The following is a 57,671-nucleotide window of genomic DNA, read 5'->3' on the forward strand; positions in this document are numbered from 1 at the left end:
TCACGAAATTCGCGGGACTTGTCGCCTTGCCGGTCATTAAGGCATTCAAACGGCGAGTGGATCACCGCCAATACAATGGCGCGAGCCTGCTGGGATTGCGTGGCATTGTTATCAAAAGCCACGGCGCGGCGGACAGTTATGCATTCACTTTCGCCATTGCGCGCGCAGTGGATGAAGTGCGCGGCGGGATGCTGCGCCATCTGAGTGCACGCGCAGCAAAGTTGCCGCATCAGCCGGAAAGTTTGTCTTCTTATCCAAGATCCATGCCGGAGGAGCATCCGACATGATGTATTCCAGAATTGTGGGGACAGGCAGCTATCTGCCGGAAAAAATTCTCACAAATCATGATCTGGAGCGCATGGTGGATACCAGTGATGAGTGGATACGTACTCGCACCGGTATCGCGGAGCGCCGCATCGCAGCGGACAATCAAATGGCCAGTGATCTGGCGCTCAACGCGAGCCGTAAAGCAATGGAGGCAGCGGGTGTTACGGCTGTGGATATCGATCTGATCATTGTTGCCACTACCACGCCGGATGTGATTTTTCCCAGCACCGCCTGCATTTTGCAGGATAAGCTCGGGGTCAGGGGTTGCCCGGTATTTGATGTGCAGGCGGTATGCAGTGGTTTCGTCTACGCGCTTGCCACGGCAGACATGTTTATTCGCGCCGGAAAGTGCCGCACCGCGCTGGTGGTTGGTACCGAAATCTATTCGCGTATACTCGACTGGACTGATCGCAGCACTTGCGTGCTGTTCGGTGACGGCGCGGGCGCCGTCATACTGACTCGGAGTGATCAGCCTGGAATACTTTCAAGTCATCTGCATGCTGACGGCAGCCATAGCAAAATCCTCGCGGTGCCCGGGAGTGTCTGCGGCGGCAAGGTGCAGGGCACGCCATTCGTTACGATGGAAGGTAATACGGTTTTCAAGTTTGCGATAAAGGTATTGGAAGAAGTGGTATATGAGGCGCTGGCTGAGAATAATCTGCAAGTATCTGATATTGATTGGTTGATTCCGCATCAGGCCAACATCCGTATTATCGTCTCCACCGCCAGGAAGTTGGGGATTCCGATGGAAAAAGTGGTTGTTACCCTGGACCGGCAAGGTAACACTTCCGCAGCCTCTATTCCCCTGGCGCTGGATGCAGCCGTACGTGACGGCCGCATCCAATCCGGCCAGCATGTGCTGCTGGAGGGCGTAGGAGGGGGATTCACCTGGGGGGCAGTGCTGATTCGTTGGTAAAGCGCGGATATTTGTAAATGAGGTGGTCAATAAACCAGCAGCCTGTCGGACTTGTTCCTTTAAGTCCGACAGGCTGCTAGATCCGGCAGTTGACTTATTTTTCAATTGAATATTCATCACTTATTTATTTTCGGCCTGTAGTTAGTGGATTATCAATTTTTTTATCTGTTCTATTAACGAGGGAACGTCAATGGGAGTCCCCGTAAGATTTGCATGCGTGTTTCCTGGCCAAGGCTCTCAATCAGTGGGAATGATGAATGGATATGCCGATTTTCCCATCGTGCGCAAGACCTTTGCCGAAGCATCCGATATTCTCGGGCAGGATTTCTGGACGATGGCCGAAAATGGCCCGGTTGATAAGCTCAATCTAACAGTTAACACCCAACCGCTGATGTTAATGGCGGGTGTTGCGGTATATCGTGCTTGGGAAAGCCTGGGAGATGCGAAGCCGTTTTTTGTGGCGGGGCATAGCCTGGGAGAATATACCGCACTGGTAGCCTCGGGAGCATTGGCTTTTGCCGATGCACTGTTACTGGTGCGTTTTCGGGCAGAGGTGATGCAGCAGGCTGTCCCGGAAGGTGTGGGGGGTATGGCTGCGATCCTGGGGCTTGAGGATGAGCTGGTGCGCACGGTGTGCAAGCAAGTTACCAGTGCTTCTGATGGGGAATTGCTGGAGCCGGCAAACTTTAATTCGCCTGGCCAGATCGTAATCGCGGGACATAGAAATGCGGTGATGCGCGGCATGGAACTGGCGGCGTCGAATGGAGCAAAACGAACATTGATGTTGCCAGTGAGTGTGCCCTCACATTGCTCTTTGATGAGTGAAGCAGCCGAGAAAATGCAACAAAAGTTGGAGCTGGTGACGCTCATGCAGCCAAAAATCCCGGTATTGCACAATGCGGATGTGCAACAGCACGATGAGCCCGCTGAAATAAAGAAAATTCTGGTGCGGCAATTATGCGAACCAGTGCGATGGACAGAAACTATTCGCTCCTTTGCCGCAGCGGGTGTTCTTCATGTGATGGAATGCGGCCCAGGTAAAGTGTTGTCGGGACTTAACAAGCGTATAGATGGAAATGTGCAGAGTTTTGCACTGACGGATGGCGTGGCACTTCAGCATGCTGCGGCTGTATTAATGTAGGATGAAGAAGCTGGGCGTTTGTCGCGCAGAGTGATTCGTATTGAACATACTGGAGAATGATGCTGCAAAATCAAATAGCGTTCGTAACCGGCGCCAGCCGGGGTATCGGACAGGCGATTGCGCTTGAACTCGGCAGGCAAGGTGCCACTACGATTGGTACCGCCACCACCGAAGATGGCGCCCGGATCATCAGCCATTACCTGAAAGAGGAGGGCATCAAAGGTAGCGGCGTGATGCTGAACGTAAATAATGCGGTCCAGATTGAAAACGTTCTTAATACGGTACGTCAGGAATTTGGTGATATCGCAATACTGGTGAATAACGCCGGTATTACCCGGGATAATTTACTCGTCCGGATGAAAGACGAAGAGTGGGATGAAATCATGGAAACTGATCTTAAATCAGTTTTTCGTTTGAGCCGCGCAGTGTTGCGAGCCATGATGAAAGCAAGGTACGGACGCATCATCAACATTTCGTCGGTAGTGGGAGCTACCGGCAATATGGGACAGGCGAATTATGCTGCAGCCAAAGCCGGGATATTTGGTTTCAGCAAATCCCTGGCGCGTGAAGTGGGCAGCCGCAACATTACCGTCAATTGCATCGCGCCAGGTTTCGTGGAGACCGACATGACACGCGCACTTACCGGCAAACAGCACCAAGACCTGATCCAGCACGTACCGCTGGGCAGATTGGCACAGCCCAAAGAAATCGCTTCAGCAGTTGCATTTATCGCTTCACCGGACGCGGGATACATTACCGGTGCGACGCTTCATGTAAATGGTGGAATGTATATGGATTAATGGCAGTACTTTAAATTAATGCAGAATGGTGCACGCTATCAGGATGCATCCTGGCTGCTCATTTTATGGTTGATGGTGTTCTGATTTTATTAATACCGAAAACTTGCTAGAATGACGACGTTTTTCTTACCGGAGAAGAGGAATCTAGATGGAAAATGTAGAGCAGCGTATAAAAAAGATCGTGGCCGAGCAACTGGGAGTGAATGAGGCGGATGTCAAAAACGAATCATCCTTTGTGGATGATCTGGGCGCCGACTCGCTTGATACCGTGGAGCTGGTCATGGCGTTGGAAGAAGAATTCAAGTGCGAAATTCCCGATGAGCAGGCAGAGAAAATAAATACCGTTCAGCAGGCCATTGATTATATCAATTCTCACTCCAACTAATTCCTGCTTTAAGCACACCCCGACTCGGAGTCACTTTGTCCAAACGTAGGGTAGTTATCACTGGTCTGGGTATTATTTCGCCTATCGGAAACACCGTTCCGGATGCATGGACCAATGTTGTCGCGGGAAAATCGGGTGTTACCCGCATTACCCGTTTCGATGCTTCCGCATTTGCGTCCCAGATTGCCGGTGAGGTCAAGGATTTCGATGTCACAAATTATCTTTCTGTTAAAGATGCGCGCCGGATGGATATTTTTATCCACTATGGCATGGCTGCGGCAATCCAGGCGGTCAAGGACGCGGGTCTCGGGGAGATAGCCGGTACGAACCTAGATGCCGAGCGTATCGGCGTTAATATCGGCTCCGGAATCGGAGGCTTATCGATGATAGAGAATACCCACGACACTTATCACGTGGGTGGTCCGCGCAAGATCTCGCCCTTCTTCATTCCCAGTACCATCATCAATATGATCGCCGGTAACCTGTCCATCATGTTCGGATTCAAAGGGCCGAATCTTGCGATTGTCACCGCCTGTACCACTGCGACTCATTGCATTGGCGACTCGGCACGTCTGATCGAATACGGTGATGTGGATGTAATGGTCGCGGGTGGTGCGGAGTCCTGCGTAACACCGCTCGCCATTGGCGGATTTGCTTCGGCGCGGGCCCTGTCGACTCGCAACGACGATCCCGTTACCGCTAGCCGGCCGTGGGATAAAGACCGGGATGGTTTTGTGCTGGGTGAGGGGGCGGGGGTTCTGGTGCTGGAAGAAATGGAACATGCCAAGCGCCGGGGAGCGAAGATTTATGCTGAACTGGCCGGCTTCGGCATGAGTGCTGATGCCTACCACATGACTGCTCCCTCTGAAGATGGCGAGGGCGCTGCGCGTTGCATGACCAGTGCACTCAGAAATGCAGGGATAGAAGCCGCCGGAGTGGATTACATTAATGCGCATGGCACTTCCACTCCGCTGGGTGACATTGCGGAAACCATTGCGGTGAAGCGCTGCTTTGGCGAGCATGCGAAGAAACTTGTGGTTAATTCCACAAAATCCATGACTGGACACTTGTTGGGTGCGGCGGGCGGGGTTGAGGCCATATTCTCTGCCTTGGCGGTGCATCATCAGATTTCTCCTCCCACCATCAATATTTTCGACCAGGATCCGGTATGCGATCTGGATTACGTTCCCAATACCGCGCGAGAAATGAAGATTGATGTGGCGATGTCAAATTCATTTGGCTTTGGTGGCACAAACGGTACGCTGATCTTCCGTAAGATTTGACTTATCGTTGTAGCGCATGCGGACGCTAAAACGCATCATTTTCCTTGTGCTGGCCAGTGCAATCCTGTTTGCTGGATGGTTTGCCTATCAGATCAACAAACCCGTTCAGCTTCCCGTTGTTCCCTACGAGTTCTCCATCGAACCCGGTAGCAGCTTGAGAAGCGTTGCGAAGCAATTAGTCGATGCGGGCGTTTTGCACGATGTCTGGTCTTTTGTCCTGTTGTCGCGGGTGATGGGACTTGCATCTTCACTCAAGGCCGGAGATTATGAAATTGCGGCAAGCACTTCCCCACTGCAATTACTGGAACGTATCACCAAAGGCGACATCAATCAGAGTGAGATCAGATTTATAGAAGGCTGGACTTTTTCACAGCTTAGACAAATCCTGGACGCGCATCCAGCCATCCGGCACGACACCACTCATCTTGCTGACAAGGAAATCCTGCGGTTAATCGGCGCGGGCGAAACGCCAGCGGAAGGATTGTTTTTTCCCGATACCTATTTTTTTGCGCGGGGCAGCAGCGACATCACCATATTGAGGCGTGCTTACCACGCAATGCAGAACCATCTCAATACGGCATGGGCCGAACGCGCCGCGGATCTGCCCCTGACAGATCCTTATCAGGCATTGATCCTGGCATCAATTGTTGAAAAAGAAACCGGTAGGGAGAGCGATCGCACCATGGTGGCAGGGGTATTTATCAACCGGTTGCGATTAGGCATGTTGCTGCAAACTGATCCAACTGTTATTTATGGTCTGGGAAAAAAATTTGACGGCAACCTGCGTAAGAAAGATCTTCTGACCGATCAGGAATACAATACGTACACGCGCGGTGGCTTGCCACCCACCCCCATTGCCATGCCGGGACTGGCCTCGATTCAGGCAGCGTTGAATCCCGCTAAAACCAATGCCCTTTACTTTGTCGCAAAAGGGAATGGGGAATCGCATTTTTCCAATAATCTGGCGGATCACAATCGTGCCGTATCAAGGTATCAGAGACGACAGCCACCTTAGTTTTGCTCCTGTCCACAGGAGAGCGCAAGTCATGGATTATTAATAGAATAATCAATCATGGGCCTTGATCGTCTCGATTGCGAATCCATTCCGTTGCCGCCCTTGATTAAGCGGGTAAAGAATCTGGCGCAGGTGTGGAATTTCATAGCCGGTAACCTTCGCAATACCTTCCGGAAACAGCCACTGGCTGCAATACCTGTTCCCTAATCACACGATAGATTAAGAAATCGATCGTAAAGGTAACCGCTAATTCCGGGTTTTGAGAAAACCGTCCGGTATATTTTGAGGTAGATTCTGCGAAAGCATGCTGCTGGCGGCGGCATCCTGGAAATAGTTGCTCAGGTAGTGATCGAAAGGAATCTCATGCGTGGCATCCAGCTGTTGCTGCTGCGCCAGCGATGTTTCGACCTCGAGATCAAAGCGCCTCTTCACCGAAGCATCCAATGTACACTGCCTGAAGTCGCGGGTGTATTCATGGGATTTCTGCAACACCAGCTCGGTAATCGACATCTTTTGCGTCCGCATGGCCGACAGCATCCTGGCCGAAGCGGTCAACTCGGGGTGATGGATCACTTCGACCTGTTTGCTCAACGCCTGGGTGTAGGGTTTATCGCGATCGCCATAATCCAGGATCTCACAGATCTCCTGCATTTGCCCGCACAGCCTCAGCGCCCATTGCCGCAGCGGAATCTCCCGCCCATGGTCCAACAGCTTCAGCTCCGGATCCCTGCCCCGGTTGGCCACCGCCAACGCATTCCCGCTAATCTCCTCATGCTGCCTCAAGTCATGCCCCGCATTGGACTGGAATAAACAGAAAAGACTCAATGCCTCGAGAAAGCGCATGGTCTCGATCGAAATACCCGCAGGCTCAAACAGATCGACATCCACCGCGCGTATCTCAATATACTGAATCCCCCGGCTTCCCAGCGCCTGCAGCGGCCGCTCATTGGGTCGCGTCGGCTGCTTCGGCCGCACCGAAGTGTAATACTCGTTCTCGATTTGCAGGAAATGGGTATTCAACTGCCGGTACTGGCCGCCCACCTTTGCCCCGATCCGCTCGTAGCCGAGATAAGGGATCGTAGTCGCCCGGCGCAAGTCACGGATGTACTCCTCCATACTGTTAAAGGAAATATGAAACATCGATTGAACCGGATTCAAATAGCCGATCTCGCTCATCCTCAAAGAAGTCGCGTAAGGCTTGTAATAAGAAGTCTCATCGAACTTCTCCAAAGTGCGGGCATGCGCAGACTGACGGCTATCGATGAAGCTCTTGCCGACCGCCGGGGACGAACCGAACAAATACAGGATCAGCCAGCCATAACGCTGCAAGTTCCTGATCATTCCCATATACGCCTGCGTCGTGAACGATTGCAGATCGCCGGAATGCTTCATGAAATGCTGATATTGCGGCCAGAATGGCTCGGGCAGCGAATAGTTGAAATGGATACCGGCGATGACCTGCATGCAACGGCCGTAGCGGTAGCTCAACCCCCGCCGGTAGATATGCTTCATCCTCCCCACATTGGAGGTACCATACTCGGCAATGGGAATGACCGGGTCCCGCAAATCGCCGATCGGCATGCTGGCTGCCAGCAACAATTCATCACCGATGTGCGCGCAGACGTATTGATGCAAATCCGTCAGAAACCCCAGCATCTGGCCTGTATCCGCTAATGCCGGCGTGATCAATTCCAATAGCGCCTCGGAATAATCCGTGGTGATATGCGGATGCATCAATGCAGCCCCGAGCTGACGCGGATGAGGCAGCTGCGAGAGGGATCCGGCGCGGGTGATGCGCAGGCTTTCCTTCTCGATCCCTTTCAGACCACCCACTAATACCGGCCGGAGGGATGCGTCAATGGCCTTTTTGAAGCGTTCATTAGATGACTTGTGTGACATTCTATGACTCCTTGGCTTCGTTTCAGACAGCCTGCGAGGAATATGCATGTTGGTTTTGGAGATTATTTCCTCAAGGATTCAGGACGATCAGTCAATCGCTTAATCTTTTTCTTGTCATGAATACGCTGTGTTACATCGTATTGTACCCCCAGAAAATAAAATGCCTTACCATCGGGATCAAGGAGCGACGTAACTGCCAGGTGGCTATAAAATAATTCACTATTTTTACGATAATTCATTCTACTCACACGGGGATCCAATATTTCTGAGTGGATTTGTGGAATCAATCCCGGATCTTTCTCAATTATAAACGTCATTATTTTTCCTCAACGTTTATCAGACAACAATCGAAAAAACTGGTTGCGCTTAAACTGTCAGCTATCGTCTCGAGGCTTGATCTCTCTGCTCTATCTCCATGAATTGCTTGATAGCCTTTACACTTTCTCGGTACTGTCTTGTGTGGCAACTCGAGTAGATTTTCAAAAGATTTCATGGATAATTTGAGTTTAAGTATTCAGAGACGCGGGCTGGACGAATCAAGCACTTAATCGCATCGATAGGGATTGGAAGTACACTCAAAGCACGTTACCCGGTTGAAAAATAATAATCTTGAAAGTCGATTCAGAGCGTTAGGACGAAAATGTTAACTCCTGTTGGACTTGGAGAATCGAAAGTTTTGCGACCGATTTTCTTTAAGTCCGATAGGACATCAGTTTTCTCGATAAACGTAAAAAATTGACATTGCTGTCTTCAAAAGTAGAATGGCGGGTTATTTAATAAATGCCGGGTGTTATTTTTCTTGATTCATCCGGGGAAAATAAAAATTCGGACCTTGTCAATTAAATTGCCTAAATCAGGAAGGAGAAAATGAGTCACACATTATATGAAGCTTCTGTCCTACGTGTGCAGCGCTGCGAGTTGGCTGTTCCGGGATCGAACCCGGGTATGTTTGAGAAAGCGATGAAAAGCGGCGTGGATTTCATTTTTCTTGATCTTGAAGATGCGGTCGCTCCCGATGACAAAATAAAAGCACGTAAAAATGTAATCGAAGCGCTCAATGATCTTGATTGGAAAGGTCATGGCGTAACAATCTCAGTGCGTATAAATGGTCTGGATACGCAATTTATGGTTCGCGACGTAGTTGATCTGGTCGAACAAGCGGGCCACAGAATTGATACCATTTTGATTCCAAAAGTAGGGGTTTATGCTGATGTCTATATGGTGGAGGCCATGCTGAATCAGCTGGAAATGCAACAGGGGCTAAAGAATAGAATTGGTACTGAAGCGCTGATTGAAACTGCCTTGGGCATGGCTAATGTAGAGGATATTGCCCGTAATGGCGTATCGGGCCGTCTCGAAGCGCTGCATTTCGGTGTGGCCGACTACGCTGCCAGTAATCGTGCCAGAACGACGAATATTGGCGGACTCAATCCGGATTATCCAGGCGATCAATGGCATGCCGCCATCAGTCGTATGACAGTTGCCTGCCGTGCCTATGGCCTGCGTCCTATAGACGGCCCCTTTGGCGATATTAAGGATCCCGATGGTTATAAACTGGCGGCTAAAAGAGCCGCTGCGTTGGGTTGTGAAGGCAAATGGGCTATCCATCCGTCACAAATTGTGCTCGCAAATGATGTATTCACACCGCCTGCCGGGGAAATTGAGAAAGCGCACCGTATTCTGGCCGCGTTAGCGGAAGCGGCGGCTCAAGGCAAGGGAGCGGCTGCGCTGGATGGTCGATTGATTGATGCTGCCTCGGCAAGAATGGCCAACAACGTCGTTAAAATGGCAGAAGCAATCGCTGCAAAAACCTGATAATGATATTTTAGCGACCCCCGGAACCACCCGTCTGTCGCGGCCCTTTCCTTCGGTGGTGGCTTCTACCGGCGCGGATGAGTGATGCATTGCCGCGCATGGCGAAGGAGTGTTACTCACGATGGAAATACGCATAATCCCGGACGCAGCGTCGGTTATTTCCGGTTTGTCACTCGTTTCCGCGGTAACGGGCTGATTTGTTTATGGGTCCGATTAAGATTCAAGTGAATTAGAATTATTTTTTTCTTAAACAGTTAAGGTGATGTAGTGGACATTCACGAGTATCAGGCGAAAGAGATTTTGGCAAAATATGGCGTTAAGATCGCAGAAGGTGGTTTAGCTTATAGTCCCGAAGAAAGTGTCCAGCGTGCCAGAGAGATCGAGGGAAATGTCTGGGTGGTAAAGGCGCAGATTCATTCCGGAGCGCGTGGTAAAGCGGGCGGCATCAAGATCTGCAGCACGCATGATGAAGTTGAAGAGGCTGCGGAAGAGCTGTTGGGAAAAAATTTGATTACCCATCAAACCGGGCCTGCGGGCAAGATTTGTTCAAGAGTGTATATCGAAGCGGGAACGGATATCGCTAAAGAACTGTATCTCTGTTTTTTGATTGACCGAAGCTCGGAACGCATCGTCATGGTTGGTTCCGCCCAAGGCGGAATGGAAATTGAGGAATTAGCTGAAACAAATCCCGGAGCAGTCAAAAAAATTTACATTGAACCTGCTGTCGGTCTCCAGGACTTTCAGGCGCGCGAAATGGCATTCTCATTGGGGCTGGAGGCTACGCAACTCATTCATGCCGTCAGAACTATAAGAGGCTGCTATCGTGCGTTGCGCGACCTTGATGCAAGTATGCTGGAAATCAATCCGTTGGTTATCACCGGTAGCGGCGAATTAATCATACTGGATGCCAAGATGAGTTTTGATGACAACGCTCTGTTTCGCCGTCATGAGATTGCCGAGTTGCGGGATAAAACCCAGGGAGATTCCCGAGAGGTGGCGGCTGCGGACCATGGCCTTAGCTATGTGGGTCTGGATGGGGATATCGGCTGCATGATTAACGGCGCGGGTCTGGCCATGGCCACCATGGATATGATCAAGCTTGCCGGGGGTGAACCCGCGAACTTCCTTGATGTTGGCGGTGGTGCGTCCGCGGAGCGTACGGAAAAAGCATTTCGTCTGGTACTGGCTGACAAAGGTGTCAAGGCAATGCTGGTCAATATATTTGCCGGAATTAATCGTTGTGACTGGATCGCCGAAGGGGTCGTGCATGCGGTCAGGAATATCGATATGAGCGTCCCGCTGGTTGTGCGGTTATCAGGCACAAATGTTGAAGAGGGCCAGCGGATTATTGCTGAGAGCGGCTTGCCCATCATTACGGCAGGCACACTGGCGGAAGCGGCTGATAAAGTCGTCCGGGCTCGCAATGAAGTCGTTGCGGAAGAGAGTAAAGGAAAATAGATGGCAATCCTGGTTAATGAAAGTACACGTATCATCGTTCAAGGTTTCACCGGTAAAATCGGTACCTTCCACGCGCGGGATATGATTCGTTATGGGTCTAATGTCGTGGGGGGAGTTACCCCGGGCAAGGGTGGTCAGCGGCACCTCGATCTGCCTGTATTTAATACGGTGAAAGAGGCTGTACAACAGGTTGGGGCCGAAGCCAGCATCGTGTTTGTTCCGCCGGCATTCGCGGCGGATTCAATTATGGAAGCTGCTGACGCTGGCATTAAATACTGTGTGGCGATTACCGATGGTATTCCCACTCAGGATATGATGACCGTCAAGAACTTCTTGCGTCGTTTTCCTGTCCAGGAAAGAATGGTTCTGACAGGTCCGAACTGTGCCGGAACAATTAGTCCGGGACGCGCGATGCTGGGAATCATGCCTGGGCATATCTATATTCAGGGGAATGTTGGCATTGTCGGCCGTTCCGGCACACTGGGCTATGAAGCGGCTGATCAGATGAAAATACTGGGAATCGGCATATCGACGTCGGTGGGTATTGGCGGCGATCCAATTATTGGTAGCTCACATCGTGATATTCTTGAAAAATTTGAAGAGGATGCTGAAACCAAAGTAGTAATCATGATCGGTGAAATTGGCGGACCGCAAGAGGTTGAGGCCGGTATTTTCGCTAAGGAAAATATGGGCAAGCCGTTAATTGCCTACATTGCAGGTTTAACCGCCCCAGAAGGCCGTCGCATGGGGCATGCCGGCGCGATCATTTCGTCGGCCGGAGAAAGCGCCGCGGAGAAAGTAGCCGTATTGAAGGAACTGGGCATCACTATTTGCCCGACTCCTGCCGCGATGGGTGACACTGTAGCAGCGGTATTGGCCAGGATGTAAGTCTTATGCGTAGCTGGTTTTTATCGGATGTGCTTGAGAGTGGAGGCTTAATACATGGCAATCTGGATGACGGCGCTAAAGATTATTCCATGGGCGGATGTGCTGGAGTCGGCACCGCATATCGTCAAAGCGGCAAAACGCCTCTTTTCGGCGACAAAGGCTGACGCAACCACCTTCGCGGAATCCTCAACAGAGTCTTCAGCTGCAACGGCCGGCAGCAGTCTTGCCAACCTGAATAAACGAGTCCGTCTGTTAGAGGCAAGGCTCGTTGAATTGAGCGATGAACAAAAATCGTCTACTGAATTAATCAAGTCGCTTGCCGAACAAAACGCGCTTGTTGTCGAAGCCATCGAAGTATTTCGAGTCCGGATAAAGATTCTGCTTACTCTCTGTATCGTGCTGATCGGCGTGCTGGCTAGCCTGGTATTCTGGCTAGTGATGAAGTAGATGAGAACCTGAAAACCTGATGAAGCATTCGAGTACGCATAAAACTATTTTAAGTGATAACGAGAAAAGGGTTTCTGCGTTTTCATTTCCGGTGGTTGATTGTATGGGGTAATTGAAGCGATGATCGTGGTACCAGAAAGAGTCGTAGTACTGGTGCTACCTGTTTACACAAACCAGAGCTAAAGTACGGGCACAATAAAATTGTTTTAATATAAAAAATAGATGTCTTTGTCCCAGGCGGGGACAGAACAGAGAAGATCATGGGGATATCCCGTGCATTACATTGCCGCAGCCAAACTTGCGGTGCTTTATGGACCACGGAAAAAAGGAGAAGAGAGATGGTTGTCAAGCTTGGGCTGAGGCTCATAACGCTGACATGCGGGGCGCTGCTGGCGGCGTCTTCATGGGCGAACTTTCCCAGCGTCCCGAAGGAGATGTACAAAGCGCTGAACCTGGAACAAACGGCCACGCCCAAGGAACTGCATGAAGCGGTGACCAAGCGCTACAAGGACCCGGCACAAGGGGCGGGACGTGGGACGTTGGCGCAGTACTGGGAACCGGTACCGTACAGCATGTACATGGACCCGGCCTCATTCTACAAGCCACCGACCTCGATGAAGGAAGTGGCGGAGCGCCAGGAATGCGTCAAGTGTCACACGGACGAATCGCCGGTGTGGGTGAATGCGTGGAAGAAGAGCACGCATGCCAACCTGGACAAAGTGCGCAACCTCAAGCCGGACAGCCCGATCTACTACAAGAAAGCCAAGCTGGAAGACGTGGAGAAGAACCTGCGCTCCATGGGACGGCTGGGCGCGACCGAGAAGCTGAAGGAAGTGGGCTGTATTGACTGTCACGTCGACATCAACACCAAGAAAAAAGCCGACCACATGACTGAGCTGCGCATGCCCACGGCTGACGTCTGCGGCACCTGCCACCTGCAGGAATTTGCCGAACGCGAATCCGAGCGCGACACCATGATCTGGCCGAACAAGCAATGGCCGTCGGGACGGCCCTCGCACGCGCTGGACTGGAAAGCCAACGTAGAAGTTGCGGTATTTGCCGCCATGCCGCAGCGCGAGATCGCTGAAGGCTGCAGCATGTGCCACACCAACCAGAACAAATGCGACTCCTGCCACACCCGTCACGAATTCTCCGCGGCCGAATCGCGCAAGCCCGAAGCGTGCGCCACCTGCCACAGCGGGGTTGACCACAACAACTGGGAAGCTTACTCCATGAGTAAGCACGGCAAGATCGTCACCATGATGGGCGACAAATGGAACTGGGAAGTCTCACTCAAGGACGCCTACTCCAAGGGCGGCCAGACCGCCCCGACCTGCGCGGGCTGCCACTTCGAATATGAAGGCAAATACAGCCACAACGTCACCCGCAAGATACGCTGGGCCAACTACCCTGCCGTACCTGGCATCGCCGAGAACATCAACAGCGAATGGTCGGAAGCGCGCCTGGACTCCTGGGTCAAGACCTGCACCTCCTGCCACTCCGAGCGTTTTGCCCGCTCCTACCTGGAATTCATGGACAAAGGCACCCTGCACGGCCTGGCCAAATTCAAGGAAGCGCACAACGTCGCCGAGCAACTCTACAAGGATGGCCTGCTCACCGGGCAGAAGACCAACCGTCCGGCGCCGATGGCACCGGATAAGGAAATGTTCGCCGGCTTCACCCAGCTCTACTGGTCCAAGGACAACAACCCCGCGGCGATCGAACTGAAAGCGCTGGAAATGGGAGAAAACGACCTGCCCAAACTGCACGTCGGCCTGGCCCACGTCAACCCGGGCGGCTGGACCTACACCGAAGGCTGGGGACCGATGAACCGCGCCTACGTCGAAATCATGGACGAAAACACCAAGATACGCGAAATGGCGGCACTGCAGGCACGGGTAGCCAAAATGGAATCGAAACGCACCAGCCTGCTGGATCTTGACAGCAAGGACGACAAGCTCTCGCTGGGCGGTCTGGGCGGCGGCATGCTGCTGGCCGGCACCCTCGCGCTGGCTGGCTGGCGCCGGCGCGAGAAAAGCGGGCATTGACCGCCTCCTCCGCCACAACCCCCTCCCCCGCAGCACGGGGAGGGCTGGGAACTAAACTCCTCCCGTCACTGGGCATCCTCCTGGTGACGGGAGGTTTACTTTTACTCATCTGGTTTGCCTGGCTCTGGTTCAACCCGGCGCCCGCACCCTACCGCTACACCCTGGTCAAGGAAGGAGCTAGCACCCAATTTGGCCCGCTGGGCCTCGATGCCTGGCCGGACCTCACCGTCGCCCAATATGAAATCCACGCCGACGGCGTGAACGATCCCATCGCCCTGGCCACCACCGCCCGGCGCGGTGCGACCCCGCCCATCCTCATCAGCTGGGAGAACCGCAGCAGCGAACTGCTCATCTCCCTCGACAGCAAACTCAATGAACTGACCGCGCTGGCTGCCGCCATCGACAAGTATGCGGCCAAGGACGCGCGCATCCTGGCGTGGTGGGACACCTCGCGCCAGATCAAACTGCTGGCCGGGCGCGACACCCTGTTTACCCGGCACCTGGGCGAACCCCTCATCCTCCCCTTGCCCTGGCAGGCCTACAGCGACGCCGTCCGTCACTACGAAGACCAATTCTGGGGCGCCCCGGCCTCGGCTGACGAACAGCGTAACTTCCAGCACTTCGTCGACGCCCTCATCGCCGAGCCCGTCAAGGGCGCCGCCCTCCTGCGCCAACTGGCCGGCCTGCAGGACAGCGCGGGCAAGACCCCGGACCAGGCCCCCTCGGAAGCCTACATCGTCATCCACGTCACCGACCTCTATAAACTGGGACTGATGCGCCCCGAGCAATTCGACATCACCTACAAGCACTTCCCCATGGAAGGCAACATGCACGGCATGATCGGCTACCTCAAGAAATGGATGCAGGAAAACAACTTCGCCACCTACACCCTGCAATCCCTCTCCGACAGCATGGTGCGCGGCTACTTCCTGCGCGACGAAAAAAGCAGCCACAGCCTCCTGGCGCAGATGCTGCCCTTCACCAACTCCATGCCGCTGGACCTGACCGTCCTGCAACTCATCTACCAGCAGGGCGGCTACTGGGTCTACAAAATCCCCTCCGCCGCGGACGCCGCGGCGGCACCCTCCACTCCCGCCCCCGCTGACGCCGCCGGCGCCCACACCGCTCCCCACTCTGACACCGCCCCCGCCCCGGCCGCTCCCGCCCCGGCCGCTCCCGCCCCCGCCTCCTGAGGCGGGCCAGGCTGGTTGACCGAGGGCGCACGCGCGGCGGTACCAGTGGTACCACAAAGAGTGATGGTACTGGTGCTACCCGTTTAGCGCAACCAGCGATACAGTACCGGCATAATTGGGTTTTATACATATAACAACGATCAACGGATATATTTGCCCGAAGGAGAAGACCATGCGCCATTCCCTGACACTTGCCCTCGCCGCTGCCGCCATGTTTGCGCTGCTATCCGGCAGCGCCTCCGCACAATCATTTGAAGGCCGCAAGAAGTGCAGTTCCTGTCACAAGAGCCAGGCCGAATCATGGAGCCAGACGGCGCACGCCAAGGCCATGGACTCGCTCAAGCCCAACACCAAGGCTGAGGCCAAGAAAAAGGCCAAGCTCGACCCCAAGAAGGACTACACCAAGGACAAGGACTGCGTAGGCTGTCACGTCGACGGCTGGGGCAAGGAAGGCGGCTACACGGTTGAGGACCCCAGCAAATTCACCAGCGGCGTCGGCTGCGAATCCTGCCACGGCCCGGGCGCCAAGTATCGCGGCATCCACCGCAAGGCGGGAGCGGCCTACGAGAAATCGAAGAAGACCGCGCCGCGTTCGACCCTGGCGGAAGCGGGACAGGACTTCGCCTTTGAAGAATCCTGCAACGCCTGCCACCTGAACTATGAAGGCTCGGGCTGGAAGGGTACCAAGAAGCCCTACACCCCGTTCACCCCGCAAGTGGACAAGAAATACACCTTCAACTTCGACAAATACGTCAAGGACGTCAAAGCCATGCACGAGCACTACAAACTGGACGGCACCTTCGAAGGCGATCCGAAGTTCAAGTTCCATGACGACTTCCAGTCCACGGCCAAGGTCGGCGAGAAAGGCTCGGAGGACTGATGGGAATACGCGCGGGCGGCACCCTGCTCACGGGTGCCTTGCTGGGGGTAGTCATGGTAGCGGTGGTATTCGGCGGCGAGGCCGCCGTCTCCACCACCGAATTCTGCACCAGCTGTCACTCCATGTCCTATCCGGCGGAGGAGCTCAAGACCTCCTCGCACTATGGCGCCCTGGGCGCCAACCCGGGCTGCAAGGATTGCCACATCCCGCAGGGCTTCAAGAACTTCCACCTGGCGGTGGCGACGCACGTGGTGGATGGGGCGCGCGAACTGTACCTGGAATTTGCCAACGACTACTCCACGCTGGAGAAATTCAACGAGCGCAGGCTGATCATGGCGCACGATGCGCGCATGAACCTGAAGAAGTGGGACAGCAACACCTGCCGCGAATGCCACAAGAACCCGCAGCCGCCGGGGGCTGATGCCAAGGCCGCGCACAAGAAGATGGAGACCGAAGGGGCCACCTGTATCGACTGCCATCAGAACCTGGTGCACAAGGAAGTCGCCGAGACCGACCTCAATGCCAGCCGCAAGGAAGGCAAAATGGTCCTCAAGCCTGAAAAGAAGGATAAGGACGACGAGGAGGAGGAAGAGGAGGAGGGGTGATTCGGCCTGACAGTATTCCGGCTTAATGGATAAGGTTTATCAGTCCAGATGCGGTTTCCCGGTAATGGTAGGCCGCATGTAATTCTGCGTTGCCACGTGTTGATGTCTATCTTTGCCCGGAATCCAACGCGGTGTATCCGTACCAATGGTGCTGCGGATGCTACACGCAGTCAATATTCAGCTTACTTGAAGTTTTTCAATGAGTCGGCAAACTCGTCATACCGTATGACGCTGGTCGAGTGTTATTAAAAAATTAATCAGAGATTTTGTGAATAACCTGGATCATCGGAGAGACTTGGCTTGCCTGTGAGTGACTGACGGTTTTAACGGTAAATCAGATGGCTTCATAACAATTCACAATTTTGTCGAAAAGGGATCTTTGGTCACTTCTTTGATTTAATCTTCTTATTTATTAGCGCTCAGATGGGTTTCAGGTTAGTGCTTCTCTCAATGTCACGAGACGGTGAATGTCACGAGACTGTAACATATCCATCGTAATATCTAGCCTCCTCGAAAAACCCAACTTTTACTGAGGCATTTGTTTGTGACCACGGAGTCTCCCACTGATACCAATCAGCCCGGAAAACTTGGGTATAGTTACAGTCGTCACTTGGGTGAACGTTTCATTGAGGCCACGCTATTCCTGATGGCGTTTGTTTCAGTTGCAATTACGATCGCCATCGTGGTGATGCTGGTGAAAGAGTCGTTTGTGTTTTTTGAACACGTTCCGCTCTGGGATTTTCTCACCGATACCCAATGGACACCGCTGTTTGACGATGCGCACTACGGCATACTCCCATTGATCTCCGGGACCGTCGTGAGTTCCGCTGTGGCGCTATCGGTAGCGATTCCCATGGGTACAATAACTGCCATATATCTTTCCGAATTCGCACCTTTTGCCGTGCGTGAAATCGCCAAGCCATTTCTTGAGCTGCTGGGTGGTGTGCCAACAGTGGTTTACGGTTATTTCGCGTTACTGTTCGTTACACCCCTGCTGCAACAAATTTTCCCCGAGTTACCCGGCTTCAGTCTGCTTTCCGCCGGCCTGGTGATGGGCATCATGATTATTCCCTATGTCAGCTCCATGGCGGAGGACGCCATGCGTGCGGTGCCGATGCACCTGCGCGAGGGCTCCTATGCGATGGGCGCCACGAGACTCCAGACCGCTATCCGGGTAGTGATGCCCGCCGCCTTTTCCGGCATTGCCGCCGCCTATATTCTTGGTATCTCCCGTGCGGTAGGAGAGACCATGGTGGTGGCGATAGCTGCCGGCATGCAGCCGAACCTCACATGGAATCCAATGGAGCCAGCGGCCACAATCACCGCCTATATTGTGCAGGTAAGCTTGGGCGATCTGCCCCATGGCAGCATTGGCTATCAGACCATTTTTGCCGCCGGACTTACATTACTGCTATTAACGCTGGTATTCAATGTTATTGGCCACCTGCTACGCAAGCGGTATCGCGAGATTTATTGAGTCTTATAGGAATTCTGTATTTAACCAGCCTGGTTTTTTCTGCCGCTTGATTTGCGGTCTTCTAATGAATATACCTTACTGATTTTTCCCCGGATCCGGTTGATGAGAGATGAAAAAAACCTGAACGAGATTCGTGCCATCATCGCACGTCACAAGCTTTGGGATCTCATTTTTATGATTATCGGGGTACTCGTGCTGATGATTGCGATACTGACATTCATGGCATTATTCTCCCGCATGCTCATCGACGGGATGCCGCGTTTGTCATGGGATTTTTTTAGTTCTTTCCCATCGCGCCGCGCGGGTTCGGCGGGTATATTGTCTGCCTGGGTCGGAACGACGCTGGTCATGATGGTGACGGCGGTGGCTGCCGTGCCGATGGGTATTGGAGCGGGCATTTATCTGGAGGAGTATGCATCTAAAAACCTCCTCACCGAGATTATTGAAATTAATGTGACCAATCTTGCAGGTGTGCCGTCCATTATCTATGGGCTGTTGGCGTTGAGCCTGTTCGTGCATCAGTTGGGATTCGGACAGAGCATTTTGTCGGCGGGCCTCGCGCTGGCACTATTGATCCTGCCAGTTGTGATCGTTGCAACCCGTGAGGCCATACGTTCGATTCCCGTGGCTATCCGCGAGGGTGCGTATGCACTTGGGGCAACCAAGTGGCAAACTGTTTCTGATCATCTTATTCCGTATTCCGCAGCCGGTATTTTGACGGGCGTCATTATCGGTCTTGCCCGTGCGATTGGAGAAACAGCGCCCATCATCACCATTGGCGCGCTGACTTTCATCGCATTCCTGCCGCCGTCCCCGATAACAGCGGAATTTCCCTTTTTGTCTTTTGATTGGCTGATGGCGTCATTCACAGTGATGCCGATCCAGATGTTTAACTGGGTGTCGCGGCCGGAGGAAGAATTTCAGGCCAACGCAGCGGCGGCGGGACTTGTTCTGGTAGTGATGACGCTCACCATGAACGCATTAGCTATTTATTTGCGCTATCGCATGCGAAAGAATATCAAATGGTAGAGAATTTCCCGCGAGACAACTCCGTTGCGGATATCACACCGATTCCGTGCAAATCCGAAGTCAGAGATCTGAGTTTTTATTATGGCGCATTTAACGCGCTTAAAAACATTAACATGACGTTGCATGAAAAACAGGTCACCGCATTGATCGGTCCGTCCGGCTGTGGCAAATCCACTTATCTTCGCTGCTTCAACCGTATGCATGACCTCTATCCAGGGAATCGTTATGTAGGCGAGATTATTCTGCACCCGGATAACGTCAATATTCTTTCCCGTAACGTGGATCCGATCGAAGTGCGAATGCGTGTCAGTATGGTCTTTCAGAAACCCAACCCATTTCCAAAATCCATCTATGAAAATGTGGCTTATGGCCTGCGAGTGCGTGGGGTAAGGCAGCGCGCGGTGCTGGATGAGAAAGTGGAACAGGCATTGCGCGACGCGGCATTATGGGACGAAGTGAAAGATCGTTTGAAACAGCTTGCTTACAATCTTTCGGGTGGCCAGCAGCAACGTTTGTGTATCGCCCGGGCGCTCGCCACGGATCCTGAAATCCTCTTATTCGACGAGCCTACTTCGGCGCTTGATCCTATCGCCACCGCCAGCATCGAAGAGCTTATCGCTGACCTGAAAGACAAGGTTACCATTCTCATCGTTACTCACAATATGCAACAGGCGGCGCGTGTATCGGATTACACCGCCTATATGTATTTGGGTGAAATCATCGAATTTGATGTGACCGACACTATTTTCATCAAGCCTAAAAATAAACAGACGGAAGATTACATTACCGGTCGTTTTGGTTGAACCTAAATCCGACAGGTAACCGCTCTAGCGTTCTCGACATAAGAAATATCAAACGCGGAAGATATTATTTATATTACAAATATCTTGCGATGCACTTGAACGGTTCTCAGCGCCCGTTCCTGCAAATCACAGGGGATCAATACCCTTCATTCCAGCCATTCCATTCTCATCCACGGTTTTTAGTATTTTCGAACTTTATTCGGGGCGGTATCCCTTGCCTTCTGATTGACCCGATACCCATTCACAGGTAACATTCGCTGCTTTTAAGGACAAAGGCGGCGATGATGGCTATGCGTTCGAAGCTGGTTGCAGGCAACTGGAAAATGCATGGCGGAATGGCGCAGAATCAGGACTTGCTGGGCGCAATCGTCGCGGGAACGGCAGCCCTGCGTAACGCCGGTTTTGCGGTATGCGTGCCTTATCCCTACCTCGCTCAGACACAAACATTGCTGCGGGACACGCCTATCCAGTGGGGTGCCCAGAATGTAAGCCAGTATGACAAAGGCGCTTATACGGGTGAGGTATCGGCGGCCATGTTGATGGATTTCGGCTGTCGTTATGCTATTGCCGGTCATTCGGAACGGCGCGCATTATATGGTGAAGATAGTCGTACAGTGGCGCTTAAATTCAAAGCGGCTCAAGCGGCCGGCTTGATACCTATCCTATGTGTTGGTGAAACGCTGGATCAGCGTGAGGCTGGCATTACCGAGCAAGTGGTAGCGGAACAACTGGATGCAATTATTGAATCGGCGGGCATCAACGCGCTGGTTCAATCGGTATTGGCCTATGAGCCGGTATGGGCTATCGGAACCGGGAAAACCGCTACACCCAGTCAGGCCCAGGATGTGCATGCCTTCATTCGCGATAGAATCGCCGCTCACAGTCCCGAAGTGGCTGCCGGGTTAAAGATTCTTTATGGCGGCAGCGTCAAGGCAAATAATGCCGAGGAGCTATTCGCCATGCCGGATATCGACGGGGGATTGATTGGCGGCGCTTCGCTTGTTGCCGATGAATTCATCGCGATCTGCCGGGCGGCAAATAATTAATTCATTTTGGAGTAGGCGTTGGAAACACTTATTTGGGTAGTGCATGTACTGACGGCCATAACTGTAATTGTTTTGGTTTTATTGCAACATGGCAAAGGGGCCGATATGGGAGCCGCCTTTGGCAGCGGCTCGTCGGGAAGTTTATTCGGTGCCAGTGGTTCAGCAAATTTTCTGAGCAGGACAACAGGGGCGTTGGCTGCGGTATTTTTTATCACCAGTCTCGGGCTTACCTACCTTTCCAGCCACAAGACAGAAGGAGGAGGGGTTATGGACAAAGCGGTGCCGGTTCAATCAGCCAAGCCGGTAGAGCCGGCCCCGGCAGCTCCTGCTGAAGGAGAAGCTTCCAAGGCCACTGAAATACCGAAATAACATTTCTGATGAGTTAATTGAACAATTAATTAAAGCTGCGTTCTAATAAAATTGCGCCTCTGACTAGAACTCAAGTTAAGCCGCCGACGTGGTGAAATTGGTAGACACGCCGTCTTGAGGGGGCGGTGGCGAAAGCTGTGCGAGTTCGAGTCTCGCCGTCGGCACCAATTATGGGATAGGGCTGAGAATCAGAGTAAACAGATGCGTAGAGCATAAATGGTAACCTGGTTTCTAGTTCTTTATTTTTGATAATATCGATGCTCGAAAATTATTTTCCTATCCTGCTATTCATTCTCATCGGCCTTGCCGTCGGTGTGGTGCCCATGGCGCTTGGCTGGCTGTTCGCTCCCAATCGCCCCGATAGCGAAAAACTTTCACCCTACGAGTGTGGTTTCGAAGCGTTCGAAGATGCGCGCATGAAGTTCGACGTACGCTATTACCTGGTTGCCATTTTGTTCATTCTATTCGATCTCGAAATCGCCTTTCTGTTTCCATGGGCGGTGGTGTTGAATGAGATCGGCATGTTCGGCTTTGTCGCCATGATGGTTTTTCTTGGCATCCTTGTCGTTGGCTTTATTTACGAATGGACAAAAGGTGCTCTGGAATGGGATTAATGCTATGAGTACTAACGGCGGCGTAATGGAAAAAGGTTTTGTTACCACAGGTCTGGATAATGTCATTAACTGGGGGCGAACCGGATCCATGTGGCCGATGACTTTTGGCCTCGCATGCTGTGCCGTGGAAATGATGCAGGCGGGCGCTTCACGCTACGATCTTGATCGTTTCGGCATCGTTTTTCGGCCCAGCCCACGTCAGTCGGATGTGATGATTGTAGCCGGCACATTGTGCAACAAGATGGCGCCCGCACTGCGCAAAGTTTACGATCAGATGGCTGAGCCGCGCTGGGTAATCTCCATGGGTTCCTGTGCCAACGGTGGCGGTTATTATCATTATTCTTATTCCGTTGTGCGGGGTTGTGACCGTATCGTGCCGGTGGATATCTATGTTCCCGGCTGTCCGCCAACGGCGGAAGCATTGCTCTACGGCATTATCCAGCTCCAGAACAAGATCCACCGCACCAATACCATCGCCCGCTGAGTTAACTATGTCTTCCTCCCGCTTGGAAACGCTCGCCCTTTGCCTTCAAAATGTGCTGGCCGATAAGCTTGGCAACATCAGCGAGCGGTTGGGCGAATTAACGATCACGGTGTCTCCCGCGGATATGCTGTGGTCGATGGAGACTTTGCGCGATCATCCGGATCTGGGTTTTGAAATGCTCGCCGACTTATGTGGTCTGGATTATTCGGCCTATGGTTCCGAATCTCCCTCCGGGAACGGCTGGGAGGGCAAACGTTTCGCTGTCGTGTATCACCTGCTTTCCATCAGCCATAACTGCAGGTTGCGGGTCAAGGTATTCGCCGATGACGATGAATTCCCGGTTCTGAATTCGGTAATTGGCATATGGCCATCCGCCAACTGGTTCGAGCGCGAGGCATTTGATCTTTACGGCATCGTCTTTACGGGTCACCCCGATTTGCGTCGCATTCTCACAGACTATGGGTTTATCGGCAGTCCGTTCCGCAAGGATTTTCCGTTAAGCGGAAATGTCGAGATGCGCTACGATCCCGACCAGCAGCGGGTAATTTACCAGCCGGTCAGCATTGAACCGCGCCAGATCACGCCGCGCGTAATCCGCGAAGAGCATTATGGGGATAGCGAATGAGATCTCCGTGGAAAGGATTTCTTAAATATGGCTGAGATACGCAACTACACCATGAATTTCGGTCCGCAGCATCCGGCGGCGCATGGCGTGTTGCGCCTGGTGCTGGAGCTGGATGGCGAAGTCATACAGCGTGCCGACCCGCACATCGGCCTGCTGCATCGCGCGACCGAAAAGCTGGCCGAATACAAAACCTACATTCAGTCAGTGCCGTACATGGACCGGCTGGACTACGTGTCCATGATGTCCAATGAGCACGCCTATGTAATGGCCATTGAGAAGCTGCTTCAACTTGAAGTACCTTTACGTGCGCAATATATTCGCGTGATGTTTGATGAAATCACACGCATACTCAATCATCTATTGTGGCTGGGCGCGCACGCGCTGGATGTGGGCGCAATGACCGTGTTTCTCTATGCTTTCCGCGACCGCGAAGACCTGATGGATTGTTACGAGGCGGTTTCGGGCGCCAGAATGCATGCCGCTTATTACCGTCCTGGTGGTGTCTATCGGGATCTGCCGGATTCAATGCCGCAATATCAGGCGTCGAAAATCCACAACGAAAAAAGTACCAAAATTCTCAATGAGAACCGTAGTGGTTCGCTGCTGGATTTCATCGAAGACTTTACCAATCGTTTTCCTACCTATGTAGATGAATATGAGACACTGCTAACCGACAACCGTATCTGGAAACAGCGGCTGGTAGGCATCGGTGTGGTCTCGCCCGAACGTGCCATGGCCCTGGGTTTTACCGGTCCGATGCTGCGCGGTTCGGGTGTGGAATGGGATTTGCGGAAAAAACAGCCGTATGAAGTTTATGACCGGATGGATTTCGACATACCGGTCGGTGTCAGCGGCGACTGCTATGATCGTTATCTGGTGCGAATAGAAGAGTTTCGTCAATCCAACCGTATCATCCGGCAGTGTGTCGAATGGCTGCGTAAGAACCCGGGACCCGTCATAACCGGCAACCACAAGATCGCGCCACCGGCACGCGTTGAAATGAAGCAGAACATGGAAGAGCTGATTCATCATTTCAAGCTTTTTACCGAGGGGTTTCATGTGCCGCCGGGTGAGGCTTACGCCGCGGTTGAGCACCCCAAGGGTGAATTCGGCATTTACCTGGTATCGGATGGCGCCAATATGCCTTACCGGCTTAAAATTCGCGCACCAGGCTTTCCCCATCTGGCGGCGCTGGATGAAATGTCGCGTGGACATATGATCGCCGATGTGGTGGCCATTATCGGTACGCAAGACATTGTATTTGGTGAAATCGACAGATAAACAGACAGATCCATTGACCGTTACCCGGATAGACAGTGAAGCAGCCAAATTGACATGTTAAGCCCTGAGTCCATTAAAAAAATTGACCATGAGCTCACCAAATATCCCGCCGATCAAAAACAGTCGGCGGTAATGTCGGCGCTCGCCATCGCGCAGGATGAGAAAGGATGGCTGGCTAATGAAACCATGGATTTCATTGCCCGCTATCTTGGCATGCCGCCGATAGCCGTGTATGAGGTGGCGACGTTCTACAACATGTATAACCTTCAGCCACTGGGTAAACATAAGCTTACCGTCTGTACGAACCTTCCCTGCGCACTTTCCGGCGCCAACGATGCGGCGACCCATATCAAACAAAAACTGGGTATCGGTTTCAATCAGACCACCGCCGACGGAAAATTTACATTGAAGGAAGGCGAGTGCATGGGGGCATGCGGAGATGCGCCTGTGCTCCTGGTGAATAACAAACGCATGTGCAGCTTCATGTCCAACGACAGTATCGACCAATTGCTGGAGGAGCTGAACAAATGACCCAGCCTACGCAGGTATTGCTGGCGGGACTGAATCCATCGGATCCCGAGAACTGGCGGCTTAGAAATTACGAGCAGCGCGACGGGTATGCCGCGCTGAGAAAAATTCTGGACGAGAAAATTCCGCCTGAGAAAGTCATCGAGGAAGTCAAGAAATCCGCATTACGCGGACGTGGCGGCGCGGGTTTTCCGACCGGGCTGAAATGGAGTTTCATGCCCAAGCAGTACGAGGGCGATAAGTATCTGGTATGCAATTCCGACGAAGGCGAGCCGGGCACCTTCAAAGACCGGGATATCATGCGTCACAATCCGCACATCCTGATAGAAGGCATGATCATCGGCGCCTACGCGATGGGTATCAAGGCGGGTTATAACTATATTCATGGCGAAATCTGGGATACCTATGAGCGCATGGAGGAAGCGGTAGACGAAGCGCGTGCCGCGGGATACCTGGGGAATAACATTCTGGGCTCCAACTTCAGTTTCCAGTTATACAATCATCATGGTTATGGCGCCTATATCTGTGGCGAGGAAACCGCGCTGCTCGAATCGCTGGAAGGCAAGAAAGGCCAGCCGCGTTTTAAACCCCCCTTTCCGGCGAGCTTCGGACTCTATGGTAAACCTACCACCATTAACAATACCGAAACATTCGCCTCAGTGCCCTGGATCATTCGTAACGGTGGCGAGAAGTTTTTGCAGCTGGGCAAACCCAACAACGGTGGCACTAAGCTTTTCTCGGTGTCAGGTCATGTCAACAAGCCTGGTAACTACGAGGTGCCGCTGGGTACGCCGTTTGCCACCCTCCTGGAAATGGCGGGCGGCATGCGTGGCGGCCGAAAACTGAAAGGATGTATTCCCGGAGGTTCATCCATGCCGGTGTTGCCCGGCGACATCATGATGCAGACCGACATGGATTATGACTCCATTGCCAAAGCCGGTTCCATGCTGGGTTCCGGCGCTGTCATCATTATGGACGACACTACCTGCATGGTAAAAGCGCTGGAGCGATTGTCATACTTTTATTTTGAGGAATCCTGCGGTCAATGCACACCTTGCCGCGAAGGAACCGGCTGGCTTTATCGTGTGGTGCATCGAATTGAAACCGGCACGGGGCGGATGGAAGATCTCGATCTGCTCAACAATGTTGCTGACAATATTCAGGGGCGGACCATTTGTGCACTGGGTGACGCGGCCGCCATGCCGGTACGCGCCATGATTCAGCATTTCCGGGATGAGTTTGCTTACCATATTGAGCACAAGAGATGTATGGTGTAACCGCATAAGCATGGATAAAAAATTGCCTTTCTTTTTTAGCTGCGTCTATTCGCGATTAATCCGAGAATAAGTGCCCAATGATCAATTTCGAAATCGACGGAAAACAGGTATCTGTGCCCAAGAATGGTACCGTCATGGACGGTGCCAACCAGCTGGGTATATATATTCCACATTTCTGTTATCACAAGAAACTGTCCATCGCGGCCAATTGCCGCATGTGCCTGGTGCAAGTAGAGAAAGCGCCCAAGCCCTTACCCGCGTGCGCCACTCCCGCCATGGAGGGCATGAAGGTCTTTACGCACTCCGGACAGGCGGTAACCGCACAGAAAGGCGTGATGGAATTTCTGCTTATCAATCATCCGCTGGATTGCCCCATTTGCGACCAGGGCGGTGAATGTCAGTTGCAGGATCTTGCAGTGGGCTATGGAGCGAGCGCCTCACGTTATACCGAAGCCAAGCGGGTGGTAGCGAACAAGAATCTGGGTCCGCTGATTTCCACCGATATGACCCGCTGCATCCATTGCACCCGTTGCGTGCGCTTTGGCCAGGAAATCGCCGGCATCATGGAGCTGGGTCTGGCGGGCCGCGGCGAACATGCGGAAATCCTGTCATTTGTCGGCAGTACGGTGGACTCGGAGTTATCCGGCAATATGATCGATCTTTGTCCGGTCGGCGCGCTGGTCAGCAAGCCTTTCCGTTATTCGGCCCGTACCTGGGAGCTGTCCCGCAGGAAATCAGTGAGTCCGCATTGCGGTCTTGGTTCCAATCTCGTGGTTCAGGTGAAGCAGAATCGTGTCATGCGCGTGTTGCCGCGCGAGAACGAGGAAGTCAACGAGTGCTGGCTGTCGGATAAGGATCGCTTTGCCTATGAGGGGCTAAACTCGCACGAGCGCCTGAGCACACCGATGATAAAGCGCAATGGCGAGTGGCAGGAATGCGACTGGCAAACCGCGCTGGAATTCGTTGCAAATGGATTGAGCGCCGTAAAAGAGAAACACGGCGCCTCGAGTATTGGTGCGTTGGCTTCTCCTCACAGCACACTGGAAGAACTCTATCTGCTACAAAAACTTGTGCGGGGATTAGGTAGCGGAAATGTGGATCATCGCTTGCGTCAATCCGATTTCCGCGCGGATCAACAGTTGCAAGGCGCGCCGTGGCTGGGAATGAGTGTTGCCGGTATTTCCCATCTGAAGTCGGCGCTGGTTATCGGCAGTACCCTGCGCAAGGATCATCCTCTCATTGCGCAGCGCTTGCGCCAGGCGGTGAAGCAGGGCGCTCAACTGAATCTCGTTAATCCGGTGGATGACGATCTGCTGACCAAGGTGGTTAATCGTGCCATCGTCGCACCTGCCGCAATGGCGGCGGTGCTGGCGCAGGTCTTGAAAGCCGCCGCCGAGCTGAAGGAGGTGGAGATTCCCGATGCAGCGAAAGCAGCATCGGATTCCGTCGGCGTGACGGATGCCGCGCGGGCGATGGCGGCCAGCCTCATTGATAATAAGCCCGCCGCGATTTTTCTTGGCAACATGGCGCAGCATCATCCGCAATATGCGGATATTCACGGGCTGGCGCAGCATATTGCGCATATTGTCGAGGCGGAGTTTGGCGTATTGGGCGAGGCCGCCAATAGTGTCGGCGCCTATATTGCCGGGGCAATTCCTGACCACGGCGGCTTGAGCGCGGCTGCCGGAGATTCCGGCCAGCCTGAACCGGAAAACATGAATGCTTCGCAAATGCTCGGGACGGGTGCAGCCACACATGCGTCGCAACCATGCCAGGCCTACATGCTGATGAATCTGGAGCCGGAGCTGGATAGCTACAATCCGCATCAGACGATGAAAGCACTGGACGCGGCGGAGCTGGTGGTGGTGATGAGCGCATACAAAAACCGTGCCGTTCTTGAGGGTGGTTATGCGGATGTGCTATTGCCGATCGCGCCATTCACCGAAACCTCGGGTACCTTTATCAATACCGAGGGCCGCGTGCAAAGTTTCAATGGCGTGGTCGCACCCCTTGCCGATACGCGTCCTGCATGGAAAGTCCTGCGGGTATTGGGCAGCATGCTGGAACTTGATGGGTTTGCCTACGATACGCCGGAGCAGGTGCGTGCGGAGATTCTTCCGGCAGGTGGCGATATCAGCGCCCGCCTGAGCAACAATCTGAAAAATTTCGCCACAGGTGGACTGATGAATGAGCCGAAGAATGGCGGAATTCAGCGCATCGGTGAAGTCCCGATTCATCAGGCCGACCCTATTGTGCGCCGTGCCGATTCGCTGCAGCGCACACGGGATGCCGCCACGCCGCTGGCTTGGATGCCGGGTGATTTGATGGATACGCTCGGCATAAATCCGGGTGACAATGTAAGGTTGAAACAGGGCGAGGGCGAAGCGCAACTGCCGGCGGCCCGGGACGACAAGCTGCCTTCAAATTGTGTGCGGGTGGCTTGCGCACATCCCCTGACCGCGGCATTGGGTGAAATGTTCGGTGAAATAGTAGTGGAAAGATTGTAATGCAAGAAACCAGAGTGATTTGATGGAATACGCGCAACAATTATTCGGGGACCTTTTTGGTTCGGAGTGGGGTCCTGCTCTTTTCGTTCTGACGAAGAACGCGCTGCTGATCGTGGCCATCATATTGCCATTGATGCTTGCCGTGGCCTATCTCACGTTTGCGGAACGCAAGATTATCGCCTTCATGCAGCTGCGGGTCGGACCCAATCGCGTGACTTTCTTCGGTATTCCCTGGCTGGGCGGCTGGGGGCAGCCCATTGCGGATGCGGTGAAGGCCGTGATGAAAGAAATCATCATTCCCAGTGGCGCGAACAAGTTTTTGTTTGTGCTGGCTCCGGTGCTGACATTCGCGCCAGCGCTGGCGGCGTGGGCGGTAGTGCCGTTTTCTCCCGAGGTCGTATTGGCCGACATCAATGCGGGCCTGCTTTATATTCTGGCCATGACTTCCATGGGAGTCTATGGGGTTATCATCGCGGGCTGGGCCTCCAATTCCAAGTATGCCTTCCTCGGCGCGATGCGGTCCGCCGCGCAGGTGGTTTCTTACGAGCTGGCGATGGGCTTCGCATTGGTATGCGTGCTGATGATGTCGCAGAGCCTGAACCTGAGCGATATCGTCAAGGGCCAGCAGGGCGGGAGTTTTATCAACTGGTATCTTATTCCACTGTTTCCCATGTTTCTGGTGTACTTCATTTCCGGCGTGGCGGAAACCAATCGTGCTCCGTTTGACGTGGCCGAGGGTGAGTCGGAAATCGTCGCCGGATTCCATGTTGAATATTCCGGCATGGCGTTCACGGTATTCTTTCTGGCGGAATACTCCAATATGATCCTGGTGGCAACGCTTGCCAGCATTATCTTTCTGGGAGGATGGCTGCCGCCGGTCGATATCGCACCATTTACCATGATTCCAGGTTTTATCTGGCTGGTGCTGAAAATATCGTTTTTATTGTTTTGTTTTCTCTGGTTCCGTGCCACCTTTCCGCGCTACCGCTATGATCAAATCATGCGTCTTGGCTGGAAGGTGTTCATTCCGATCACGCTTGTCTGGATACTGCTGCTGGGTTTGATAATGCAATTTCCACCGTCCGTTCGGAACGCCTTTCCACTTAACCTGTGGTTCCACTGAGACAGGAGAAAGCCATGAACCGTGTCAAGGATTTTTTCCGTACTTTCCTGTTGTTTGAACTGGTCAAAGGGATGATGCTGACCGGGCGATACATGTTTGCGCGTAAAATTACGGTGCATTTTCCCGAAGAGAAAACGCCGCAATCCCCCCGGTTTCGCGGTCTTCATGCGCTACGCCGCTACCCCAATGGAGAAGAGCGCTGTATCGCGTGCAAGCTGTGCGAAGCGGTGTGTCCCGCGCTGGCGATCACTATCGAATCCGAGCAGCGCGATGACGGAACCCGCCGTACCACACGATACGACATCGATCTGACAAAATGCATATTTTGTGGTTTCTGCGAGGAATCCTGTCCGGTGGATTCGATTGTCGAGACCCGGATTCTCGAATATCACGGCGAGAAGCGCGGTGATTTGATCTATACCAAGCAAATGTTGCTGGCGGTGGGAGATCGATATGAGGAGCAGATAGCAAAAGACAGGGCGGCGGATGCGGGCTACCGATGAATTGGAAAATGAAGGGAATTTGCCGGCTGAATTGTCAGATAAGGCAAGGCTACGCTAACCCGACCTACAGAGCTTTGAATTGATAGAAATGCCCACATGAGTTTTCAAGATATCACTTTTTATTTTTTTTCGGCCGTGCTGGTGTCATCCGCATTGGGCGTCATTACCGCTCGTAACCCGGTGCATTCGGCATTACTGCTGGTACTGGCTTTTTTTACGTCTGCCGGACTATGGCTGCTGCTGGAAGCGGAGTTTCTCGCGATTACGCTGGTGCTGGTGTATGTCGGGGCGGTGATGGTGCTGTTCCTGTTTGTGGTCATGATGCTTGACATCAATCTCGATCAACTGCGTGAGGGGTTCTGGAAGTGGTTTCCGGTCGGCGCGTTCCTGGGGCTGGTGATGGCGGCCCAAATGGTGATGGTGCTGATGGGCGAGCAGTTTGGCGCTGATAAAATGCCGGCACCATCCTCGCGCCCTGCGGATTACAGCAATACCAAGGAACTGGGCCGTTTGATCTATACCGAATATGTTTATGCGTTTGAGTTGGCGGCGGTACTTTTGCTGGTGGCGATAGTGGCCGCCATAGCCCTGACTTTGCGCCGCCGTACCGGTCTCAAGAGTCTCGACGTAGCGAAGCAGGTGGCGGTAAAGCGTAAAGACCGGGTGCGGATGGTATCGATGCCATCCGAGAAGAAAGAATAAAGCCGGAAAAGAGAATAAAAAGCGGTTGTATGACGTTGTTTTGATGTTGTTCTGAAAAAGGGGTCGTTAGCTTGGTTTCATTATCCCATTACCTTGTCCTCGGCGCGATTCTGTTCGCCATCAGCATTGTCGGGATTTTTCTCAACAGGAAAAATGTAATCATCCTGTTGATGGCGATCGAACTAATGCTCCTGGCGGTAAACATGAATTTCGTCGCATTTTCGCATTACCTGCAAGATGTGTCGGGGCAGATTTTTGTGTTTTTCATTCTTACCGTGGCTGCGGCGGAATCCGCCATCGGGCTGGCAATATTGGTGGTTCTGTTTCGCAATCTGCGTACGATCAATGTGGATGATCTGGATAAACTCAAGGGGTAATCATACGATCTGGATCAGATCCGTAATCAGAGACATGTGTTTTAAAAACAAGAAGATGAATCTTAATGACTGAGATGCAAAAACTTTACCTACTGGTTCCGCTGGCTCCGCTGGCGGGAGCGCTTATCGCCGGATTGTTCGGCCGAATGATCGGGCCAGCCTGGAGTCATCGGACCACCATTGTGTTGATGATGGTGTGCGTGGTCGCATCCATTACCGTTTTCATGGATGTATTGAAAGGAAACATCTATAACGGCAGCGTTTATACCTGGATGATTTCTGGTGATACGCGTTTCGAGGTTGGATTTCTGATCGATCAACTCTCGGCCATGATGATGGTTGTGGTGAGCGGCGTGTCGTTAATGGTGCACGTATACACTATTGGCTACATGCATGGGGATCCGGGTTACCAGCGTTTTTTCAGCTATATCTCACTCTTCACCTTCTCGATGCTGATGCTGGTGATGTCGAATAATTTCCTCCAGCTTTTCTTTGGCTGGGAGGCGGTTGGACTGGTTTCTTATTTGCTTATCGGCTTCTGGTATACCCGTCCTACCGCGATTTATGCCAACTTGAAAGCTTTTCTGGTCAATCGTGTCGGCGATTTTGGTTTTCTACTCGGTATCGGCCTGGTATTGACGTATTTCGGCACGCTGGATTATGCGGCGGTATTTGCCCAGGCGCCGCAACTCATGACGCAGACGATTGAAGTCATTCCCGATTCGCCGTGGGCGCTATTGTCCGTGGTTTGCATTTTGCTGTTTGTCGGCGCAATGGGTAAATCTGCACAGTTTCCGCTACACGTCTGGCTACCGGATTCGATGGAAGGCCCAACGCCCATTTCCGCACTGATTCATGCCGCGACGATGGTCACCGCGGGTATTTTCATGGTGGCTCGCATGTCGCCATTATTTGAATTAAGCGAGACGGCGCTGTCGTTCATCCTGGTGATTGGCGGTATTACCACGCTATTCATGGCCCTGGTGGCGATTGTGCAGAACGACATCAAGCGTGTGGTGGCCTATTCGACCCTGTCGCAACTGGGTTACATGACTGTGGCGCTGGGTGCATCGGCTTATTCAGCGGGGGTTTTTCACCTCATGACCCACGCCTTTTTCAAGGCGGTACTGTTTTTGGGCGCTGGCTCGGTAATCATCGCCATGCATCATGAACAGGACATGCGAAAAATGGGCGGCCTCAAGAAATACATGCCCATCACCTACTGGACAATGTTTATCGCCGCAGTGGCAAGCGCGGGTGTGCCCGGTTTCTCCGGATTCTTTTCCAAGGACGCCATCATCGAGGCCGTGCATTTCACCACTATTCCTGGTGCGGGTTTTGCCTACTTCTGCGCGGTAACCACCGTGTTCGTTACCGCGTTCTACACCTTCCGTCTCGTATTCATGACTTTCCATGGCAAGCCGCGCATGGATCATCACACCGAAGAGCATCTTCATGAATCACCCTGGGTAGTGACGTTGCCATTGATTGTCCTGGCAATACCTTCCATCGGTGCGGGCTGGCTGATCGGGCCGATGCTGTTTGGAGACTATTTCGGCAGTGCCATACAAATCCTGCCCCAGCATGAAGCCCTCGCGAAAATGTCGGCGGAATTCCATGGCATAGGGGGAATGATGACCCACGCTGTTACAACCCTGCCATTTTGGTTCTCGGTCAGCGGCATTTTCGCCGCGTGGTATCTGTATAGGGTGAATACCGATTTGCCGGGGAAAATAAGCCAGGCAGCCGGGCCACTCTATACCTTGCTCGATCGTAAGTATTTTATTGACGAGTTCTATTCTTGGCTATTCGCTGGTGGCGCACGCGCGCTGGGTGGCGGATTTTGGAAATTCGGCGACGTAAAAGTCATTGATGGATTCTTTGTCAACGGCACGGCACGAGCGGTGGCTGGAATCGCCATGCTGGTACGCCGCTTTCAGTCCGGCTATATCTATCATTATGCGTTCACCATGATCGTTGGCGTATTTGTATTGATGAGTTTTTGGTTGTACGGGTCCTAGGAAAACAAGAACAGATAAATATTATTACGGTTTTCAGCCCGGCATTTTGCTACACGCTAATGAATAAAAAAACGGAATAAACATGTTGTTTGGCCTTCCCCTGTTAAGTCTAGTCATCTGGCTGCCCATTTTTGCCGGCATTGGCGTGCTTGCCACCGGTGGCGACCGTAATGCCCAACTGGCAAGATGGCTTGCACTCGTTGGATCGGTAGCGGGCTTGCTGGTGGCAATTCCGCTCTATACCCAGTTTGATCCGCTGATGAACGCCATGCAGTTTGTGGAGCATAGCGCCTGGATCGAGCATTTCAATATTCATTATCATCTTGGTGTGGATGGCATCGCCATGCCGCTGATTCTGCTGAATTGTTTTACCACACCGCTGGTGGTAATCGCGGGGTGGCAGGTGATAAGCAAGCGCGTATCCCAATACATGGGTGCGTTTCTTATCATGTCGGGTATCGTCAATGGCGTGTTCTCATCACTCGATGCGATTCTGTTTTATATCTTCTGGGAAGCTTCGCTGATCCCGATGTTTCTCATTATTGGTGTTTGGGGTGGTCCCAACCGCGTGTATGCCGCAATCAAGTTCTTTCTCTACACGCTATTGGGTTCCCTGTTAATGCTGGTGGCATTCATCTACCTCTACCAGGTTTCCGGCGGCAGTTTTTCGATACTGGATTATCATAAGCTGCCGCTGCCGCTGACGCCGCAAATCCTGATATTCGTCGCGTTCCTGCTGGCGTTTGCGGTAAAGGTGCCGATGTGGCCCGTGCATACGTGGTTGCCGGATGCGCACGTGGAGGCACCCACCGGCGGTTCGGTGGTACTGGCCGCGATATTGCTGAAACTGGGTGGTTATGGCTTCTTGCGTTTTTCGCTGCCGATCGTGCCGGATGCAAGCCAGTATCTCTCAACCATGATGATCGTATTGTCATTGATTGCGGTTGTCTACATCGGACTCGTTGCCCTGGTGCAGGCGGACATGAAAAAGCTCATTGCCTATTCGTCGGTGTCGCACATGGGATTTGTCACGCTTGGTTTCTTTCTGTTTAACGCTTATGGACTTGAAGGCGCGATGGTGCAGATGATTTCGCACGGCTTCATTTCCGGCGCCATGTTTCTATGCGTGGGGGTGCTCTACGACCGCCTGCATTCACGTCAGATCGCCGACTATGGCGGCGTAGCCAATAAAATGCCGGTATTCGCCGCATTTTTCATGCTGTTCGCCATGGCCAATGCGGGGTTACCCGGGACCAGCGGTTTTGTCGGTGAATTCATCGTCATCATGGCCGCCGTCAAGGTAAATTTCTGGTATGGCTTCCTTGCCGCCACCACCCTTATTACCGGCGCCGCCTATACACTCTGGATGTACAAGCGAGTCGTGTTCGGTGCGGTGGCGAGTCCCGGAGTGGAAGCGCTGAAGGATATTAACGGACGCGAGATTCTGATCCTGACGGTTCTGGCAGTGGCGGTACTGGGAATGGGCCTTTACCCGTCGCCATTCACGGAGGTCATGCATACCACGGTGGACGATTTGCTGGCGCATGTCGCCCGCAGCAAACTGTAGTGCTAATGAGACGAGTTCCGCCTGTTCGAGGACACTAAATGAATTTTATGCCGCCTGATTTCGCCCCCGCCTACCCGGAGATTTTTCTTCTGGTCATGGTATGCGTGGTGTTACTGGCCGATATCGCATGGGGCGAAAAAAAGCCCTATGTGGCTTACTTGCTGTCGCAAATTACGCTGCTCGGTTGTGCGCTGATTACTTTTGGCACTTCCGTGCCCGGTGTGGTTTATACGTTTTCGGGCATGTTCGTGGATGACGCCATGGCCGACATACTGAAGATGCTGGTGTATATCACCGTCGCTACGGTGCTGGTGTATTCGCGTGCCTATATCTCTGTACGCGGCATGCTTAGCGGCGAATTCTTCAGTCTGGCGTTATTTGCCACGCTCGGCATGATGGTGATGATTTCCGCCAGTCATTTCCTGACACTTTATCTGGGGCTGGAACTCCTGTCGTTGTCGCTTTACGCCATGGTTGCATTGCGACGCGAATCAGCGGCGGCAACCGAGGCGGCCATCAAGTTTTTTGTCCTCGGAGCGCTCGCTTCCGGTTTTCTGCTGTATGGCATGTCCATGATTTACGGAGCAACGGGTTCGCTTAACATTGCTCGCGTAACGGAAGTGATACAAGGCGGCGTGAGTAATCATGCGGTGCTGGTGGTGGGGCTGGTATTCATCGTCGCCGGTATCAGTTTCAAGTTGAGTGCGGCGCCGTTTCACATGTGGGCACCGGATGTTTATCAGGGAGCGCCCACAGCCGTGGTACTGTTTATCGGTGCGGCGCCGAAACTGGCGGCGTTCGGTTTCGTCATGCGCCTGCTGGTGGAAGGCATGGGAGCAATGGTGGCGGATTGGCAGGGAATGCTCGTCATTCTGGCGGTGATGTCCATGATGATTGGTAATCTCGCCGCTATTGCCCAGACCAATATCAAGCGCATGCTGGCCTATTCCACCATCTCGCACATGGGTTTCATGCTGCTGGGTTTTATCGCCACCGATGAAAACGGCTATAGCGCATCCATGTTCTACGTGGTGGTCTACATATTGATGACCCTGGGGACATTCGGCATGATCATGCTGCTGTCGCGCGAGGGATTCGAGGCCGATAAGCTCGATGATTTCAAGGGGCTCAACCGGCGCAACCCGTGGTACGCATTTATTACGCTGCTATTGATGTTCTCGATGGCCGGCGTTCCGCCTACGGTGGGAATTTATGCCAAGCTGTCGGTGCTACAGGCGGTGTTGAGTGCCGGCTACATATGGCTGGCGGTAGTGGCGGTGCTATTCTCGCTGATCGGCGCGTTTTATTACCTGCGTATCGTTAAACTGATGTATTTCGATGAGCCGGAAACTGATGCGCCTATCCTGCCGGAAAGTGACGTCAAGCTATTGATCAGCGCGAATGGCCTGGCGATACTCGCATTCGGGCTTTTCCCCCAGGCCCTGATGGCGTTGTGCGCCTACGCTATTCAGCAATCCATATAGCGATGGGCAGTGCCTAGCCAGGCAGCCTATTGGTCGAGCTAAGGTGGATGGCACGTTTTCGAATATCACGCTCGCAGGCTGCCAGGACTTCATCTGGCAAGCTGCAATGCAGGGTAGTGATCAAAGGCAATTGCCATAAGGAATGATATCTGGGCAGGCTCGCGATGAGTTGACGAACCGGACGGACTGGCGTAAGAACATTGTGGGTTATTCGATAATTTGTTAGGTTACGCAGGTATGGCCGCACTGGCAGAGTCGCTTGTAGATGAATGGTTAAACCGTCAAGGATTTTTCACGGTTCGTGGCATCAAACACGGGGTAGATGAAATTGACCTGCTCGGTGTTCGCCCCGCGGCACTAAGCACCACGATGCTTGGCACGTTGAAGTACAGTCGAGCTTTCGACCCATCGGCTACATCTGTCCGGCCTCCAAGGAAATTGCTGCCGAGTTCAGCGCGTCCAAGACGAGTGCCAAGAAGCGTCCCATCGAAATAGTCCAAAAGTGCGCTGAGTCTTGGGTTCATCGGAAATTCGGCGCCGAAACAAAGAGGAAAGCCAGAGAGATTGCTTGGCCAAACCTCAATTGGCACTTTGTCCTCGTTCATGCTGTTGTACGCGAGCCTACTGAGCTTAACTTCATTGCGGCGGCAGGTGTTCAAATCATAGCTCTCCATAAGGTGCTAGCTGAGTTGAAGCACGGGTCATCCAAAGGCATTCGCGGTGGTGCTGGCACCGATTTATCAGAGGTCATTGAATATTTCAACGCTCACAATATGTGCGCCAAATAAACACGAATCTGTTTACTCATATCAAGTAGATGGTTACTGCACGCTGGTTCGGACACTCGTATCAAATGTGAGCCTTCGTAAACGCGTATGGCATATTCCCTCGCCGTCTCAGCGTATCTTGAGCGAATCGATGGTCTTCTAAAAGACGGAACCGACGCTAGTCTGCTGTACGCCGCTCTTGAGTTGCGGTGTGGCGTGGAAGCGCGGATGAAAGAGTATCTTGAGCCACTGGAACACATACCGAAGTCACAAAAAAAAGAGTGGGCTATCGCGAAGCTCGCGCGTAGCATCGAGAAGGCTTTTCGCGTTGGCGACAAGATCATGATTTTCACTGTGCGCTCCCACAGACTAGATACTGAGTGTACCTTGATGTACACCCCTGTCAGTTCTCGACTTCAGGAGGTCACGAATCGTCTCGGAGTTTACTTGCATTTCCCGAAGGATAATTCCGTCCCCGACCCAACTTGGTGGAACCACCTTCGAGAACTCATTTGCGAAGGATATGGGGAGCTTCTCCTCGCGAACTCCGGTGAGCTCATCGGGCTACCCCTACTACACAAACCCACCGGGCGAATAAACGTCCGAGCAGTGATCCCCAATGGAGATCCAAGAGAAAATTTCATTGCGGAACTTGTGGCATCAGGGGAGGCCCATGTGATAAACGTGCAGTACATAGAGCCTCGACCAGGCAAGAAGATCTTTGGTATCGATGGAAATTAGTATAGGGCACCACCCATTTCCTTATCCCGACCGGCGGATCTATTCGCCTTTGATCTCAGACGAAATTGCCATCCACATAGAACCACTTCCCCGCCTCGCGCACAAAGTGGCTGATTTCATGCAAACGATGCGCACGGCCACCCACCTTATAGCGCGCCACAAATTCCACCACCGAATGATCCGACTCCGGCTGTTCATGGCGCCTCACTTCCAGTCCCAGCCATTTGCGTGGTTCGCCTTCCAGTTTAAGTGAAGCCGGGCGTGTAGTGTGATGCCATGTCGCCAGCAGATAATCTTCACGACCGAGAGTGTACGCGGTGTAGCGCGAACGCATCACTGCTTCCGCAGTGGGTGCGGCTTCGCCGCCATCCAGATAGTGGCCGCAGCAGTCGGCGTATTTTTCGTTGCTGCCTTGGGTGCCCGGCCGTTTCGCCGTTAACCCCATGCCACCACAGGGGCAGGGCATCATTTTCGTATCCGTATTAACCTCAAAAACTTGATTAACTGCTTTCAGTTATATTTTTTCCAATAGTCATTCCGTGAACCTTCGGAATAACCGTCATGCGTGCCACAGCGGCGGCTCATCCATCAGGGCGATCTGTTCGCGCAATTCGAGGATGCGATCCTGCCAATAGCGTTGGGTGTTGAACCACGGGAATGTCTGCTTGAAGGCGGGATCGTCCCAGCGCTGCGCGAGCCATGCCGCATAGTGGATCAAGCGCAGGGTGCGCAGCGCCTCGACCAGATGCAATTCGCGTTCATCAAAATCGCAAAAATCCTCATATCCTGCCAGCACGCCGGTCAACTGTTGTACCCTGTCGGCGCGTTCGCCCGACAATAGCATCCACAAGTCCTGTACCGCCGGTCCCATGCGGCTGTCGTCAAAATCCACGAAGTGCGGACCGTCGTCCGTCCACAGCACGTTGCCTACGTGGCAGTCGCCGTGCAGGCGCAATGCGCGCACTTCACCCGCGCGCGCAAAGCAGTGGCGCACGCCGTCCAGCGCCTGATCCACCACAGCGCGATAGGCTGCATCGAGATCAGCCGGAATAAATGCATGCGTCAGCAGATAATCGCGCGGTTGTTCACCGAAGCTGGCGATATCCAGTGTGGGGCGTTCGTGAAATGGCTTGAGTGCGCCGATGGCATGGATGCGCCCGAGGAAGCGCCCCATCCATTCCAGCGTGTTGCGGTCTTCCAGTTCGGGTGCACGGCCGCCGTGTTTTGGAAAAATGGCGAAGTGGAATCCCTCGAAGCTGTGCAGCGTGATTCCATCCAGTATCAATGCAGGCACGACAGGTATTTCGCGCTCGGCCAGTTCCCGCACGAAGGCGTGTTCCTCGAGTATGGCGGCATCCGTCCAGCGTTTGGGCCGGTAAAATTTTGCTACCAGCGGCGGTCCCTCTTCCATGCCGATCTGGTAGACGCGGTTCTCGTAGCTATTGAGAGCCAGCAGCCGGCCATCGCTGCGGAAGCCTATACTCTCCAGCGCGTTCAATACCCTATCGGGAGGGAGTGTAGAGAAATTCAGAGGGGACGGCTTGCCCGTTATTATCACCGCCAATTACTCAACATAAGATTTTCTCGCTTGGGTTTGCGCCGGCCTGAGTTCCTAAGGTTTCTTGTAGCTGATCCGGTAGATAACCCCGGCGTAATCGTCGGAAACCAGTAGTGCTCCGTCGGGCATTACCAGCACATCCACCGGTCTTCCCCAAACATCCTGCTCTTGCAGCCAGCCTTCGGCGAACACTTCCTGTTTGACGACCTTGTTGTTTTTTATCCGCACGAGCTGAAGCCGGTAGCCGATTTTATTACGGCGATTCCATGAGCCGTGCTCGGCAACAATAATACTGTTGCGATATTCCGGCGGGAACATTTTGCCGGTGTAGAAACGCATACCCAGCGGGGCAACGTGCGCGTCGAATTTGGCCACGGGGGCAGTAAGCTTGCCGCAATCACGCTTTGCGCCGTACTTGGGGTCAAGAATATCGCCTGCGTGGCAGTAGGGATAGCCGAAGTGCATACCCTTTGCGGGTGCGCGGTTGAGTTCATCGGGCGGCAGATTATCACCCATCCAGTCGCGGCCGTTATCCGTAAACCATAGCTCCTTCGTTTCCGGATGCCAATCAAAGCCCACCGTGTTTCTCACGCCATATGCATAGATTTCATGGCTGGTACCGTCTGGCTTGATACGCGCGATCAATGCAAAACGCTCCGGATCGGGTTCGCAGATATTGCAGGGTGCCCCTACCGGCACATATAGCAGACCATCGGGACCGAAAGCGATGAATTTTCCTCCGTGGTGCTTTTCAGTGGGAAAACTATCGGTTATCACTACCGGTTTTCCCGGTTGGTCGAGTTTTTCTTCGATTCCATCAAAGCGCAGAATGCGCTCCACTGCGGAGACATAGAGTGCACCATCCCGGAATGCTACCCCCAATGGGGAATTGAGCCCGCTGGCAAGGGTCCTGACCTGCCGTGTCCCACCATTGTCCGTGATGGCGTAAACATTACCCGCCTCCTTGGAGCCGGCAAATACCGTACCATTTTTTCCCAGCGTCAACCCACGCGCATTGGGGACTTCCGCCCACAAATCAATGGAAAATCCGGCGGGCAGTTTGATTTTGTCCAATGGCAGCGAGCGGCCCTGGTATTGTGCAGCGGTGGGCAAGACGTAGCAGCAGAGACTAAGGGCGACAACAGAACGGATGAAGGCTTTTATGGCACACATGCTAGAACTCCGGAGTATTTGGAATATCCATGAATTTAAAATGGATAAAAAAGAAGAAAATCGCTTCTGAACGAGGTTTTGGCAGTTTTTTGAAGCGGGATGGCTTGAAAACCGCCGATCCACCCTCATTATCTTATTGCATTTTTTTAGGAGAGAACCCATGCAAGCGACAGCTACCAAAGAACATCTAAGTTTTCAGACTGAAGTCAAACAGTTGCTCAATCTGATGATTCACTCCTTGTATAGTAACAAGGAAATTTTCCTGCGCGAACTGATTTCCAACGCATCGGATGCCGCCGATAAGCTACGCTTCGAGGGATTAACCGATGGCGCGCTGTACGAATCCGATTCGGATCTGAAGATCCGCGTGAGCCATGATGCCGCGGCACGCACCATCACCATCGCCGATAATGGTATCGGCATGTCCCGGCAAGAGGTTATCGACCATATCGGCACCATCGCCAAGTCGGGTACTCGCGAATTCTTCAGTGCATTAACCGGTGATCAGGCCAAGGATGCGCACTTGATTGGCCAATTTGGCGTTGGCTTTTATTCGGCGTTTATTGTCGCGGACAAGGTAACGCTTATTACCCGCCGCGCCGGCTTGACCACTGAACATGGTGTGCGCTGGGAGTCTGGCGGTGAGGGGGATTATACGCTTGAGACCGTGGAGAAAACAGATCGCGGTACGGAAGTCATTCTGCATTTGCGCGAGGGTGAGGATGATTTGCTCAGCGGCTGGCGGTTGCGCGCCATCATCCGCAAGTATTCCGACCATATCACGCTGCCTATTGTGATGAAAAAAGAGGAGTGGTCGCAGGAAAAGAACGAAAACACGATTACCGATGAAGACGAGACCGTCAATCAGGCGAGCGCACTCTGGGCACGCGCCAAAAGCGAGATTACGCCGGAGCAGTACGAAGAATTCTACAAGCATGTGGCGCATGATTTCGAGCCGCCGCTGGCCTATCTTCACGCCAGGGTAGAGGGTAAACAGGAATATACCCAGCTACTCTACATTCCGTCACGTGCTCCCTTCGACTTGTTCGATCGCGAACCGCGTCACGGTATCAAGCTTTATGTGCGGCGGGTATTCATCATGGACGATGCGAAACAGCTACTGCCGAATTATTTGCGCTTCGTGCGCGGAGTAATCGATTCCAATGATTTGCCGCTGAACGTTTCGCGCGAAATATTACAGGAATCAAAAGATATTGAAGCCATACGTGCCGGCGCGGTGAAAAAGGTATTGGGGTTGCTCGACGATCTGGCGCAAAGCGAGCAGGAAGATGAAAAAGCCAAGTTCAAAACCTTCTGGAAGGAATTTGGCCAGGTCCTCAAAGAGGGTGTGGCGGAAGACTACGCCAACCGGGAACGCATTGCCAAGCTGTTGCGTTTTGTTTCCACCCATGTCGATACGGACGAACAAGCGGTGTCGTTCAGCGACTATGTGGGCCGCATGAAGGAAGGGCAGGAAAAAATTTATTATGTCACCGCCGATAGCCTCAAGGCGGCCAGAACCAGTCCGCACCTGGAAGTCTTCCGCAAGAAAGGCATCGAAGTTTTGCTGCTGGCCGAACGCGTGGATGAGTGGCTGGTTGCGAATTTGACCGAGTTCGAGGGCAAGCCGCTGCAATCCGTGGCCAAGGGCAGCCTTGATCTGGGGAAATTGGAAGACGAGGCGGAGAAGAAGGAACAGGAGAAAGAGGCGGATGACTACAAGGAGCTTACCGAGAAAATAAAGAGTACGCTCGGCGAGCAGGTGAAGGATGTGCGCGTCACGTTGCGCCTGACCGAATCTCCCGCCTGCCTTGTGGCGGATAGCCACGATATGAGCGGAAATCTGGAGCGCCTGCTAAAGTCGGCTGGGCAAAAAGTGAATCCCACCAAGCCTATCCTGGAGATCAACCCCTATCATCCCATGATACAGCGCCTGAAGTCCGAGCAGACACACTTCACCGACTGGAGCCACATTCTGTTCGACCAGGCATTGCTGGCCGAAGGCGGTCAGCTTGAAGATCCGGCAGGTTTTGTTAGGAGGATCAATGAGTTGCTTTTCCTGACGGCTTCAAACGGAGAATAGGCTGATAGGGAGGGGCTCGATCTCCAGCAGTTTCCGGTGATGGGTGGAGCAAAGCGCAACCCATCACCGAGTTACCCACTCCCTCACCAAGCTGCCGTTATGCCGGTACCAGGTTTTGTTTTGATGTGCCCTTATTTTGATAGGTTGTGTGGTGTGTGGTTTTGATGGGTTGCGCTTCGCTTTACCCATCCTACACAGGCGTCAAACCGAGAATGATTCATAGGTATTAGGCAGCTCTCCGAGCCTGCCCGAGCACTGCTGGTCGGTTTGTGGCCATTTTCGCCGCTTGCCCGGGGTCTATAGACCAAACTATGGATTTCTCCCAACCGGAAAACTGTCTCCTCGCAACCTGCCTCACCATCATCTCGCGTTCTAGTGGATTATCCGGATTGAAATCATCTTTTTATTGAACGAGTAACACGGGTCGGGGTTTCCGCCGGTGAGCGCGAATAGGTGTCCAGGTTGGCGAACAGCTCCCGGTGAGCGGTATCATTGATGGCCACGACTGCGGGATGCGTAAGCCGGCGTTCCATCGAGATGGCGTAGAACTGCTCGGTAACCTCGTTTGTATGGCCTAGAATAGTAACGCCATGTTCCCGCCGCACTTCCTCGGCGATCACCGATGGTGCAATGAAAATACCGGTGCCGGCCTGCCCGAAAGCCTGCATCAGCGCACTGTCGTCAAACTCACCCACGATATGCGGCCGGATCTGGCGGGCCTCGAACCAGCGCATCAGCGGTATTCGCACCGCAGCTTCTTTTCCGGGGATAAGCAAAGGGGCGGAATTAAGAACAAGGGGCCATTTATCCGTGTATTGCGCAGCCAGCCGCGGTTCGGCGAAAAACGTGATACCGCAATCTCCAAGCTTGTGGCTAAAGCCTTTCACATGAGTTCCGGCCGGTATGGGCTGGTCGGCGAGCACCAGATCAATACGCTGAATTGCCAGTTCCACCAGTAAACGCACCAGCTTATCTTCCCGGCAAACAAGGCGTACCGGCTCGGCAAGGGACATTGCCGGCGTCAATAGCCTGTAAGCGATGGATTTGGGCACCGCATCGTCTACCCCCACGCGAAGTTGAATGGAGCGGCTTTCGGGACGGCTACGCAGTGCTTCTTCCAGCTCGTTTCCTATCTGGAAGACCTCATCGGCATAGGACAGCGCAAGCCGGCCGGTTTCGGTTAACTCAAGGCGTCTTCCGATGCGTAAGAACAACGCCACACCCAGCGTTTCTTCCAGGAGTCCAATCTGACCGCTCAAGGTCTGAGGTGTGAGATGCAGCCGTTCGCTCGCCCGGACAATACTGCCCGCCTTGGCGACGGCCCAAAAATAATGTAACTGTTTGTAATTGAGCATTGTATGTCGATACAATGTGTAATAATAGATCGTAAATATCGATTATATTATCAGACAGATACTACTTTTATTGATGCAAATTTTATTTTAGACTGAATAAAATCAATAGCTGTACCTTGTTTCACCCCTAATTGATTTTTTTATAATATTGAGCAGTGCTCGGATCATCTGTTTAAGGTACCAGCTTATTTACGGTGATTGAAGCGAGTTTCATTTCTTTCAGAAATATAAAAAAGGTAGTAGATGCAAATATCACCCCGCTTCCGCATCTTGCTGAGCCTGATTCTCATCTCTTCCTATACTGCTGTTTCAGCTCAAGTGTCGCCCATTTTTGGACCTGGGTCTGCTACTCCCCTGTCGGATAGCATCCCGCCCCCCGTTCTACCTTCGATCACTGAGCCATCCGTCCCGACACCAGCTGTTCCCGCACCTGCTGTCAGGGCACCTTCTTCTGTCCGGACACCTTCCATTCCGGCATCCGCTGGCGGGAGTGCTTTTGATAAGATACCTTCTTTCACCTTGCCGGGCGCTACTGCTTCCGTCGTCATGCCGCCTGGCGCGCTCACCATCGACGCCTTGCAACGAGTGGGACTGGAGGCCAATGGTATGGTGCGTGCTGCGCAATCTCAAGTGAGCATCGCCGAAGCAGGCGTGATAGGAGCCGCTGCTTACCCCAATCCACAATTGAGCGTAGTGGCAGGGCCTCAACATGCGCGAATCGCACTGGCACATCCTGCAACCAACACGCGTCAGTTGACGGTCACTCAAACCATTGAAAATCCATTTATGCGGGGTGCACGCATCGGTTCGGCCGAAGCGGGAGTAGCGGCCAGTCGCGCCAGTTATCATCAGGTACGTGCGGATCTGGCGGCCCAATTACGGGTGCGCGCATATGAATTGGTGCTGCGCCAGGAAATTGCGCGCATGGAGGAGAGTATCTTTGATCTGATGCAGGAGGTGCGGCGGCGCATCAGCATGGCCGTGGGTGTGGGCGAAACTGCGCGCTTTGAACTAGTCCGCGCCGATGCCGAAGTGCTGAACGCGGCTAGCCGCAAAGAAGCAGCGGAGCTGGGCGCGTTGCGGGCACGCGTTGCACTGATGCAGTTTACCGCGGGTGCCCTGAAGCCGGATTTCACGATCAACGCGTCCCTGTTCGATCCGGTCAGCCTGCCTCCGCTGGAAGAGCTGCGTCAGGAGGTGCCGGCTGTCAACCCCGATGTATTGCGGCTGCAGGCAGAGTGGGAACGGGCTCGCTTGCGAATAGATCAGGAACGGGCCTCAGTGCTGCCGTCGGTGGACATCGCATACAGCCATTATCAAGATGCTCAATACACCGACAACAGAGCGGGGATGAACGTAAGGGTTCCCGTGTTTTATCGCCGCCGCGGGGAAATCGACGCAGCCGTGGCGGACTCCGCGCGGGCGCGGGAAACCCTGGAATTCCGCCGTTACGAAATTGGCCAGTTATTTGAATCCGCCTGGCAGGCCTTGCAGATTGCCCGCCGCAGGGTGGAGATGTTCGAAGGCGGGATCATCAAGGAAGCCGAGAACGCATTGCGGATTGCCCAGGCGGCTTACCGCTTTGGCGAGCGCCCCCTGATTGACGTACTCGATACCCAGCGTATTTTACGGGGGATTCTTATGGACTCGTTGCAGGCACGCTTTGATCTACAGGCTGCCGCCGCTGAAATAGACCGGTTGCGGGCTTATTATCCCAGGGAGCAGGGTGTCGAATGAAAAAAGCAATACGGATCACCGGTATCGCTGTCACTATCGTGTTGCTTGCCGCAGGTTGCGGCAGCAAGGAAGCCGCAGCCCCAGTCAATGAAGCCAAGCAAGCACCGGAGGATGTAAACAGTATTACGATCAGGCCGGAAATGGTGCCGCGTATAAAGATCGGTCAACCCACCATGGTCGATCTCGCTGATAAATTACAGGTTCCCAGTCAGGTCGAGGTGGATGAGGAGAGGCTTGTCCGGATCGGGTCTTATGTGACGGGGCGTATTACCGATTTATACGTCATGCTGGGTGATAGTGTTAACGCCGGACAGCCACTGGCACGACTTACCAGCCCTGAATTGACCCAGGCGCAGCTGGCCTATCTGCGTGCATATTCACGGACTGTGCTGACCGAAAAAGCGGCCCAGCGTGCTCAACATTTACTGGCCGCCGACGTGATCGCCGTCGCCGAGGTGGAACGGCGCGAGTCGGAGCTGGAAGTCGCGCGCGCCGAGCTGGGGGCGGCGAAGGACCAATTGCGCCTGCTGGGAGTGGATAGCGCCGTGCTGGCAGAACTGGCGAAGCAGGGGCAAATCCTGCCTTCCGTTACCATCAACGCATCAAGAAGCGGCATTATTATTGCGCGGAGCGTCATCATCGGTCAGGTGGTGCAACCGGCCGATCAGTTATTCGGGGTGGCCGATCTTTCCTCCGTCTGGGTGGTGGGTGACGTGCCGGAGCAGATCGCGCGCAATGTGCAGGTTGGTCAACATGTGGAGATTCATGTTCCGGCGCTGGGTGATGTGACCCTCGATGGTCTTATCATATTCGTTGCCGATACGGTGAACCCGCTGACCCGTACCGTAATGGTGCGCACAATGGTGGAGAATCCGCAGCGCAAACTTAAGCCCGACATGCTGGCCACCATGCATATTACCGATAATGCGCACAAAAGCCTGGTCGTGCCGGTAACAGCGGTAGTGCGCGAGGCCAACCGCGATTATGTCTTTCTGTTTCAAGGCAACAACCGGTTTTTGCGTATCCCCGTAGAATTGGGTCCCGAAGTAGCCGACATGTATCCAGTGCTAAACGGGGTTACCATCGACCAAAAGATTGTGGTGGATGGCGCCTTTCACCTGGATAACGAGCGCAAGCTCGCCGAGCTGGAGTAGCGATGCTTGCCTCCATTGTCCGCGTCATGCTCAGACAGCGCCTGATAGTTGTAGTGGTGTCGCTTGCTCTGTGTGCCGCAGGCATTCTTGCCGCGAAGAATCTCTCGGTCGACGCTTTTCCGGATGTGACCAACATTCAGGTCCAGGTCGCCACGGTAGCGGTCGGACGCAGTCCGGAGGAGATCGAGCGTCTGGTTACGGTCCCGGTGGAAATAGCCATGACCGGCCTGCCGGGGCTGGTGGAGATGCGCTCCCTGAACAAGAGCGGGTTGTCGCTTATCACCCTGGTATTTACCGATAAGACCGACGTTTTCTTTGCGCGCCAATTGGTGATGGAACGGCTGATCGAGGTTTCTCCCCGGCTCATACCGGGGATTACGCCGGTGCTTGGGCCCGTATCAACCGGTCTGGGTGAGGTATACCAGTACACGATCGATCATCCCGACGATGGCCAGCGCGCACTAACCGTTGAGGAGCTGACCGAACGGCGCACGATCCAGGATTGGGTGGTGCGGCCGCTCCTGCGTTCGGTCCAGGGTGTGGCGGAAATCAACTCAATAGGCGGCCATGTCAAGGAGTACCAGGTACTGGTCGACCCCAACCGGTTGCGTCACTATGATCTGACGCTGACGGCGGTTGACCGGGCCATTGCCAGCAATAATGCGAATTCCAGCGGTAACATTCTGCCCTTGCATGCGGAGCAGTATCTGATCCGTGGCGTCGGCCTGATCCGCACGCTGGACGATATCCGCAATATCGTGCTCAAAGAGCGGGATGGGGTGCCGGTCTATGTGCGTGATGTGGCTGATGTGCAGTTCGGCGGGGAGGTGCGCCTGGGGGCCAGCATCAAGGACGGCTATACCGAGTCTGTTACCGGCATCGTGATGATGCTGCGCGGCGGCAACGCCAAGGACATCGTTGGGCGGGTGAAGGAAAAGGTTGCCGAGATCAATGAGCGCAACCTGTTGCCGGGGGGGCTCCAGATCGTGCCTTTTTATGACCGGACCGTTATGGTGGATGCCGCGCTGGAGTCCGTGTACCGTGTATTGATCGAGGCGCTGGTCTTCGTGATCCTGGTAATGATTATCTGCCTGGGTAATTGGCGCGTGAGCCTGGTGGTGTGTGCGACACTTATCATCACGCCGCTGGTCACGTTCATGATCATGAACTATCTGGAAATTCCGGCCAATCTGATGTCGCTGGGCGGGCTGACGATCGCCATCGGGCTGATGGTCGATCCCACCGTGGTGGTAGTGGAGAATATCTTCTTGCGCCTGAGCCACGCAAACGGTGACGAGCCGAAGAGCGAGACGATTGCGAAGGCGGCAGCCGAGGTGGGGGCCCCGGTCATCTACGGCATCATCATCATTGTCCTCGTGTTCCTGCCGCTGATGTCGCTGCAGGGCATGGAAGGCAAGATGTTCAGTCCCCTTGCCGTCACCATTTCCATCGCGCTGCTGGTGGCGCTGGTCGTTTCGGTGCTGTTGTCGCCGGTGCTATGCGACTATGCTTTGAAAGGCGGCAGCGAGGAGGACACCAAGATTGTCTCTATTCTCAAGACTCTTTACTTGCGCCTGCTCTATTTAGCGTTGAGGAATCCAAAGGCGACTGCCATGGTATCGGTAGGCTCTCTTTTGCTGGCGGTCGGCCTGTACCCGTTTCTTGGCAAATCTTTCATTCCAATCATGCGGGAGGGCGCGGTGACGCCCGTGATCATCCGTGTACCCTCGATCTCGCTGGAGGAAGCGATCAAGCTGGAAACAGAAGCGATGAAACTGATCGCCAAGATACCCGGGGTCGTGTCTGTTGTGTCCAAGCTCGGCCGGGGGGAATCGCCGGCCGACCCGGCGTCGCAGAATGAATCCGACCCTATTGCGTCTCTGGATCTGGAAGGATCGGGCCGCACCCAGCAGGAGATCGAAGAAGATATCCGCAAGGCGTTGATGGTGCTGCCCGGCGTGAACATCGCGTTGTCGCAGCCGATCGCGCAACGGGTGGACGAGATGGTGACGGGGGTGCGCTCGCAGGTCGCGGTCAAGATCTTCGGCGACGACCTGGAAGAGTTGCGCAAGTTGTCGGAGCAGGTGGCACGCATCGTCAAGTCAACACGCGGCGCCCAAGATCTCCGCATCGAGCGCCTGTCGGGACAGCAGGAATTGACCATCGACATTGATCGCCGAGCCATCGCCCGCCATGGTATCAATGTTGCCGATGTGAACGAGCTCATTGCAACCGCCATCGGCGGCAAGGCGGTCACCCAGGTTTTTGAGGGCGAGCGGCGTTTTACGCTCCTTCTGCGCTTTCCCGAACAGTTCCGTGATGATGTCGAAGCTATCCGCGATCTTTTGCTTCGTCCCCCCGGCAACGCCGGCCCCGAGGGTCTAATGGCGCGCGGTGGCGTTCTGGTGCCGTTAAGTGCTGTCGCGGATATCCGGGTCATCGATGGCCCGGCAATCGTCTCGCGCGAATATGCCAAGCGCCGCGTGGTGGTCGGCGCTAATGTGCATGATCGTGACCTTGGCGGTTTCGTTGCCGAACTGCAAGAGCGTACCGCGAAGGAGGTCAAATTACCCTCTGGTTACTATTTTGTCTGGGGCGGGCAGTTCGAGAACATGGAGCGCGCCATGGCCACTCTTGCGGTGATCGTGCCGATTACCTTTGCCGTAATCTTCTTCCTGTTGTTCATGCTGTTTGGTTCGGTCAAACTTGCTGCGCTTATCTTTACAGCTCTGCCATTCGCTTCCGTCGGCGGTGTTATCGGCCTTTTTATCACCGGCGAGTATCTATCGGTACCGGCATCGGTGGGTTTCATCGCAGTATGGGGCGTCGCCATATTGAACGGTGTGGTATTGATTTCTTTTATCAAGGAACTGCGCGAACAGGGACTCAGTGTGGCCGATGCGGTGAAAACCAGTTGCGAGGCGCGCTTCCGTCCCGTGTTGATAACCGCCGCGGCTACGATACTGGGCCTGGCGCCATTCCTGATTGCTACCGGCCTCGGCTCCGAGGTACAGAAGCCGCTAGCCATTGTGGTGATCTGCGGACTGATTACCGCGACTGTGATGACGAAGGTGGTGGTACCCATGCTGTACCGCTATTTCGACCCGCTACCTGATGTCGCTGACAAGGGCACCACTCAGCCATCCGTTGACGTGCCTGACAAGGGCATCGCTCAAGAGACCAGCCATCGTCCCAATCTACTCGCCAGAATACGCGCACGATTCAGGAGAAGTCCCCAAACTCCTGGCGCGTGATTTGTTCATGGACGGGGCTTTTTCGCGTCTGCAATCTGGCATAATCCCGAACAACGTTGAACACCCCTGGCGAACTCCAGTTGCTGTGATTCATTGCGCTAGACTGGAAAATGAGTGGTCAACGTCGGATTCAGGATAATATACTCAAAAATTCATAGGGAAGAATCGTGCCTTTATCCCCATCCTCCGCAAAAGACAAAGCCAGAATCCTGGCTGAGGCACTGCCGTATATCCAGCGTTTCCACGGAAAAACAATAGTCATCAAATATGGCGGCAACGCCATGGTTGAGGAAAATCTCAAACAGGGTTTCGCCCGTGATGTCGTGCTGCTGAAACTGGTGGGGATGAATCCCGTGGTCGTTCATGGTGGCGGGCCTCAGATCAATGATATGTTGAAGCGGATAGGCAAGCAGGGTGAATTTATTCAAGGGATGCGCGTAACCGATGCTGAAACCATGGACATGGTGGAAATGGTGCTGGGAGGCCTGGTCAATAAGGACATCGTCAATCTCATTAACCGGCAGGGCGGCCATGCGGTGGGTCTGACCGGCAAGGACGGCGGCTTCATTCGCGCAAAAAAGATGCTTATGCGGGATAGAGAGAAAACGGATGAATGGATCGATATCGGCCAGGTTGGAGAGATTGAAAGCATAGATCCTGCCCTGATTGCGCTGCTCGAAACACGTGATTTCATTCCGGTAATTGCCCCCATTGGCGTGGGTGAGAGCGGCGAGTCCTACAATATCAATGCCGATCTTGTTGCAGGAAGGCTGGCGAGTGTTCTGGGTGCCGAGAAACTGATACTACTCACCAATACGCCGGGTGTGCTGGACAGGCATGGTAATTTGTTGACCGGATTGACCGCGCAGAGGGTGGATGAACTGTTTGAGGATGGAACCATCTCAGGCGGTATGATGCCAAAAATTGGCTCAGCACTGGATGCGGTAAAGAGTGGGGTCAAGTCCTGTCACATCATTGATGGACGGGTTGAACATGGATTGTTGCTGGAAGTGCTGACAGACGCGGGTGTGGGAACACTGATTAAGGCGAGCTAATTTTCAGGCATATTTCCTTACGGACATTTTTAAGCTATGGTGTTATCCAATCGCGGAACTCATCGAGTAACGTATGTCAGCTAAACCCGGTGAAAGGAGAGATCAGATCCTGCGGGTTCTCGCGCAAATGCTGGAAGAGCCTCGTCCGGTGAAAATCACCACCGCGGCGCTGGCGGTCAAGCTGGATGTTTCCGAGGCGGCGCTATATCGGCATTTTGCCAGCAAGGCTCAGATGTTCGAGGGCTTGATCGAGTTCATTGAAGCCACCTTGTTCAGTCTTATCAATAGATGGACGGCGGAAGAGAAAAGCGCTATGCGGCAAATCGAAGGGATATTGTCGCTATTGCTTGGTTTTGCGCAGAAAAATCCGGGTATGACGCGAGTGCTGACCGGCGACGCACTGATAAACGAAAATGACCGCCTGCAGCTACGCATCAATCAACTGCATGACCGGCTTGAGGCGACGCTGAAACAGGTGTTGCGCTTCGCCGTCAGCGAGGGGGAAATCCCGGCAAATCTTGATGTCTCCGCTCAGGCGAACCTGCTGATGTGTTATGTAGCCGGGCGCTGGCACCAGTTCGCCAAAAGTGGATTCAAGCGCGATCCGATGGAATATTGGGAAGCGCAGCGCAGAGAATTGCTGTCATGTGCCGTAGCTCAGACGTAAGTTGACCGGATAATCCTAAATCCGGTAGTTGGACGAGGTGAAGTGTGCGGTTTTTGGGGTGCAGGGCGAGGCGCAACGACGCGGAATGCGACCGCGCAGGGCGGAGCAGTGCCTTCCGCAGGAAGGTGCGACCCCGAAGCGGGATGCGGGCGCCCCATGCACGTGGAACGCGATCGCGGCATCCCCTACGCTGCCCGATCCCCGCTTCGCGGGGCCCCTCGTGCGACGCTTCGGGGCGCCGTTCCATTCCAAGAAGTTGCAACGCAGCTATGTGCCGCAAAAACTGTACAATTCACCCCGTAGCGGCCTCACCCGGAAGGTGAGCGTCAAATAATACGAAATATTGTTATTAGTCATGACGCTGATCTATCAGATGAGCGGTCAACTACCGGATTTAGGATAATATTCATTGGTGCCGCAGACCTTGCAAGACGGGTCCTTATTCAGTCTGATGGAGCGCCATTCCATTGACAAGCCATCTAGCAACAGCAACCGGCTATTCAGGGTCTGTCCAATATCAAGCAGGATTTTCAGCGTTTCGGCTGCCTGTACACAACCGATAACACCCACCAGGGGTGCAAACACCCCCATCACCGCGCAACGCATATCCTGATCTTCGCCGTCCGCGGGAAACAGGCAGTGATAGCAAGGGCTGTGTGCGTGACGTAGATCAAATACGGCGACTTGTCCATCAAAACGCACCACGGCACCCGATACGAGTGGTTTCTTATAGAGAGTGCAGACTCGATTGATGATATACCGGGTAGGAAAGTTGTCGCTCGCATCCACCACTACATCGGCATTCCTGATCAGTTGCAGCAGCCCGCGCTCGTCCATGCGCTCGTTCAGTGCGATGACATTGACTTCCGGATTAATGCCCGCAAGTGTTTTTTTAGCGGAATCTGATTTGGGTATGCCGATGCGATCCGTGCTGTGAGCGATTTGCCGCTGAAGATTGGTCAGGTCAACCTTGTCACTGTCGCAAATAGTCAGCTTACCGACCCCGCTCGCGGCAAGGTATAGCACAGCAGGTGAGCCTAATCCCCCCGCGCCGACCACGAGTACGTGCGACTGGATTAAAGTTTCCTGCCCCTTTATGCCAATTTGCGGCAACAGAATGTGTCGGCTGTAGCGCAGTAGTTGGTCGTCGTTCATTGCTCACGGCGGCGCGGCTGCTAAGGGATCTCTGAGCAGGGGCGCGACGGTCGCATCCGGGACGGAATGGGTAATAGTAGTCAGGGCTGGCAAGCGTATTGATGGAGATGGGGTTCTCATACGGCGCAATGCACTTCGCTTATTGCATCCTACATCCATTCGCAGCGTTCCATCTTTGCGGGTCAGCTGTCTGCAAGCCGTTTGCAATAAGAAGTAGGGTGTTAATAAGCAAAGCGCATTGCGCCGTAATGAATCTTCATAATCGAGCCGATCTTGAGGGCTTCTAAACGAGTCTCCGGTTTTGTCCACAACGTACCCCGCAGGGGATGTCCAGGGACTTTCCAGTTCCCCGCTCCCCAGCAATCAGGGATCGGTCTCGACTAAGGGTTCAGTTAACAACTCAGTTAACAACCTTGGCGGAATCAGGATTCTTGTTCGATGCCGCCGCGCCGCCTTTGAAATAATTCATTGCCTGGGTCAGCAGTAAGTCGTCGGCAGAGCCAAATTCCGCCGGCGGCTCACGCTTCTTGTTTTTGTCTTCGCCGTTCTCCGGTTTGGGCGGTTTGACGGCAGGTTTTGGCTCTACCTTTGCCGCTTCCGTTTCAGGTTTGATGTCCTTCGGTTTGCCGTTAGACAGATGTCTGTCCAGATCAGCTTCACGCAAGCGTTCGGTTTCATCTTTTGCCGATTCATCAAGAATATCCGGTGTGATTCCCTTAGCCTGAATGGATTGTCCGTTAGGTGTGTAGTAGCGTGTGGTGGTCAGCTTGATAGCGGTATTGTTACCTAGCGGCAGTATGGTTTGTACCGATCCTTTACCAAAAGTCTGCGTCCCCATGACTACGGAACGTTTATGGTCCTGCAAAGCACCCGCTACGATTTCAGAGGCGGAGGCCGAACCCCCATTCACGAGGGTAATCATCGGTACCGTCTTGATCGCGGGCGGCAATCGCTTCAGATAGTCGCTTTTTGTATCGCGCAGATAGAATTCCGGACTGGCTTTCAGCTTCATCTTGGCGTCATCGGTACGACCATCGGTATAAACCACCAGCGAATTAGATGGTAGAAAGGCGGCGGAAACCGCAACCGCACCGTTCAGCAAGCCTCCGGGATCGTTACGCAGATCCAGCACCAGGCCTTTCATCGGCACAGTACTTTCCTTGAATAACTTGTCTATGGCCTTAACGAGGTTTTCGCCGGTCTGTTCCTGGAATTGCGTGATACGTATGTATGCATAACCGGGCTCGATCATCTTGGATTTAACACTCTGGATCTTGATGATGGCGCGTATCAAAGAGAATACCAATGGCTTGGTCTCACCCTTGCGTAATACAGTGAGGGTAATAGGCGTATTGGGTTTGCCACGCATGCGCTTGATTGCATCGGTGAGCGAGAGACCCTTGACCGCGGTTTCATCCAGTTTGATGATGAGATCGCCTGGCTTGATGCCGGCGCGAAAGGCGGGCGTATCCTCGATTGGCGAGATGACTTTGACAAACCCGTCTTCCATACTGACTTCAATGCCTAATCCGCCAAATTCACCTTGCGTGCCAATCTGCAATTCCTTGAAGGCGTCCGAATCCAGATAGGCGGAATGAGGATCAAGGCCGGTCAGCATTCCATTGATGGCTTCAGTGATGAGTTTCTTGTCTTCCACCGGCTCAACGTAATCGCTTTTAATGCGGCCGAACACTTCGGTGAACGCACGCAGTTCCTCAACGGGAAGCGGACGCAAAACCTCCGTGATTTCCTTGTTGGCGACAGCAGAAAAATTGAGGCTCAGCATCACACCGGCGATCGCACCGAAAATAATCAAGCCGAATTGCCGCATCTTGTTACCCATTAAACTTTCTCCACATGTGTCGATTTTGCTGCGTCGTTCATTTTATTCTTACCCAGTTCAACGGGTCAAACGGTTTACCCTGATGACGTAGTTCAAAGTATAAACCGGAATCGGGGTTGCTGCCGCTGTTTCCCACCGTTGCGATAGTATCACCGCCGTGAACCGCCTCGCCTACCTGTTTGTGAATGGTTTCATTGTTGCCATAGAGGCTCATATAGCTGCCGCCGTGGTCCACGATCATAAGATTGCCAAATCCTCTCAGCCAGTCGGCAAAAACTACGCGCCCGCCTGCAATGGCCTTTACCTCTGCGCCGCTGGCCGAGCGTATGAATAATCCCTTCCAGGTCACACCACCATCAGCACGTGGACTACCGAAACGGTTGGCAAGTTCCCCGCGTACCGGCAAACTCAAGCGGCCTTTCAACGCCGCAAACGGATTTCCATCCGCCGATGCGTCGGGTAGTCTGTTATTACTTAGGGATTCGGTACGGGATTCGGTACGGGACTCGGTACGTTTCTTTTTGCGGGCGAGCATTTTGGCGATTTTTTCTACCAGGCGTGACAGGCGTTCTTCATCGCGCTTGAGTTTACTGATTTCGCGCCGCTGTTGATCGACCTGCATCGAGATTTGGGATAGCAGGTTTTTGTGTTCGGTTTTTTTCTGTTCAAGTTGTTTTTTGTATTCGGTTTGCTTGGCCTGGATCGTAGCGATCTCCTGGCTTTTCTCGCGGCTTTCCCGGGTGAGTGCATCGAGTTGTTGAAAATTGGAGCGCAGAACATTGATGCCGTCCAGCCGGGCGCGGGAGAGATGGCCGTAATAATGCAGATTGCGTGCAATCTGGTTAGGATCCTGCTGATTGAATAAAAGACTCAGATACTCTTTTTCTCCGCCGCCACTTATATATTGTCTATAGAGCAATTTACTTAGTTGCGCCTGCTGCGCCTCAATACCCCCGGCGACTTGGCTGGATTGTGCTTGTAACTGGCGAAGCCTGGTATTGGCTTCGTCCCGCGTCCGGGTAAGCGTAATCAATTTTTGGTTGGCGGCGCTGATAGCCTGCTCCGATTCGCGCAGTGCGTCCGCCGCTTCTGATTTCGATTCCTCCGTGTCTACGAGCTCTTTCTGTAATGTCTCAATTCGCCCGCGCAATTGCTTCAAGTCTTCGTTATCAACCTTGGGAGCAGCGTGAAGCGGATGCGACAGAATCAGTACACAAGCCGGGATGAACTTGCGGGCTTTATGCAACCATGAATTAATGCCGATCAAGAGTGCAAATTTTCAAACGTATGCAAACGTTCTTTGCCGAAAGAAATCATGCTCCGCTAGATAATAGGGAAGAAGCCTGTTGAACAACAAAGATTACCGAATGCCGGTTCGACATTAATGAGCGGGAACTCATGACCGAGGTAATATTTTCCCCTGGTTCGCCACGACCTGCATGGCCTGTTCGATTTGTGCGCGATCACCGAGATAATAATTCCGGAGAGGCTTCAGATTGTCATCAAGTTCGTACACTAGCGGAACCCCGGTGGGGATATTAAGCTCCAGAACGTCCTGATCGGAAAGATTGTCGAGATATTTGACGAGTGCGCGCAGCGAGTTGCCATGGGCTGTAATGAGCACGCGTTGTCCGGATTGGACCTGTGGAGCAATGGTTTCGTTCCAGTAGGGCAGAAATCTTGCCACCGTATCCTGGAGGCATTCAGCTAGTGGAATCTCCTGGCTGGCCAGATCCCGATAGCGAGGATCAAACCCAGGATAGCGATCATCCTCCGGTTCGAGCGCGGGTGGCCGGATGCTGTAGCTGCGCCGCCAGATTTGTACCTGCTCTTCGCCATATTTGAGCGCTGTCTCGGTTTTGTTCAACCCTTGCAGTGCACCATAGTGCCGCTCGTTCAACCGCCAGGACAGATTAACGGGAATCCACATCTGATCCATTTCATCCAGTGCGATCCATAGAGTGCGAATGGCGCGTTTCAATACTGATGTATAGGCAACATCAAACGCAAATCCGTTTTCTCGCAATAGCCGGCCGGAATTTCTGGCTTCTTCCAGACCTTTTGGCGATAAATCCACATCTGTCCAGCCAGTAAAACGATTCTCCTTGTTCCAAATGCTTTCTCCATGACGCAGGAGAATGAGTTTTTTCATATTGTTCTTTATAAAAAGATAAGTTTTTCCGCAAGGTGATTTGAAATGCCATAGTATTTT

At 53.4% G+C, this 57,671-nt stretch carries 52 protein-coding genes and 1 tRNA gene (1 of these 53 running past the window's edge); 42 read left to right on the forward strand and 11 right to left on the reverse strand.

Annotated elements, in window-relative coordinates; all coding sequences use genetic code 11:
* The 7 genes from plsX to mltG form a co-directional block, all read left to right on the forward strand.
* On the forward strand, positions 1 to 287 hold the final stretch of the coding sequence (plsX, locus tag BLR00_RS06720; protein ID WP_074631669.1) for a phosphate acyltransferase PlsX. 775 nt of this gene lie to the left of the window's left edge; only the last 287 of its 1,062 coding nucleotides appear in the window; its start codon lies beyond the left edge, outside the window; its stop codon occupies positions 285 to 287.
* On the forward strand, positions 284 to 1,243 hold the full coding sequence (locus BLR00_RS06725; protein ID WP_074631670.1) for a beta-ketoacyl-ACP synthase III: 960 nt from the start codon (positions 284 to 286) through the stop codon (positions 1,241 to 1,243). The genes plsX and BLR00_RS06725 overlap by 4 nt, the downstream gene beginning before the upstream one ends.
* Positions 1,244 to 1,433: 190 nt before the next feature.
* Positions 1,434 to 2,384 carry an ACP S-malonyltransferase gene (fabD, locus tag BLR00_RS06730; protein ID WP_074631671.1) on the forward strand — a complete coding sequence of 317 codons (951 nt, stop codon included), beginning with the start codon at positions 1,434 to 1,436 and terminating at the stop codon, positions 2,382 to 2,384.
* 56 nt (positions 2,385 to 2,440) lie between these two features.
* Positions 2,441 to 3,184 (forward strand): 3-oxoacyl-ACP reductase FabG, encoded by a 744-nt coding sequence (fabG, locus tag BLR00_RS06735; protein WP_074631672.1) that lies wholly within the window; start codon positions 2,441 to 2,443, stop codon positions 3,182 to 3,184.
* 148 nt (positions 3,185 to 3,332) lie between these two features.
* Positions 3,333 to 3,569: an acyl carrier protein gene (gene acpP / locus BLR00_RS06740; protein WP_004177211.1), complete on the forward strand. Its 237-nt coding sequence runs from the start codon at positions 3,333 to 3,335 to the stop codon at positions 3,567 to 3,569.
* A gap of 35 nt (positions 3,570 to 3,604) precedes the next feature.
* Positions 3,605 to 4,852 carry a beta-ketoacyl-ACP synthase II gene (gene fabF / locus BLR00_RS06745; RefSeq protein WP_074631673.1) on the forward strand — a complete coding sequence of 416 codons (1,248 nt, stop codon included), beginning with the start codon at positions 3,605 to 3,607 and terminating at the stop codon, positions 4,850 to 4,852.
* Between the two features lie 16 nt (positions 4,853 to 4,868).
* A complete protein-coding gene (mltG, locus tag BLR00_RS06750) occupies positions 4,869 to 5,867 on the forward strand; it encodes an endolytic transglycosylase MltG (RefSeq protein ID WP_074631674.1) in 999 nt (332 codons plus the stop codon).
* A 246-nt stretch (positions 5,868 to 6,113) separates the two neighbouring features.
* Here the strand turns inward: mltG and gshA are convergent, their stop codons facing one another.
* Together gshA and BLR00_RS06760 are read right to left on the reverse strand one after the other, a co-directional pair.
* Positions 6,114 to 7,766, reverse strand: a complete 1,653-nt coding sequence (gshA, locus tag BLR00_RS06755) for a glutamate--cysteine ligase (RefSeq protein ID WP_074631675.1) — start codon at positions 7,764 to 7,766, stop codon at positions 6,114 to 6,116.
* Between the two features lie 62 nt (positions 7,767 to 7,828).
* Positions 7,829 to 8,083, reverse strand: a complete 255-nt coding sequence (locus tag BLR00_RS06760) for a hypothetical protein (protein ID WP_074631676.1) — start codon at positions 8,081 to 8,083, stop codon at positions 7,829 to 7,831.
* Positions 8,084 to 8,633: 550 nt separating this feature from the next.
* Here BLR00_RS06760 and BLR00_RS06765 point away from each other — a divergent pair.
* The 29 genes from BLR00_RS06765 (at position 8,634) to BLR00_RS06910 (ending at position 38,425) form a co-directional block, all read left to right on the forward strand.
* Positions 8,634 to 9,581: an HpcH/HpaI aldolase/citrate lyase family protein gene (locus BLR00_RS06765; RefSeq protein ID WP_074631677.1), complete on the forward strand. Its 948-nt coding sequence runs from the start codon at positions 8,634 to 8,636 to the stop codon at positions 9,579 to 9,581.
* Between the two features lie 267 nt (positions 9,582 to 9,848).
* On the forward strand, positions 9,849 to 11,039 hold the full coding sequence (locus BLR00_RS06770) for a malate--CoA ligase subunit beta (RefSeq protein ID WP_074631678.1): 1,191 nt from the start codon (positions 9,849 to 9,851) through the stop codon (positions 11,037 to 11,039).
* The gene (gene sucD, locus BLR00_RS06775; RefSeq protein WP_074631679.1) at positions 11,040 to 11,927 is read left to right on the forward strand and encodes a succinate--CoA ligase subunit alpha; all 888 of its coding nucleotides are present in this window, start codon (positions 11,040 to 11,042) and stop codon (positions 11,925 to 11,927) included.
* A 54-nt stretch (positions 11,928 to 11,981) separates the two neighbouring features.
* Entirely contained in the window at positions 11,982 to 12,374 is a 393-nt protein-coding gene (locus tag BLR00_RS06780; RefSeq protein ID WP_074631680.1) for a hypothetical protein, read from the forward strand.
* A gap of 338 nt (positions 12,375 to 12,712) precedes the next feature.
* Positions 12,713 to 14,422 (forward strand): multiheme c-type cytochrome, encoded by a 1,710-nt coding sequence (locus BLR00_RS06785; protein WP_074630778.1) that lies wholly within the window; start codon positions 12,713 to 12,715, stop codon positions 14,420 to 14,422.
* Positions 14,419 to 15,615 carry a hydroxylamine oxidation protein HaoB gene (gene haoB, locus BLR00_RS06790; RefSeq protein WP_074630779.1) on the forward strand — a complete coding sequence of 399 codons (1,197 nt, stop codon included), beginning with the start codon at positions 14,419 to 14,421 and terminating at the stop codon, positions 15,613 to 15,615. Before BLR00_RS06785 ends, haoB begins: the two co-directional genes overlap by 4 nt.
* A 172-nt stretch (positions 15,616 to 15,787) precedes the next feature.
* Positions 15,788 to 16,495: a cytochrome c-550 CycA gene (cycA, locus tag BLR00_RS06795; protein ID WP_074630780.1), complete on the forward strand. Its 708-nt coding sequence runs from the start codon at positions 15,788 to 15,790 to the stop codon at positions 16,493 to 16,495.
* The gene (locus BLR00_RS06800; RefSeq protein ID WP_074630781.1) at positions 16,495 to 17,100 is read left to right on the forward strand and encodes a NapC/NirT family cytochrome c; all 606 of its coding nucleotides are present in this window, start codon (positions 16,495 to 16,497) and stop codon (positions 17,098 to 17,100) included. The genes cycA and BLR00_RS06800 overlap by 1 nt, the downstream gene beginning before the upstream one ends.
* A 544-nt stretch (positions 17,101 to 17,644) precedes the next feature.
* Positions 17,645 to 18,577: a phosphate ABC transporter permease subunit PstC gene (gene pstC, locus BLR00_RS06805; protein WP_074631681.1), complete on the forward strand. Its 933-nt coding sequence runs from the start codon at positions 17,645 to 17,647 to the stop codon at positions 18,575 to 18,577.
* Positions 18,578 to 18,679: 102 nt separating this feature from the next.
* Entirely contained in the window at positions 18,680 to 19,606 is a 927-nt protein-coding gene (gene pstA, locus BLR00_RS06810; RefSeq protein WP_074631682.1) for a phosphate ABC transporter permease PstA, read from the forward strand.
* Positions 19,600 to 20,409: a phosphate ABC transporter ATP-binding protein PstB gene (gene pstB / locus BLR00_RS06815; protein WP_074631683.1), complete on the forward strand. Its 810-nt coding sequence runs from the start codon at positions 19,600 to 19,602 to the stop codon at positions 20,407 to 20,409. The genes pstA and pstB overlap by 7 nt, the downstream gene beginning before the upstream one ends.
* 290 nt (positions 20,410 to 20,699) lie before the next feature.
* Positions 20,700 to 21,455, forward strand: a complete 756-nt coding sequence (gene tpiA / locus BLR00_RS06820; RefSeq protein ID WP_074631684.1) for a triose-phosphate isomerase — start codon at positions 20,700 to 20,702, stop codon at positions 21,453 to 21,455.
* Between the two features lie 18 nt (positions 21,456 to 21,473).
* Positions 21,474 to 21,824, forward strand: coding sequence for a preprotein translocase subunit SecG (gene secG, locus BLR00_RS06825; protein WP_074631685.1), 351 nt, complete (start codon positions 21,474 to 21,476; stop codon positions 21,822 to 21,824).
* Between the two features lie 82 nt (positions 21,825 to 21,906).
* Positions 21,907 to 21,991, forward strand: a tRNA-Leu gene (locus BLR00_RS06830).
* Between the two features lie 90 nt (positions 21,992 to 22,081).
* Positions 22,082 to 22,438 carry an NADH-quinone oxidoreductase subunit A gene (locus tag BLR00_RS06835; protein ID WP_074631686.1) on the forward strand — a complete coding sequence of 119 codons (357 nt, stop codon included), beginning with the start codon at positions 22,082 to 22,084 and terminating at the stop codon, positions 22,436 to 22,438.
* A gap of 4 nt (positions 22,439 to 22,442) precedes the next feature.
* A complete protein-coding gene (locus BLR00_RS06840) occupies positions 22,443 to 22,922 on the forward strand; it encodes a NuoB/complex I 20 kDa subunit family protein (RefSeq protein WP_074631687.1) in 480 nt (159 codons plus the stop codon).
* 7 nt (positions 22,923 to 22,929) lie between these two features.
* A complete protein-coding gene (locus tag BLR00_RS06845) occupies positions 22,930 to 23,547 on the forward strand; it encodes an NADH-quinone oxidoreductase subunit C (RefSeq protein ID WP_074631688.1) in 618 nt (205 codons plus the stop codon).
* 27 nt (positions 23,548 to 23,574) lie between these two features.
* Positions 23,575 to 24,828 carry an NADH-quinone oxidoreductase subunit D gene (locus tag BLR00_RS06850; RefSeq protein WP_074631689.1) on the forward strand — a complete coding sequence of 418 codons (1,254 nt, stop codon included), beginning with the start codon at positions 23,575 to 23,577 and terminating at the stop codon, positions 24,826 to 24,828.
* 54 nt (positions 24,829 to 24,882) lie between these two features.
* Entirely contained in the window at positions 24,883 to 25,359 is a 477-nt protein-coding gene (gene nuoE, locus BLR00_RS06855) for an NADH-quinone oxidoreductase subunit NuoE (RefSeq protein WP_074631690.1), read from the forward strand.
* The gene (gene nuoF / locus BLR00_RS06860; RefSeq protein WP_074631691.1) at positions 25,356 to 26,633 is read left to right on the forward strand and encodes an NADH-quinone oxidoreductase subunit NuoF; all 1,278 of its coding nucleotides are present in this window, start codon (positions 25,356 to 25,358) and stop codon (positions 26,631 to 26,633) included. The genes nuoE and nuoF overlap by 4 nt, the downstream gene beginning before the upstream one ends.
* A 77-nt stretch (positions 26,634 to 26,710) precedes the next feature.
* The gene (nuoG, locus tag BLR00_RS06865; protein WP_074631692.1) at positions 26,711 to 29,140 is read left to right on the forward strand and encodes an NADH-quinone oxidoreductase subunit NuoG; all 2,430 of its coding nucleotides are present in this window, start codon (positions 26,711 to 26,713) and stop codon (positions 29,138 to 29,140) included.
* A 22-nt stretch (positions 29,141 to 29,162) separates the two neighbouring features.
* Positions 29,163 to 30,263: an NADH-quinone oxidoreductase subunit NuoH gene (gene nuoH, locus BLR00_RS06870; protein WP_074631693.1), complete on the forward strand. Its 1,101-nt coding sequence runs from the start codon at positions 29,163 to 29,165 to the stop codon at positions 30,261 to 30,263.
* A gap of 14 nt (positions 30,264 to 30,277) precedes the next feature.
* Positions 30,278 to 30,766, forward strand: a complete 489-nt coding sequence (gene nuoI, locus BLR00_RS06875) for an NADH-quinone oxidoreductase subunit NuoI (RefSeq protein ID WP_074631694.1) — start codon at positions 30,278 to 30,280, stop codon at positions 30,764 to 30,766.
* Positions 30,767 to 30,862: 96 nt separating this feature from the next.
* The gene (locus BLR00_RS06880) at positions 30,863 to 31,468 is read left to right on the forward strand and encodes an NADH-quinone oxidoreductase subunit J (protein WP_074631695.1); all 606 of its coding nucleotides are present in this window, start codon (positions 30,863 to 30,865) and stop codon (positions 31,466 to 31,468) included.
* 71 nt (positions 31,469 to 31,539) lie between these two features.
* Positions 31,540 to 31,845, forward strand: coding sequence for an NADH-quinone oxidoreductase subunit NuoK (gene nuoK / locus BLR00_RS06885; protein ID WP_041513877.1), 306 nt, complete (start codon positions 31,540 to 31,542; stop codon positions 31,843 to 31,845).
* Between the two features lie 65 nt (positions 31,846 to 31,910).
* A complete protein-coding gene (nuoL, locus tag BLR00_RS06890) occupies positions 31,911 to 33,866 on the forward strand; it encodes an NADH-quinone oxidoreductase subunit L (RefSeq protein WP_081346663.1) in 1,956 nt (651 codons plus the stop codon).
* An 82-nt stretch (positions 33,867 to 33,948) separates the two neighbouring features.
* The gene (locus BLR00_RS06895; RefSeq protein ID WP_074631696.1) at positions 33,949 to 35,433 is read left to right on the forward strand and encodes an NADH-quinone oxidoreductase subunit M; all 1,485 of its coding nucleotides are present in this window, start codon (positions 33,949 to 33,951) and stop codon (positions 35,431 to 35,433) included.
* Positions 35,434 to 35,471: 38 nt separating this feature from the next.
* Positions 35,472 to 36,917, forward strand: a complete 1,446-nt coding sequence (gene nuoN, locus BLR00_RS06900; RefSeq protein ID WP_074631697.1) for an NADH-quinone oxidoreductase subunit NuoN — start codon at positions 35,472 to 35,474, stop codon at positions 36,915 to 36,917.
* A gap of 875 nt (positions 36,918 to 37,792) precedes the next feature.
* On the forward strand, positions 37,793 to 38,425 hold the full coding sequence (locus BLR00_RS06910; RefSeq protein ID WP_074631699.1) for a hypothetical protein: 633 nt from the start codon (positions 37,793 to 37,795) through the stop codon (positions 38,423 to 38,425).
* A 55-nt stretch (positions 38,426 to 38,480) separates the two neighbouring features.
* On the opposite strand, the gene BLR00_RS06915 is transcribed toward BLR00_RS06910, so the two are convergent.
* The 3 genes from BLR00_RS06915 to BLR00_RS06925 all read right to left on the reverse strand — a co-directional run bounded on the left by BLR00_RS06915 (position 38,481) and on the right by BLR00_RS06925 (position 41,156).
* Positions 38,481 to 38,894 (reverse strand): YchJ family protein, encoded by a 414-nt coding sequence (locus tag BLR00_RS06915; RefSeq protein ID WP_256324074.1) that lies wholly within the window; start codon positions 38,892 to 38,894, stop codon positions 38,481 to 38,483.
* Positions 38,895 to 38,984: 90 nt separating this feature from the next.
* Entirely contained in the window at positions 38,985 to 39,983 is a 999-nt protein-coding gene (locus BLR00_RS06920; protein ID WP_256324191.1) for a serine/threonine protein kinase, read from the reverse strand.
* Positions 39,984 to 40,037: 54 nt separating this feature from the next.
* Positions 40,038 to 41,156, reverse strand: a complete 1,119-nt coding sequence (locus BLR00_RS06925; RefSeq protein ID WP_074631700.1) for a PQQ-dependent sugar dehydrogenase — start codon at positions 41,154 to 41,156, stop codon at positions 40,038 to 40,040.
* Between the two features lie 160 nt (positions 41,157 to 41,316).
* Here BLR00_RS06925 and htpG point away from each other — a divergent pair, with 160 nt between their 5' ends.
* Positions 41,317 to 43,239 carry a molecular chaperone HtpG gene (gene htpG / locus BLR00_RS06930; protein WP_074631701.1) on the forward strand — a complete coding sequence of 641 codons (1,923 nt, stop codon included), beginning with the start codon at positions 41,317 to 41,319 and terminating at the stop codon, positions 43,237 to 43,239.
* 395 nt (positions 43,240 to 43,634) lie between these two features.
* Here the strand turns inward: htpG and nhaR are convergent, their stop codons facing one another.
* Both nhaR and BLR00_RS16915 read right to left on the reverse strand, forming a co-directional pair.
* Positions 43,635 to 44,594, reverse strand: coding sequence for a transcriptional activator NhaR (gene nhaR / locus BLR00_RS06935; protein ID WP_074631702.1), 960 nt, complete (start codon positions 44,592 to 44,594; stop codon positions 43,635 to 43,637).
* Positions 44,595 to 44,908: 314 nt separating this feature from the next.
* Positions 44,909 to 45,142, reverse strand: coding sequence for a hypothetical protein (locus tag BLR00_RS16915; RefSeq protein WP_256324075.1), 234 nt, complete (start codon positions 45,140 to 45,142; stop codon positions 44,909 to 44,911).
* Between BLR00_RS16915 and BLR00_RS06940 the strand changes: the two genes are divergently transcribed.
* The 5 genes from BLR00_RS06940 (at position 45,141) to slmA (ending at position 52,461) form a co-directional block, all read left to right on the forward strand.
* Entirely contained in the window at positions 45,141 to 46,331 is a 1,191-nt protein-coding gene (locus BLR00_RS06940; RefSeq protein WP_256324076.1) for a TolC family protein, read from the forward strand. The two genes, BLR00_RS16915 and BLR00_RS06940, sit on opposite strands and share 2 nt — an antisense overlap.
* The gene (locus BLR00_RS06945; RefSeq protein ID WP_074631704.1) at positions 46,328 to 47,485 is read left to right on the forward strand and encodes an efflux RND transporter periplasmic adaptor subunit; all 1,158 of its coding nucleotides are present in this window, start codon (positions 46,328 to 46,330) and stop codon (positions 47,483 to 47,485) included. The genes BLR00_RS06940 and BLR00_RS06945 overlap by 4 nt, the downstream gene beginning before the upstream one ends.
* A gap of 2 nt (positions 47,486 to 47,487) precedes the next feature.
* Positions 47,488 to 50,739: an efflux RND transporter permease subunit gene (locus BLR00_RS06950; RefSeq protein ID WP_256324077.1), complete on the forward strand. Its 3,252-nt coding sequence runs from the start codon at positions 47,488 to 47,490 to the stop codon at positions 50,737 to 50,739.
* Positions 50,740 to 50,906: 167 nt separating this feature from the next.
* Positions 50,907 to 51,794, forward strand: coding sequence for an acetylglutamate kinase (argB, locus tag BLR00_RS06955; protein ID WP_074631705.1), 888 nt, complete (start codon positions 50,907 to 50,909; stop codon positions 51,792 to 51,794).
* Positions 51,795 to 51,867: 73 nt separating this feature from the next.
* Positions 51,868 to 52,461, forward strand: coding sequence for a nucleoid occlusion factor SlmA (gene slmA / locus BLR00_RS06960; RefSeq protein ID WP_074631706.1), 594 nt, complete (start codon positions 51,868 to 51,870; stop codon positions 52,459 to 52,461).
* A gap of 381 nt (positions 52,462 to 52,842) precedes the next feature.
* Here slmA and BLR00_RS06970 read toward each other — a convergent pair whose 3' ends face one another.
* The 4 genes from BLR00_RS06970 to gpmA form a co-directional block, all read right to left on the reverse strand.
* Entirely contained in the window at positions 52,843 to 53,616 is a 774-nt protein-coding gene (locus BLR00_RS06970) for a HesA/MoeB/ThiF family protein (RefSeq protein WP_074631708.1), read from the reverse strand.
* Between the two features lie 400 nt (positions 53,617 to 54,016).
* Positions 54,017 to 55,459 (reverse strand): S41 family peptidase, encoded by a 1,443-nt coding sequence (locus BLR00_RS06975; RefSeq protein WP_074631709.1) that lies wholly within the window; start codon positions 55,457 to 55,459, stop codon positions 54,017 to 54,019.
* A gap of 37 nt (positions 55,460 to 55,496) precedes the next feature.
* Positions 55,497 to 56,726, reverse strand: coding sequence for a murein hydrolase activator EnvC family protein (locus tag BLR00_RS06980; RefSeq protein ID WP_074631710.1), 1,230 nt, complete (start codon positions 56,724 to 56,726; stop codon positions 55,497 to 55,499).
* Between the two features lie 129 nt (positions 56,727 to 56,855).
* Positions 56,856 to 57,611: a 2,3-diphosphoglycerate-dependent phosphoglycerate mutase gene (gene gpmA, locus BLR00_RS06985; protein ID WP_074634183.1), complete on the reverse strand. Its 756-nt coding sequence runs from the start codon at positions 57,609 to 57,611 to the stop codon at positions 56,856 to 56,858.
* Positions 57,612 to 57,671 lie beyond the last annotated feature (60 nt).

The sequence above is a fragment of the Nitrosospira multiformis genome, from assembly GCF_900103165.1.
GTDB classification, from domain to species: domain Bacteria; phylum Pseudomonadota; class Gammaproteobacteria; order Burkholderiales; family Nitrosomonadaceae; genus Nitrosospira; species Nitrosospira multiformis_D.

Bases quoted from the DNA above. Each gene is read 5' to 3' on its own strand.
- fabG (WP_074631672.1), top strand. From the start codon at position 2,441: ATGATGCTGCAAAATCAAATAGCGTTCGTAACCGGCGCCAGCCGGGGT.
- BLR00_RS06975 (WP_074631709.1), bottom strand. From the start codon at position 55,459: ATGGGTAACAAGATGCGGCAATTCGGCTTGATTATTTTCGGTGCGATC.
- nuoF (WP_074631691.1), top strand. From the start codon at position 25,356: ATGACCCAGCCTACGCAGGTATTGCTGGCGGGACTGAATCCATCGGAT.
- nhaR (WP_074631702.1), bottom strand. From the start codon at position 44,594: ATGCTCAATTACAAACAGTTACATTATTTTTGGGCCGTCGCCAAGGCG.
- nuoE (WP_074631690.1), top strand. From the start codon at position 24,883: ATGTTAAGCCCTGAGTCCATTAAAAAAATTGACCATGAGCTCACCAAA.
- BLR00_RS06725 (WP_074631670.1), top strand. From the start codon at position 284: ATGATGTATTCCAGAATTGTGGGGACAGGCAGCTATCTGCCGGAAAAA.
- BLR00_RS06850 (WP_074631689.1), top strand. From the start codon at position 23,575: ATGGCTGAGATACGCAACTACACCATGAATTTCGGTCCGCAGCATCCG.
- nuoI (WP_074631694.1), top strand. From the start codon at position 30,278: ATGAACCGTGTCAAGGATTTTTTCCGTACTTTCCTGTTGTTTGAACTG.
- nuoL (WP_081346663.1), top strand. From the start codon at position 31,911: ATGACTGAGATGCAAAAACTTTACCTACTGGTTCCGCTGGCTCCGCTG.
- BLR00_RS06910 (WP_074631699.1), top strand. From the start codon at position 37,793: ATGGCATATTCCCTCGCCGTCTCAGCGTATCTTGAGCGAATCGATGGT.
- BLR00_RS06845 (WP_074631688.1), top strand. From the start codon at position 22,930: ATGTCTTCCTCCCGCTTGGAAACGCTCGCCCTTTGCCTTCAAAATGTG.
- tpiA (WP_074631684.1), top strand. From the start codon at position 20,700: ATGCGTTCGAAGCTGGTTGCAGGCAACTGGAAAATGCATGGCGGAATG.
- BLR00_RS06835 (WP_074631686.1), top strand. From the start codon at position 22,082: ATGCTCGAAAATTATTTTCCTATCCTGCTATTCATTCTCATCGGCCTT.
- fabD (WP_074631671.1), top strand. From the start codon at position 1,434: ATGGGAGTCCCCGTAAGATTTGCATGCGTGTTTCCTGGCCAAGGCTCT.
- BLR00_RS06780 (WP_074631680.1), top strand. From the start codon at position 11,982: ATGGCAATCTGGATGACGGCGCTAAAGATTATTCCATGGGCGGATGTG.
- BLR00_RS06760 (WP_074631676.1), bottom strand. From the start codon at position 8,083: ATGACGTTTATAATTGAGAAAGATCCGGGATTGATTCCACAAATCCAC.
- BLR00_RS06840 (WP_074631687.1), top strand. From the start codon at position 22,443: ATGAGTACTAACGGCGGCGTAATGGAAAAAGGTTTTGTTACCACAGGT.
- gpmA (WP_074634183.1), bottom strand. From the start codon at position 57,611: ATGAAAAAACTCATTCTCCTGCGTCATGGAGAAAGCATTTGGAACAAG.
- pstB (WP_074631683.1), top strand. From the start codon at position 19,600: ATGGTAGAGAATTTCCCGCGAGACAACTCCGTTGCGGATATCACACCG.
- nuoG (WP_074631692.1), top strand. From the start codon at position 26,711: ATGATCAATTTCGAAATCGACGGAAAACAGGTATCTGTGCCCAAGAAT.
- BLR00_RS06765 (WP_074631677.1), top strand. From the start codon at position 8,634: ATGAGTCACACATTATATGAAGCTTCTGTCCTACGTGTGCAGCGCTGC.
- cycA (WP_074630780.1), top strand. From the start codon at position 15,788: ATGCGCCATTCCCTGACACTTGCCCTCGCCGCTGCCGCCATGTTTGCG.
- sucD (WP_074631679.1), top strand. From the start codon at position 11,040: ATGGCAATCCTGGTTAATGAAAGTACACGTATCATCGTTCAAGGTTTC.
- BLR00_RS06895 (WP_074631696.1), top strand. From the start codon at position 33,949: ATGTTGTTTGGCCTTCCCCTGTTAAGTCTAGTCATCTGGCTGCCCATT.
- acpP (WP_004177211.1), top strand. From the start codon at position 3,333: ATGGAAAATGTAGAGCAGCGTATAAAAAAGATCGTGGCCGAGCAACTG.
- BLR00_RS06800 (WP_074630781.1), top strand. From the start codon at position 16,495: ATGGGAATACGCGCGGGCGGCACCCTGCTCACGGGTGCCTTGCTGGGG.
- BLR00_RS06785 (WP_074630778.1), top strand. From the start codon at position 12,713: ATGGTTGTCAAGCTTGGGCTGAGGCTCATAACGCTGACATGCGGGGCG.
- BLR00_RS06950 (WP_256324077.1), top strand. From the start codon at position 47,488: ATGCTTGCCTCCATTGTCCGCGTCATGCTCAGACAGCGCCTGATAGTT.
- slmA (WP_074631706.1), top strand. From the start codon at position 51,868: ATGTCAGCTAAACCCGGTGAAAGGAGAGATCAGATCCTGCGGGTTCTC.
- BLR00_RS16915 (WP_256324075.1), bottom strand. From the start codon at position 45,142: ATGACGACGGAAGCAGTAGCGCCCGGCAAGGTGAAAGAAGGTATCTTA.
- gshA (WP_074631675.1), bottom strand. From the start codon at position 7,766: ATGTCACACAAGTCATCTAATGAACGCTTCAAAAAGGCCATTGACGCA.
- BLR00_RS06880 (WP_074631695.1), top strand. From the start codon at position 30,863: ATGAGTTTTCAAGATATCACTTTTTATTTTTTTTCGGCCGTGCTGGTG.
- pstA (WP_074631682.1), top strand. From the start codon at position 18,680: ATGAGAGATGAAAAAAACCTGAACGAGATTCGTGCCATCATCGCACGT.
- BLR00_RS06925 (WP_074631700.1), bottom strand. From the start codon at position 41,156: ATGTGTGCCATAAAAGCCTTCATCCGTTCTGTTGTCGCCCTTAGTCTC.
- BLR00_RS06940 (WP_256324076.1), top strand. From the start codon at position 45,141: ATGCCGCCTGGCGCGCTCACCATCGACGCCTTGCAACGAGTGGGACTG.
- BLR00_RS06970 (WP_074631708.1), bottom strand. From the start codon at position 53,616: ATGAACGACGACCAACTACTGCGCTACAGCCGACACATTCTGTTGCCG.
- BLR00_RS06915 (WP_256324074.1), bottom strand. From the start codon at position 38,894: ATGATGCCCTGCCCCTGTGGTGGCATGGGGTTAACGGCGAAACGGCCG.
- nuoH (WP_074631693.1), top strand. From the start codon at position 29,163: ATGGAATACGCGCAACAATTATTCGGGGACCTTTTTGGTTCGGAGTGG.
- BLR00_RS06945 (WP_074631704.1), top strand. From the start codon at position 46,328: ATGAAAAAAGCAATACGGATCACCGGTATCGCTGTCACTATCGTGTTG.
- nuoN (WP_074631697.1), top strand. From the start codon at position 35,472: ATGAATTTTATGCCGCCTGATTTCGCCCCCGCCTACCCGGAGATTTTT.
- htpG (WP_074631701.1), top strand. From the start codon at position 41,317: ATGCAAGCGACAGCTACCAAAGAACATCTAAGTTTTCAGACTGAAGTC.
- mltG (WP_074631674.1), top strand. From the start codon at position 4,869: ATGCGGACGCTAAAACGCATCATTTTCCTTGTGCTGGCCAGTGCAATC.